Origin of the sequence: Enterococcus sp. C63 (assembly GCF_040887215.1) — a bacterium.
Classification (GTDB): domain Bacteria; phylum Bacillota; class Bacilli; order Lactobacillales; family Enterococcaceae; genus Enterococcus_B; species Enterococcus_B hirae.
On record NZ_JBFOFI010000009.1, the window covers coordinates 1 to 57,671 of the forward strand.

Sequence of the window (57,671 nt, forward strand, 5' to 3'; positions counted from 1 at the left end):
CGAGATTGCCGTAGCAACTTTTATATCATATCAGAGCGACGTTTGTTTGTCAACTCTTTTTTTAAAAGTTTTTTTAACTTCATTTTTTAGAAGTGTTTCAGCAACTCATTTATCATAACTCGTCGTTTGTTATTTGTCAACAACTTTTTTGAAGTTTTTTTCGATAGAATCAAGCTTCGTAAGCTATTGTTTTTTTACGACTCAGTTATCTTATCATGGTGTGATCCCTCTGTCAACAGTTTATTTTAACTATTTTCACTAGCGATCTTTGCTCTTTCGAACAAATAATAATATACCAACAGCAAAAATAAAAGTCAATAAGAAAAAAGCTGTTTTATCAACATTTTTAGCGTAATCGATCGTTCTAATCCTATAAGTGAGAAACGTTCGCTTTTAACATGTTTTTCATTAATGATAACCTTCTCAGCATTGCGATTGTTCAGTTTTCTATTAATGAGCCACTTCACTTAGCTCTTACCTTCTAAAATTTTCCTTAACAAAGTGTTGCTTTTATCTATTTAGACATTTTTTTGCTAGAATGAATAGTAAATAGTATCATTCTAACTCTGGAGGAACAATCTATGAAAATATTAATTGCTGATGATGATAAAGAAATTGTTGAATTACTAAGTATTTATGTTCACAATGAAGGATACGAAGCTGTTAAGGCTTATGATGGGAAAGAAGCATTATCAAAGATTCGAACGATACCTGATATTGAGTTATTGATTTTGGATATTATGATGCCTGAAATGGATGGCATGCAGGTCGTTAAAGAATTACGAAAGGAATCGCAAATCCCGATTATCATGTTGACAGCAAAAACAACCGATATGGATAAAATTAAAGGGCTTGTTGCTGGTGCTGATGATTATGTTACAAAACCATTTAATCCTTTAGAAGTTATGGCACGCGTAAAATCTTTGCTTCGTCGAACAAAAATGCAAATCACACCGGATCAACCGGATATATTAGAAGTAAACTCTTTGATTATTAACAAAGATTCCCATGAAGTAAAAACAATTGATGGGAAAGAGATTCAGCTCACAGCATTAGAATTTGGGATTCTATACTTATTAGCAAGTCATCCTAATCGTGTGTTCAGTGCAGATGAAATCTTTGAGCGTGTATGGAAACAAGAAAGTATTGTTTCCGCAAAAACTGTTATGGTCCATGTTAGTCATTTGAGAGATAAGATCGAAGAAGCAACTGGTGGAGAAAAAGTCATTCAAACCGTTTGGGGAGTGGGCTATAAAATTGATGCAAGATAAAAAAAGAGGAACAGAAAAACGGCGACGAATCAATCTAACTTCTAAGGAAATCAGTGAGTTATTAGCAGAAGGTATTATCACCGTGATTCTCCTTCTACTATTAAATGTTGCGATTTTGGTTGTCCTTACTTCAATAATTAGTAGTTCCCCTTCATTGACTAATGCGATTTGGGATTCAAAAAATATTTTTGCTCAACGATTGAATAGTGATTTATTTTGGAACGGCCGAAATTTTCTGATTCCCCTTTTCTTTCTTTTAGATATCGGCGTATTATACTGGCGGTTAATCCGTCGCTACCGACAAATGCAACTACGTCATATTATTAGCGAGCTTCACTATATCGCTAATGGTAATTATGACCATCGGATCCCTTTTGAATTAACAGGTGATCTTAGTCGTGTAGTAACAAGCATTAATGGTTTAGTCGATAGTACAGTAGCTGCGATCGAAGATGAACGGAAAATTGAAAAATCAAAAGATGAATTGATTACTAATGTGAGTCACGATATCCGTACCCCTTTAACCTCTATTATTGGTTACTTAGGATTAATCGAAGATGGTCAGTATCAAACAAAAGAGGATCTTTTGAAGTATACCCATACAGCTTATATCAAAGCAAAACAAATGAAATTACTAGTGGATGATCTTTTTGAGTATACTAAAGTCAGACAACCAGCTGTTCCGGTCAATTTTTCGGCTTTTGATCTGATCCAGCTAATTGAACAACTAGCTGCTGATTTTGAATTAGAAGCATCAAAAAAGCATATCCAAATCCTTGTATCATCACAGGTTCCATCATTAACTATGGATGGGGACACTGAAAAACTAGTTCGTGTCTTTAATAATTTACTGACGAATGCTTTAAAATACGGCAAAGGCGCTACAAAAATTGTCATTGAAGTCGAAAAAGTTGGCTCAGAAGTCGTTGCGACAGTAAAAAACAATGGAGCTATGATTCCTCGAGAATCAATCGATAATCTTTTTGACCGTTTTTACCGAGTAGAAGAGTCTCGTTCACAAGAAACCGGTGGGACAGGTTTAGGTTTAGCCATTGCTCAAAGTATCGTTGCATTACATGGTGGTTATATTTATGCTAAATCTGATAAACACTGGACTTCATTCATCATGCATCTTCCAATAAAAAGAAATGAAAAATTACCAATCAAAAGTCAGGAACATATTGACGAAAATTAAAATATCCGATATTCTTATTACAATCATTTCTATATATCATATCTATATAGCACAGAACCCAGTACATTTTATTTTTTTCAAGAGAGCTGATGGATGGTGTAAATCAGCAAAAAATAAGTTGGAAGTTCCAGTTCTTTGATGTGTACCTTTCGAAATAAGAAAGGTCGGTAAAACAGCCGTTATCTGTTAACAAGAGCAGCATATTTATATGTTGAACTCGGGTGGTACCGCGAATGTTAGACCGATTCGTCCCAAGATAATTGAGGGATGGATTGGTCTTTTTTTTATTATATTTAAGGAGGAATTGCAATGTTAGATGTAAAAATGATGCGTCAAAATTTTGATTATGTTCAAGAAAAATTAATGACTCGTGGGGTCAAAAAAGAAACCTTAGCTGAATTTATGGAATTAGATGAAAGTCGTCGAAAATTACTTGTTAAAACGGAAGAATTAAAAAAATATCGTAATGATGTTTCAGCAGAAATTGCACAATTAAAACGGAACAAAGAAGATGCAACAGCTAAAATCAATGAAATGAAAGAAGTTGGGGGCAACATTAAAGCCCTTGATGAAGAAGTAGCGCAAGTAGATGAAAAGTTACATCAAATTGCGACTACCTTACCAAATTTACCAGATGATTCTGTACCTGTTGGAAAAGACGAAGAGGACAACGTGGAAGTTCGTCGTTGGAACACGCCTCGTAATTTTTCATTTGAACCGAAACCACATTGGGAAATCGCTGAAAACTTAGGTATCTTAGACTTTGAAAGAGGGGCAAAAGTTTCTGGAAGTCGTTTTGTTTACTATAAAGGATTAGGTGCTCGCTTAGAACGTGCCGTTTATAACTTTATGCTAGATCAACACATCTATGAACATGACTATACAGAAATGATTACTCCTTATATCGTAAATAGTCGGGCTATGTTCGGAACTGGGCAATTTCCTAAGTTTAAAGAAGATGTTTTCCAATTAGAAGATACAGATTTGACATTGATCCCAACAGCGGAAGTTCCATTAACAAACTATTACAACGATGAGATCTTAGATGGGCAAGATTTACCGATTTATTTCACTGCTCTTAGTCCCGCATTTCGTTCGGAAGCAGGGAGTGCCGGCCGTGATACTCGAGGATTGATTCGTTTACACCAATTTAATAAAGTAGAAATGGTCAAATTCTCTGATGCAGAACATTCTTATGATGAGCTAGAAAAAATGACAGCCGATGCTGAAGATATTCTACAAAAATTACATTTACCTTACCGTGTAGTAGCATTATCTACTGGAGATATGGGCTTCTCTGCTGCCAAAACATATGACTTAGAAGTATGGATCCCTGCACAAGAAACATATCGTGAAATCAGCTCATGTTCAAATTGTGAAGATTTCCAAGCACGACGCGCAATGATCCGTTACCGTGATGAAGACGGAAAAATCCACTATGCTCATACACTGAATGGTTCAGGACTTGCAGTCGGCCGAACTGTCGCAGCGATTCTTGAAAACTACCAAAATGAAGATGGATCAGTGACTGTTCCAGAAGTATTAGTTCCTTACATGGGAAATTTAAAAGTGATAAAGTAGACCACCTTGTCTTATTTATATAAAGAGGTCATGAAATAAGCGGTCAGCTCCTCGCTTATTGTTGAGGAGTTGCTTCTTGAACGCCGTTTATTCGTTTTTAGAGATACTAGAAGAGCCTGAGACAAATTTTGTCCCAGGCTCACTAATCTTAATATGTTTATTTTCTTTTTAAAAAGGACTATTGCCCCACTCTCTTCTTGTTCAGAAGTTCTGTAATTTACCGGATTTTTTATAATTTTCTTATAATTATAGAGGTATTATGCCCACCAAAGCCAAAACCATTTGAAAGAATAATATTTGCTTGATGATGAATTTTATTATTGGGAATATAATTCAAATCACAATCTTCATCGGGTTCTGTCAGGTTAATAGTTGGTGGTAAAATATTATACTCCATCGCTTTCAAGCTAATCACTGCTTCAATGCCTCCTGCTGCACCTAATAGATGTCCTGTTGAGGAGTTTGTAGAGCTAATCAATAATTGTTCAGCATGCTTTCCAAAAACCTTTTTGATTGCTCGACTTTCACTAATATCTCCAACTTTAGTACCTGTTGCATGCGCATTTATATAATCAATTTCATTTGCACTAATTTTCCCCATTTCAAGTGCTTTTTGGATGGCACGACTGGCTCCTTCTGAATGAGGTGTAGTCATATGATAAGCATCTGAAGTCATCCCGTATCCGATAATTTCACCTAAAATTTTCGCTCCGCGTGATCTTGCATGTTCGAATTCTTCTAAAAAAACGATCCCAGCTCCTTCTGACATGACAAAGCCATCCCTATTTTTGTCAAAAGGTTTCGAAGCTAAATTCGGTTGCTCATTCCTCGTAGATAAAGCTTGCATTTGGTTGTACCCAGCAAAAGCAATAGGTACAATCGAAGCTTCTGCTCCACCTGCAAGTATTGCTTCACTTAGCCCATATTTAATTCTAAGAAATGCTTCTCCTATCGCTTGATTTCCCGAAGCACAAGCTGAAATAGGACACAAAGTCACATCTTTAAATCCAGTCTTAATTGATACGAAACCTCCCGCTATATTGCCTATTGACTTAGGAACTACTAAAGGAGAAACACGATTACTTCCTTTCTTTTCCATAATGTTTTGATTTTCAATTAAAGAGTGAATACCACCTATTCCTGTACCAATCATAACGCCACATTTTTCCAAATCAAAATCCTTATGATCAAAACTCGCTTCAGATAGCGCTTGCATAGAACTGATTACTGAAAAATGAGTGAAACGATCTGTTCTCTTGATCTCTTTTTGATTAAGATACTGGTCAATCGCATAATCAGAAATAACTCCACCAATCCTTGTTTCTAAATTACTAAATTCCTCTGCTTCTATCTTTTTTATCCCAGAAATACCATTACTCACATTTGTCCATAACTCTTCTGCATTTTTTCCAGAAGAAGAGATAGTTCCCCTTCCAGTTATAACTACTCTTTTTATCATCTTATAAACTCCTTACTATCATAAAATAACAAAATATAAATATAACTCAGATATATTCTAACATATTAAAAAATCTTCACTATATAGTAATTTAACTAAAAAAACAAAAATTTGTTATTAAAACATGATTTTTTTAATAAATTTATACAACAGCGGCTTAGTGGTCACTCTTATTTTGATATTGAGCAAAAACAACATAGTCAGACGAAAAAAGTCATCAATCTTAAAATTTAGAAAAACAAATTTTAAGATTGACGACTTTTTTACTTTAAAAACAATGCTCTAAGTATTCTACTTATTTCGAATATTCACTTGACTCCTAAAGCAGAATATGTTGAGTCTTTTTCCCTTAATTGATTAAGATTCTACTGAATAGTTAGGTGCTTCTTTTGTGATTTGGACATCATGTGGATGGGATTCTTTCAACCCATTGCCACTCATTTGGATGAATTGTGCTTCGTCACGCAATTGTTTCAAGTTGCCTGCCCCAACATAACCCATACCAGATTTTAATCCACCGATCATTTGGAAGATAATATCCGCAACGCTTCCTTTGTAGGCCACACGTCCTTCGATTCCTTCTGGTACTAATTTATTCGCTTCATTGACGCTACCTTGGAAATAACGATCTTTTGAACCTTTTTCCATTGCGCCCAATGAACCCATACCACGATAAGTTTTAAAACGTCGTCCTTGGAAAATCTCAAATTCACCTGGAGATTCATCTGTACCGGCCAACATACTACCTAACATGACGGCATGTCCTCCAGCAGCTAATGCTTTGACGATATCACCTGAATATTTGATTCCGCCATCAGCAATAATTGCTTTGCCATATTGTCGTGCGACAGAAGCAGCATCATAAATCGCTGTTAATTGTGGTACACCTACACCGGCAACCACACGTGTTGTACAAATTGATCCTGGTCCGATACCGACTTTTACGACATCCACACCAGCATCATATAATGCTTTTGTTGCTTCCGCTGTCGCTACGTTACCGGCAATCAAAGTAGCATCTTTAAAGGTAGAACGAATTTCTTGGATTTTACGAATCACTCCAGCACTATGACCATGTGCTGTATCAATAACGATCGCATCTGCTCCTGCTTCCAACAAGGCACCTGCACGCTCAAATGTATCACTTGTTACACCAACAGCAGCAGCTACAAGTAGACGTCCATGTTCATCTTTGGCAGCGTTGGGAAATTCAATCACTTTTTCAATATCTTTGATTGTGATCAATCCACTTAAACAACCATCGTTGTCAACGATAGGTAATTTTTCAATTTTATGTTTTTGCAATATTTTTTCTGCGTCTTTTAGAGAAGTACCGACTGGGGCTGTTACTAAGTTTTCTTTGGTCATCACATCATTGATTTCCATATGATAATCAGTTACAAAGCGCATGTCACGGTTCGTAATAATACCAACAAGTTTTCTGTTTTCTAAAGTCTCAACGATCGGTACACCGCTAATTCGATATTTGCTCATCAATTCTTCTGCATCTGCTACAAGATGTTGCGGTGTTAAGAAAAATGGATCAATGATCACACCACTTTCAGAACGTTTGACTTTGCGCACTTCGTCTGCTTGTTGACTAATTGTCATATTTTTATGAATAACACCTAATCCACCTTGTCTAGCCATCGCAATAGCCATCTTACTATCAGTTACAGTGTCCATACTTGCACTGATGATCGGGATATTCAACTTAATATTTTTTGCTAATTGTACACTCATATCCACTTCGTTTGGTAACACGTGACTTTCTGCTGGTATCAGTAAGACATCATCGAAAGTAAACCCTTTTTTCGTGAACTTTGTTTCCCAGTTGGACATTTTTAGTACCACTCCTCTAGTTTTTAGTTTATCTATTAAAATAATCGATTTTTTCTATTAAGTCAACCGTCTTCCCATAATCCGGACTGTTTCTAAGAATATCCTTATTATAAGCGTTTCCATCACAAGTCATATATGGTTAATAACGAGAAACTCTTTTAAGAGAAGCTACTGATTAAATTTACCAAGTTTCTCAAATTTTTGTTCTTTCTGTTTTAACCATTTCTCCATAAAAAATAAGAGACCACTATTCAAAACAAACAACTGTTTCAAATAATGATCCCTCATCATTGATATACATCGAATCGTACTTTAACGAATTATCTTCTAGGTACAGATAAACTTCCAACGATTCCATATTTTTTCTTCATGTAATAACGCAAAGCTAGTGCAGCAGCCCCAATAATGATGATAACTACTGGATCTAACAACGGATTCAGTACTGGAGGAAGAAGTGTGGTAGCGGAAAAGGCAACCACCCAGACCAATGTAGTTCCAGTTAAGATCAACAATGTTTTACCCATACCTGGCTTTTTACTACGATCTGCTCCCGGATACTCATATTGATAAATGTATTTATACATCAGGTAAAATACCCAACCACCAACAGCTGATCCGAAGACCAAAGTTGTGATTCCATAAGCTGGCGTTGTTCCACGTGAAAACAATCCGGTAATAGCAATCATGATACTCAACAAACCTAATAACAGGAATGTATTGTCTAGCCACATCAATAGTGGTTTAGAATTTACCTTTGCTTCAACTGGTTTGTTGATAATTGCTTCAGTTCTTTCAGAGACAGTTCCAAATAATTGTCTGGCTGTTTTTCCACCTTTTTGTTCAGACACTAAGGTTGGAAGGATGTCATGAAGTGCTTTTACCTTTTCCTCTTCGGATAGATTAGCTGCTTCTAAAGATTTTTTTAAGTCAAAAATATATTGTTGGTTTCTTTTAGTTAATTTTTCTTCTAATTGATTGTTTTCTTTTACAATTTCACGTAATTGTTCTGATTCCATGATCTAAATAGTCCTCCTTAGCCGCTACTTTAACGGTTGTCACAAAAGACATTCTAACATACTATACGTATCGTTTGATAGCCCTTTTATACATTAAAACGGAATAACATAACGTCGCCATCTTGGACTACATAGTCTTTACCTTCTAGACGAACACGGCCAGCTTCTTTGGCAGCATGCATATTTCCATAATGATCTAGATCTTCAAAAGAAACAGTTTCCGCACGGATAAATCCACGCTCAAAGTCTGAATGGATAATCCCAGCTGCTTGAGGTGCTTTGATGCCTTTTTTAAATGTCCAAGCCCGAACTTCTTGTTCTCCTGCTGTAAAGTACGTAGCTAATCCTAGCAAATCATAAGCTGCACGAATTAATTGATCTAATCCAGACTCTTCAATTCCTAAAGCTTCTAAGAATTCTGCTTTATCTTCTTCGTCTAGTTCAGCAATTTCTTCCTCTGCACGTGCGCTGACTACGATAACTTCTGCATTTTCTTCGGCAGCAAAATTACGTACAGCTTGAACGTAGTGATTCGTATCGCTATCTGCTACTTCATCTTCTGCAACGTTTGCTACATATAAGATTGGTTTGGTAGTCAATAAAAACAATGATTTAACGATTTTTTGTTCTTCGTCCGTAAATTCGATAGAGCGAGCTGAACGTCCTTCTTCCAGGACTGGCTTGATTTTATCTAAAACAGCTAATTCAGCAACTGCATCTTTGTCTTTCGTTTTTGCGATTTTTGCTACTCGAGTATAGCGTTTAGTGATCGATTCCAGATCTGCCAATACTAATTCTAGATTGATCGTATCAATATCCGCTAATGGGTCAACTCGTCCTTCAACATGTGTGATGTTGTCATCATCGAAACAACGGACCACATGACAAATCGCATCAACTTGGCGGATATGACTTAGAAATTGATTTCCCAAGCCTTCCCCTTTACTTGCACCTTTAACGATTCCTGCAATATCCGTAAATTCAAATGTTGTTGGCACGGTTTTTTTAGGATGAACAAGTTCAGTTAAGCGTTGTAAACGCCAATCGGGAACTTCTACCATTCCTACATTCGGATCAATGGTTGCAAAAGGATAGTTCGCTGCTTCTGCTCCAGCTTTGGTGATTGCGTTAAATAAAGTTGATTTACCGACATTGGGTAATCCAACAATTCCAGCAGTTAATGCCATAGATTTATTCACTCTTTCTCTGCATTTTTTTCAAGTACTTTTTTTAATTTTTTCTCAAATTCTCGACGAGTCATCATAACGATGTGCCCGCAATTGACGCATTTGATTTTGATGTCCGCTCCCATGCGGATGATTTCCCAACGGTTGGTCTGACAAGCATGAGGTTTTTTCATTTCAACAATATCATGTAAGTCGTACATAAAAGTCCCCTCCTTTAGTCATTTCTCTTAAGAACGGTTCCCACGTCTTTTTTGATATTCATATAGTGATCGTAAAAATTAAGGTTGATTGGTCTGAATTGAACGCTTCTTTCCTATTACTTATTCTTCATCGAATTGAATATTAAGGATATCAAGGATTCTTGTCAAATCATTTTGCGAAAGGTACTCAATTTCAATCTTTCCTTTACCGTCTTTTTCTTGGATAGCAACACTTGTACCAAACTTATCCATCAAGCGGTCTTCACTTTCACGTATATAATAAGGCTTTTCTTTTGCTAGTCGAGGGATTTTCTTTTTTTCTTTCCCATCGTTTTGATTTAATTGCGAAACAATTTGTTCCAACTGACGAACCGTTAGATTCTCCATAACTGCTCGATTCGCTAATTTTAGAATCAAACTTTTGTTTTTTAGACCTAATAAGGTACGAGCTTGTCCCATCGATAATCGTTGATCTTGGACCATTTCCTTCACTAAATCAGGTAACGTTAACAGTCGGAGATAGTTTGCGATATATGGACGACTTTTACCTAAGCGTTTCGCTACTTCTGCTTGCGTAAGTTTAAGATTTTTCATCAGCATATCATAGGCTTCAGCTTCTTCTAATGGGTTCAAGTCTTCACGTTGCAAGTTTTCCAAAACAGCGACTTGCATCATTGCTTCTTCATCAAAGTCACGAACAATTGCAGGGATGGTCGCTTTTTCTGCTAACTTAGAAGCTCGGAAACGACGTTCACCAGCAATGATTTCATATCCTTTTACTGCCGAACGACGGACGATAATCGGTTGAAACACGCCTGATTGCTCAATGGAGTTTGCCAATTCTTGAAGCGAGACTTCTTCAAATGTTTTACGTGGTTGATAAGGGTTAGGGCGTAATTCGTTTAGTGGTAATTGTACAACTGTTTCATCTTCAACATCCACAGTTTCTAAATTCTCTAAATCTTGAAATAACGCATCGATCCCTCGTCCTAATCCTTTACTTTTCTTCACGGTTAACCACTTCCTTTGCCAATGCTTGGTAAACTTCAGCTCCTCTAGAACGTGGATCATAATCAATGATCGGCATTCCATGACTTGGTGCTTCTGAAAGACGAATATTTCTTGGAATAATCGTTTCATAGACCTTCTCACGGAAATACTTTCGGACTTCTTCCACGACTTCATTTCCTAAGTTCGTACGTGCATCATACATTGTAAGTAAGACGCCTTCAATCTCCAATTCTGGATTGAAATGCTTTTGAACTAAACGAACTGTATTGAGTAATTGACTCAATCCTTCTAATGCATAATATTCACATTGCACTGGGATCAGAATAGAATCGCTAGCTGTAAATGAATTAATAGTCAAATGACCTAATGAAGGTGGGCAATCAATCAAAATATAATCATATTGATCGTTCACTTCGGCTAAAGAACCTTTCAAGCGAGACTCTCTGGCCATCATTGAAGTTAATTCGATTTCTGCTCCTGCTAATTGAAGAGTGGCAGGCACAATACTCAAATTTTCATGTTCGGTAACAAGAGTTGCTTCGGCAATCGGTAGCTCATTGACTAAGACATCATAAATATCTTGAGTAACATCTGGTTTTCGAATACCGACACCACTTGTGGCATTGCCTTGTGCATCCATATCCACTAACAAGACTCTTTTACCAAGACTAGCTAAGCAAGCACCTAAGTTAACAGTGGTCGTCGTTTTACCTACGCCACCTTTTTGGTTTGCAACAGATATTATTTGTGCCATCTCTTCTCCTCCTACTTGATTGGTTGCTTATTTGGCATACCAGGTTTTCTTGGGTATTTTTTCGGGGTGACTTTCTTCTTTTGGATTACCAAAATATGTCGCTTGTCAGATATTTTCGGTAATTCTATCGCATCTTCTTTGATAAACTTTCCCCCTAAGATTGCGATCGCATGCTTGGCTTCTATTAGTTCTTCTTCGCTTTTTGCAGCTTTCAGCGCATAAAAGTATCCTTCTTGCTTCACTAGAGGCAAACATAGTTCTGCTAAAACATTCAATCTTGCTACAGCGCGAGCAGTCACTAAGTCAAATGAAGCTCGGAATTGAGGATTTTGACCAAATGTCTCGGCACGATCGTGGTGAAGTGCCGCTGTGATACCAAGTTCTTTTGTTAATTCCGTTAAGAAGTTGATTCGTTTATTCAGTGAATCAACGATCGTGATCTGTAAGTTAGGAAACGCAATTTTCAGTGGAATACTCGGAAAACCTGCGCCTGAACCTACGTCACAAAGTGAAAGAGGCTGAGAAAAGTCCACCTCAAAAGCTAACGTTAATGAATCATAGAAATGCTTCAAATAAACGTCATTTTTTTCCGTGATGGCTGTTAAATTCATTTTTTCGTTCCACTCAACTAACCACTGATAGTAACGTTCAAATTGACTCATTTGTTGATCAGATAAATGGATGTCTTTATCTGCCAATGCTTGACGAAATTCTTCTGGTGTCATAATTAATCCTTTCATTGTGAAACAGCAATTGTTTCACGAAATCTCTTTTTACTTTAACGCAAAATGAATCGAGTTGCAATCTTTCTACCGGTAAATTTATAGGAGGTTTTAAAAAATTAAAAAGGAAGCACTAGGAAGTACACATCCTTCTATATGTAAGTAATTAAAAAAAATAAATGCCTTAACTAGGTTATCTCTAATTTTTAACGCTAGTTGATTTTTTATTCAAATTTAAACAAAAAATGAACACATATCAAATGTATGGGTTAAAAAAATCAGCTCGTCTTTGATCCTCACTTCAAAAACGAACTGGCTTTTTTTTGTATATAATTTTATTTATTATTTTGTCTCTAATTTTCTTCGCACAACATTGAGATAGTGCTGTAACCCAACGGTCATGACCCATGCAGCACCTAAACCAATAAAACTTCCGATAACGATTCCCAAAAAGCGATATTCGATCAAGGATATCAAGTAGGCCCCACGAATTAGTGTCGATAACATCAGTGCCATCGGATTAAGAAAAATGTTGGCAACCGCATAATTTCTAGCAACCAAAAATTGTGAGATACCGTAAAGAAAAGTGATCAGAAAAATCGTTTGTAACTGAGTAAATGGTACAAAGGATAAAACAGCCGACACACATAAGCCCCCCATGGAACCAATCAAATATTGTACTTGCCGATGTTTCATTGCATCCAAATTCTCAGCTAAAAGAATAGAAGCACAAGAAAGAGTTAACCAGTAAGGATTGTGCAACTGCAATCCGTGACTAATATAGACGGAAAGAAATAAAGCAACACTGTAGAAAACAGAATCAATAATCACTAACGGTTCTTCTTGGAATCTCTCTTTTAAAGAGATTTGTTCAATGGCTTGTTCTGGACGTGAATCAAGTAACTTGGTGATAACTGCAGCGATCAATGAAAACATGACCCCCATGAAAAAATAAAGAGAAACCATTGGCAAATGATCAATCGGTAACTGCATACTTGTTCCCATCGCCGAAAGCATCGCAAAAAATAAGCCACCTGGTTTTGAAATATGGAACAACCGCAAAATAAACCGGCTGGCAAAAGCCACTACAGCTACAGCAAAAGGTTCCAACCATAAAACATAGGTTGATAACATTCCTAATACAAAAGCAAATAAAAGTCCACAACCAATGAAAAACATGCGCTTAATTAAATGTTTCATGGGTATATTTTGATAATAGAAAAAAGTAAAAATCCCTAATGAAGAAAAACTTGAAATCAAGAAATTCTGGTTTATGTATCCTAACCATAGTACGATAAAAATCAATAGCATAAGGTTCATGATACGAAATGGGTTATCTTGAATCTTATTAAAACGAAAATAAGTTTTGAACAACCAATCGCTCCTTTCTTCTATCTTTATTTAGATGTTGAGGCTCCAATGTTTCGCTCTCGTTTCTATCAACATCATTTAGTATAACAACAATTTCTTTATTTTTCATAAAAAATTAAGTGGGGGTTGAGACAAAAGTGTTTAACATCGAGAAATAGGAGGAAATCGAGACTTTCGAGGTAATTTCCCATCAATTCTAGCTCAACCTACCCAATTGAATTGTGCCCTGAAAAAAGGAGATTTACGCCATCAAAAAATGGACAAAAAGCAAAATACCTCCTGTCCATTGACGGTGCTAAGATTTCTCTTTACTGGTATCGTTGCTAAAAAGACGAAAAAACTATCTTCTAGAGATTCCAACAGGAGTATCTAGCTCTGAGAAATAAGCCGGAGAATCCAAAAATAGTTCCTCCTATTTTTGGATTCTCCGGCTTATTTTCCAATGTAGCTACTTCTGGAAAACCGTAAATCAGAGGTTTTCCACTTTCGCAATCTTCCCTTGTTCGATGTAGACCATCAAAATACTTAGATCAGCGGGGTTTACACCACTGATACGGCTAGCTTGAGCAATGGTTTCTGGTTGGATTTTTTGTAGTTTTTGTTTTGCTTCTGTAGCCAATCCATTAATTGCTGCGTAGTCGATATTTTCTGGTATTTTTTTGGCTTCCATTCGTTTTAATTTTTCTACTTTTTCAAGTGCTTTTTTAATGTATCCTTCGTACTTGATCTGAATTTCAACTTGTTCAATTTCTTTCGCTGTCAATGCTTCATTTTCCGGAATAAACAACATTAAATCGCTGTAGCTAATTTCAGGTCGCTTCAAAAAGTCACTCGCTAAAACCCCGTCTTTTAATGGCGCAGCATTGATAGTTGCCAAAAATGCTTGGACTTCTTCTGTCGGTTTGATCCGGACAGTCATCAAACGTTTAATTTCTGCTTCAACAGCAGCTTTCTTTTTCAGATAAGCTTGGTATTGGTCTTCTTTGACTAAACCTACTTGGTGTCCAATCTCCGTCAAACGTAGATCTGCATTGTCATGACGCAATAATAAACGATATTCAGCACGTGAAGTGAGCAAGCGATAAGGTTCATTGGTTCCTTTAGTCACTAGGTCATCAATCATAACACCAATATAACCGTCACTGCGTTTGATGATCAAAGGCTCTTTTCCTTGGACTTTGAGCGCTGCATTGATTCCAGCAATCAGCCCTTGGCCCGCTGCTTCTTCATAACCACTAGTCCCATTCGTTTGACCTGCAGTATAAAGGTTTTCGATGACTTTCGTTTCGAGCGTTGGACGTAATTGATGGGGTTCGACAACATCATATTCGATCGCATATCCCGTACGCATCATTTCAACTTTTTCCAGTCCTGCGATAGAGTGTAGCATATCCACTTGGACATCTTCTGGTAATGAAGTCGATAATCCTTGAACGTATACTTCTTCCGTATGCAAGCCTTCTGGTTCTAAAAACAATTGATGTCTTGGTTTATCCGCAAAACGTACGATCTTATCTTCAATCGATGGACAATAGCGAGCGCCCACACCTTCAACAATTCCAGTAAACATCGGTGCACGATGCAAGTTATCACGTATGATTTTATGAGTCGTTTCACCGGTATAAGTCAACCAGCAAGATTCTTGTTCTAAGTTGTACGCACTATCTGGCGTGCTAAAACTAAAATGATTTGGTTCTTTATCGCCAGGTTGCTCTTCAGTCACTGAATAATCAATCGTACTTGATTTAACCCGAGGAGGTGTCCCTGTTTTGAAACGATCAATCGCAAAACCTAATTCTTTTAGATTATTAGCTAATCCAACAGAAGGCTGTGAATTATTTGGTCCAGATGAATACTTCAATTCTCCAATGATGATCTCGCCTCGTAAAGCTGTACCAGCAGTAATAACAACAGCTTTTGCTTGGTAGCAAGCGCCAGTTGATGTCACCACACCTCGACAAACACCCTCTTCGACGATTAATTCTTCGACGATTCCTTGACGCAACGTCAAATTAGGTTCTTTTTCTATCGTATGCTTCATTTCTGCGGAATAAGCATGCTTGTCTGCTTGCGCTCTTAAAGCACGCACAGCAGGCCCTTTTCCTGTGTTTAACATTCTCATTTGAATGTACGTTTTATCGATATTTTTACCCATTTCGCCACCAAGAGCATCGATTTCTCTCACTACGACACCTTTTGCTGGTCCTCCGACTGAAGGGTTACATGGCATGAACGCTACCATGTCTAGGTTGATAGTTAGTAATAACGTTTTGGAGCCCATTCTGGCTGCAGCCAACGCTGCTTCTGAACCAGCATGTCCTGCCCCTACAACGATGACGTCATAAGTATCTGCTTGATAATGATTCAAGTACATTTCCTCCTTTTATTTCCCTAAACAGAATTGACTGAATAATTGAGTGATTAATTCATCTTGTACACTGTCTCCAACGACTTCCCCTAAGTAGTCCCAACAGCGTGTCATATCGATTTGAACAAGATCTACAGGCATACCTGCTTCAATCCCAGCAACTACTTCTGCTAATGAAATTGATGCTTTTTCAAGTAGAGCAATATGTCTGGTATTTGATACATACGTAGCATCTCTTTCACCGGTTTGCCCACCAAAGAATAAGTCAGCGATAGCTGTTTCTAATTGATCTAAACCATCATTTTTAGCCACAGAAACGGCAAACACTGGTTCATCTTCTAACCATTGATCAAGTTCTTCTTTTTCTAACTTTTGCGGCAAATCTGTTTTATTTAAAAGTACAATCCGTTTCAAACCCTTAGTAGCTTCTAAAAGCTGCTCGTCTTCTCTGGTCAGTGGCTCACTTTGATTCAAGACCAATAAAATCAAATCCGATTCAGATAATGCTTTTCGACTTCTTTCTACTCCGATCTGTTCCACGAGATCTTCTGTTTCACGGATTCCTGCTGTATCAATTAATTTCAATGGTACACCACGAACGTTCACGTATTCTTCGATGACATCTCGTGTCGTTCCCGCAATATCTGTTACAATTGCTTTTTCTTCTCGCAATAAGTGATTCAACAAGCTTGATTTTCCGACATTTGGACGACCGATGATAGCTGTACTTAATCCTTCACGCAAGACTTTTCCTTGTTTCGATGTAGCAAGTAAAGCTTGGATCCTTTGTTGGATCATCGTCGCTTTTTCAAGCAATAATCGTGTAGTCAATTCTTCCACATCATCGTATTCAGGATAATCGATATTGACTTCTACTTGTGCTAATGTTTCTAAGATCTCTTGTCTTAATGAACGAATCAACGAAGAAAGATTGCCATCTAATTGATTTAAAGCTAAGCCCATTGCTTTGTCCGTTTTCGCCCGAATTAAATCCATCACGGCTTCTGCTTGAGAAAGATCTACACGACCATTTAAGAAAGCTCTTTTTGTAAATTCTCCAGGTTCAGCTAGTCTTGCTCCTTCTCGTAATAGCAGTTGTAAAATTTGATTTACGACTACGATCCCACCATGACAATTGATTTCAACGACATCTTCACGAGTAAATGTTTTAGGTGCTAACATAACAGAAACCATCACTTCATCAATGATCTGTTCATTCTTTGGATCAGTAATATGCCCATAATGAATCGTATGACTAGGTACTTCCAATAAGCTTTTCTTGCCACAACGATAGACTTTATCTGCTAAAGCTACCGCTTGGTCTCCACTAAGTCGAACAATACTGATCGCTCCTTCTCCTGGTGGGGTAGAAATTGCAGCAATCGTATCAAATTCTAAAGTAATTTCAGCCATTTTTTCACTCCCTTTTTAATTTTACGCACAAAAAAAGTGCCCACTTCACCCTTTACAATAAATGGTGAACTTCGCACTTTGACTGCTTGTCCATGATTAAATTCTGAACATAGGTTATCATATTTAGTTACAAGACACAAGTATTGAAAATAGAGAACTCTGACAACTTCTGCTTTTTTACAATATCGTAAAAATTTTTTTCATTTATACATTCATTCTGATTTGAGGATATTGTACATTCTTTTTATTTCATCCTTTGTATCGTCGCGATCCTTTTCACGACTATTCAACATAAAAAATAGCCATTCAAAACAAATCGCTATCTCATCTCAGTTCTACAAAAAAACACACGAAGGCTAACCTCCATGTGCTTTTTCTATCAAAGTAAGACTACTTAAGCATCGTATACTCCGATAAGAATGATTTCTAATAAAATATACTTTGTTTAAAAAAGTTTGTCAATGTGATTCCTAAAAAGAACCACGCATATCAACCATTAAATTTTGTTTTTCTCAATATAACTGATCTTCTATGTATGATTGAATGAATTTTCAACTATAGGATAAAACGACATTTATTTTATCCCTATTCAGGAGGGTTTACCTCTATCTTTCCAATCCAGAGTTTAGTCTTTCTGCTTTTTTCTTTTTTGAAACTTTTTTATTTACAGCAGCAACTTTTCTCAGGTATTCTTCACCCGTTTTTCTATTATGTAACTCGTTTTTAACATCTTTCTGATTTATAAGAAACTGGTTTGTAAGCACGTCTCCAACTTTTTCTCCAGCTTCATTTACAACATCTATTAACAATTCTTTTTTTACTATTTTCATGCTTGGCGTCTCTTGCGCCAATTCTTTTTTATTTTTAAGAAAAAACGCGTAATTCTGATCAAGTAAATCACTATAACTCTGGTTCTTGACCTCATCTTTAGCAACTTTTAGCAGCATTTCATCCATACCCTCAATTTGTTTACATTGATCATACTCTTTGTCTTTAATAATTGCCTTAGTTTTATAACCTAGTGTATATTTGAATGCTAATCCTATATTTTTTACGATACATGCCCCTGTCATTTGTGACCTTGCAACATAATTTTCAAACTTACATTCTGATGCATGATGATGAAGCTCTTTTAACGGAAATTCTGTTGTCTTATGAAAAAACAAATTATATTTATCTTGAAAAAAGCTTCCAAAGCTCACACCTTCTTTTCGGGACAAACTTAAAAAATCTCGCCATGTAGGAGCATATCTTCCTATACGAACAGCTTTTGAAATGGCTTCTATGTTTTCTTTTGATTCTTCAAACTCATATACATAGATTGATTTTAATTGTTTGGTATCCAGATCTACCCACAATTTTTCTACTGCTGCGAAACTCTCTACAAATTCTGCTTTATCCTCCTTACTAACGCCTTTCCAAAGGTCTAATTTCTCTTTATCGGAAAAATCATTCCAGTTTTCCCATTGATAAAACGACGCTATTTTATTTAAATGCTCAAGAGAAATTTTTCCATCAACATTTGGCGCTTCATTAGGTACAAGTTGACCTCCTTTATTACAAACGCGCACTTTAATTTTATTGTCTTCTTTTTGAATAAGCAGGCTGACACTATGAACATCGCCTGCTCTTCGGTTATACATGATTGGTATAACTAAAAACCTATCCGGATCATTATTTACCAAGTCTTTCATGCATGGCTTAAAATATTTGTTATCGTAACTACATCCTATACTACCGTTTAAAGAGTTTATTAAGTTCTTTCGTTCTCTACCATTTTCTGTAAACTGTTCAGGATTTTTTTCAACTACCTTTTTATACAAATACATATACTCTATAAGGTTATCATATTTTACTCCAGCCTCATTATCCAGCATATTGGAAGTCCAATTCCATTTTTGATTAAAGACATGCGACATTTCTGCAATATACTTTTGTTCATTTTTTACATATTTTTCACGAGCTTTTTCGATATCTTTTATCATTTTTTTTCTTTTTTTCTCTTCCATTTTTCCCTTCCTTTTCCCCCAGTCGTATTCACAGTAACATAGATTATTTTGGAGAAAGAAACTTTTTTTTAGAAAACAGAGAAAAAAAGATTTCTTGCAAAACACAACAAAAATAAAGTAGCGAAAAAGTAATCAGTTTACTTTTTCGCTACTTCATTGATTTAAACTTCTCTTATTTATCAAGCATTATTTCATTAACAAGCATTTGTTAATGAAGCAAACTCTTTTAGTGTTTATAATCGTTTTTTTACAGGTTCTACTACTAGATAACGATAAGGCTCGTCTCCTTCAGAATGAGTTTTCACATATTCATTCTTGCTTAATGCCGCATGGATTTGTTTTCTCTCAAATGCCGGCATTGGTTCTAAGAAGACTGGTTGACCGGATTTAATTGCTTTTTCGGCGGTACGATCTGCTAAGCGTTGAATGATTTCTTGTCTTTTTTCACGGTAATTGCCAACATTTACTACTACAGATAGTTTATTTTTAGCAATACGGTGAATGAAAACTTGGGCTAAATACTGTAACGCATTTAATGTTTTGCCGTGTTTGCCAATTAAAATCCCTTGTTTTTGTGTATCTAATTGAAAAACGACGGTATTTGCTTCGCGGGTCATTTTTACTAAAGCTGGCGCATCTAATTGCTTGGTAATATCCGTGAGATAAACTGCTAATTCCGTTAAAGCTGCTTCATCGCCTAATTCACTGGTTTCTACTTCTTCTGGTTGGTCTTCTGTGAAGACTTCAATGGTTTCAGTTTCTTCTATCGTTTTTTCTAAAGGTTCTTCTAAAACTTCTTCTACCGTTTCTTCAATTGCTTCTGAAACAGTTTCACTAATTGAAGGTTCGATCTTAAGACGAGCATTCTTACGCCCGATCCCCAGAAATCCTTTCTTACCTTCATCTAGTATCTCAATTTCAACTTGCTCTTTATCCAATCCTAAATCGTTTAAACCAAGTTGGATTGCTTCATCAATTGTCGCAGCTTCATAAATCGGCATTAGCATTCCCTCCCTTATTTTTTACGTTTTTTCTTCGGACTCATGGCTTTTTTCAACGCACGTTCTTTTTCACGAATACGTTGAGCTTCTTCTTCTCGCTCTTTTCTAATCTTAAATGGATTATTGATTAGTAATGTTTGAACGACTTGGAAAGCATTAGATATTACCCAATATAATGAAAGACCACTTGCTAAGTTGACCCCCATAACTAAGATCATCACAGGCATCACAAAATTCATGATCTTCATTGATGCATTTGATTCAATTTGACTCATGCTACTTAGATACGTACTTGCAAAAGTAAATACCGCAGCAAGGATCGGTAAAATAAAGGTTGGATCTGCTGTTCCTAGATTTAACCATAAAAAGTTTCCTTGTTTTAATTCAGGCACACGTGAAATCGATTGCCATAACGCCATCAAAATCGGCATCTGTACTAACAACGGTAAACAACCAGCATATGGGTTCACATTATTTTCCGCATATAAACGTTGTTGCGCTTCACGTAACTTACTTTGTGTCTCAGGATCTTTTGAACTATATTCTTGTTGTAGTGCTTTTAATTTTGGTTGAAGTTCTTGGGTTTTTCGCATACTCTTGGTTTGAAAATGCATCAACGGCATCAAGATCACACGAATGATCAAAGTGAATAAAATAATCCCAATCCCTGCATTTCCAAATGACAATGCCTTGATCGCTTCTGCAAAATAATAAACGATGTAGCGATCCCAAATTCCTGTGCTTTGTGCACTTACTTCTCCAGTTCCACAACCGGATAAGACAACGACTAGACTGATAATGCCTGCCATCAAAAGTAAACGTTTGTATTTCTTCACTTACTCTTTTCCTCTCTATCGATTATTTTTGCAAGTTTTAAGACATGGACTAGATTGGAACGAATCTCATCGTAAGTTAGTCCCTTGACACTTGGTCTTGCAATCACGATAAAATCCAATTCCGGATCGATCTGTTCTTTTACAGAATAGACCGCCGCACGAATCTTACGTTTTACCTCATTGCGACATACTGCATTGCCCACTTTTTTACCTACTGAAAGCCCGACACGAAAATGTGGCTGGTCTTTTTTTTCTAAGCGGTAAACGACAAATTTACGATTAGCAAATGACGTTCCTGTATGGAATACGTTTTGAAACTCTCGTTCTTTTTTGACTCGATACGCTTTTCTCATTCGTTTTCTTTCCTTTTCTATCTTTCACTTACGTCCATAATCATAACATATTTCTCTTTATTCTTTCAGCTTTTCCCTAAAAAAGGGCATAAAAAAAACCACTGAAACCCCAGTGGCTTAAGCTGAAAGAACTTTTCTTCCTTTACGGCGACGGCTTGCTAAAACACGACGGCCATTTTTAGTACTCATACGTTTACGGAATCCGTGAACTTTTTGACGTTTACGTTTATTTGGTTGGTATGTTCTTTTCATGTATTCCACCTCCAAAATTTCTTATCTACTGTTAAAACACAGACATACTTTGATAGTATAACGACAATCAAGGTAATTTGTCAATATAAAATGAAAGGAAACTTCTGGATTTATGCATTCTATTTTTCCACAGTTTAGTTTTTTTCGTGTGATTCGTTTGTGGAAAAAGTTATACACAAAATTTATCCACAATTATTTTTTAGGGTTTTTTACACAGAATAAACACCTGTAAAAAAAGTAATCCACAAACAGTCATTTATCTGTGAATTTAATGCTTAACTCCTTGATAAACAAAGATTTTTTATCCACAACCTACCTGGGATTTCTGTCTTTAAAACACACTTATCCACCTGTTGATTAGTGATGTGGATAAGTATTTTTCCTCGTTGTGATTTTTTTTGTTTTTTTCTCTCTTAATTTTGTGGATAATCTCAAATAAAAAATTTTTTCTGCTCTTTCTGTGGAAAACTATATGAAAAAATGATAAATTAGTACTAGTTATTCACTTTTTAATGAAGGAGGAAGCCTTATATGGTATCCCTCGATGCTTTATGGAACGAATTAAAAACAACTTATCAAAAGGATCTCTCACCTGCGAGCTATAATACTTGGATCGAAACCGCTCATCCACGTTCATTGGATCAGAGTCAATTAGTCGTCGAAGTACCAAGTAAAATTCATAAAGAATATTGGGAAAAGAATCTAACAACCAAAATTGTTGAAGTTGGTTACATGCTAACTGGAAAAGAGATCATTCCAAGGTTTGTAACTGGTGAAGAGGTGGAGCAAGAAGTCGTCGAAGAAATCAAAAGTCCTAAAATACCTGTTGCAAATCCAATAAAGAAGGCGATGTTGAACCCGAAATATACATTTGATACCTTCGTTATCGGTAAAGGAAACCAAATGGCTCATGCGGCAGCTTTAGTTGTTGCAGAAGACCCTGGTTCCATTTATAATCCTTTGTTCTTTTATGGTGGTGTCGGCCTCGGTAAAACCCATTTGATGCATGCTATCGGACATCAAATGTTGTTAAGCGAGCCTGATGCAAAGGTCAAATACGTTAGTAGTGAAACATTTGCCAATGACTTTATTAACTCGATCCAAAACAAAACTGCAGAGGAATTTCGCCAAGAATACCGAAACGTCGATCTTTTGTTGGTCGATGATATTCAATTCTTTGCTGAAAAAGAAGCAACACAGGAAGAATTTTTCCATACTTTCAATGCACTCTACAATGAAGGAAAACAAATTGTATTGACGAGTGATCGTTTACCAAATGAGATTCCAAAATTACAAGAACGTTTGGTTTCACGTTTTGCGTGGGGATTGTCAGTTGATATCACACCACCCGATTTAGAAACGAGAACTGCGATTTTACGTAAAAAAGCAGCAGCCGAACGTTTGGAAATACCCGATGATACCTTGAGTTACATTGCCGGACAAATTGATTCAAACATCCGTGAATTAGAAGGAGCACTCGTTCGCGTTCAAGCATTTGCTGCGATGAATAGTGAAGATATCTCAACTAGTTTAGCTGCAGATGCACTGAAAACACTAAAATCTGGTAAAGGTCATCCGCAATTATCTATCTTACAGATCCAAGAAGAAGTCGCGAAATATTATCATATTCAGTTAAAAGACCTAAAAGGAAAAAAACGTGTCAAATCAATCGTTGTACCGAGACAAATCGCTATGTACTTAGCAAGAGAGCTAACGGATAGTTCTTTACCAAAAATTGGTGCTGAATTTGGTGGGAAAGACCATACAACAGTGATTCATGCTCACGAAAAAATCCAGCAATTAATGGAATCAAGTGTCAGCATGCAAAATGAAGTATCCGAAATCAAAAATTTCTTATTAAATTAACTTTGAAAAACGAAAAAACGCTTTGTGGATAAAATCAAAAAAAGCCTAAAAGTTATACACAGATTTTCCACAGCTGTTTTTTCTTTTATTTCTTGCATTTTTTTAGTTTTCCACAGAATCAACAGTACCTAATACTTTTATTATTTATATATTAACTAATAATAAATAAACGCTTAAAGGAGACACAACATGAAAGTAACTTTAAATCGAGCAAGTTTTATGCAAGAATTGCAAACTGTTCAACGTGCTATTTCAAGTAAAACCACTATTCCAATCTTGACTGGAGTCAAAATTACTTTGACTCAAGAAGGATTAACGCTAACTGGGAGTAATGCAGATATTTCTATTGAAACTTTTTTATCTGTTGAAAATGAAAAAGCCCAAATGCAAATTGAATCAACTGGAGCAATTGTGTTACAAGCTCGTTTCTTTAGTGAAATTATCCGTCGCTTACCAGAAGACACCTTTACTCTTGAAGTCTTAGAGAATAAACAAGTAGCCATTACTTCAGGAAAAGCCAACTTCTTAGTAAATGGGTTAGATGCAGACAATTACCCTCATTTACCTGTCGTTGAAAGCCATAATCAAATGAAATTACCGGTACATGTCTTAACGAAATTGATCAATGAAACAGTATTCGCTGTCTCACAACATGAAAGTCGTCCAATTCTAACAGGGGTCCATTTTATTTTAGAAGGAAATTCTCTTTTAGCTGTCGCAACTGATTCCCACCGTCTAAGCCAACGAGTGATTCCAGTTGAACAAGCAGCTGATCATTTTGATATCGTGATTCCTGGTAAAAGTCTGACTGAATTATCTCGTTCATTGACAAATGAAGAAGAAATCGTTGAGATCAGTATCATGGAAAACCAAGTACTCTTTAAAACAGAAAACATGTATTTTTATTCCCGTCTGTTGGAAGGAAACTACCCCGACACGAATCGGTTGATTCCTTCAAGCTTCAACACAGAAGTAGAATTTTCTGTTCCAAGTTTCCTTTCAGCGATTGAACGTGCCTCATTACTTTCTCATGAAGGACGTAATAATATCGTTCGTTTATCTATCCAATCAGATGCGGTGATTCTATATGGAAACTCACCTGAAATCGGAAAAGTAGAAGAAAGTCTGAATTATGTGGCAAGTAGTGGGGATCCTTTGGATATTTCCTTTAACCCTGATTACATGAAAGCTGCGTTACGTGCGTTTGGTGATATGAGTATCAAAGTGAAATTTATTTCTTCTATTCGTCCGTTTACATTAGAACCAACAGAAGATGGTGTTCAATTTATCCAGTTAATCACACCAGTACGTACGAACTAATCTGTATATCATTTTGAAAAAGTAATGAAAAAAACAAAAAATAAACAAAAAGCCATAAAATCACTTTTAAGGCTTTTTGTTTATTTTTGTTTAAAACACCTTTTTTCGCTTAAATCGTCTTATATGGAAAAATATATGGATAAATTTGTTTTATTGCCTAAAAAAAGGTATAATAGAGTATACATTTATTAATGAAAATGAGGGATGAACATTGAAACAACAAGTCATTCTAAAAACAGAATTTATGACGTTGGGTCAAATGCTAAAAGAAGTCACAGTAATTAGCAGTGGTGGACAAGCAAAATGGTATTTAGCTGAAAACACTGTCTTGGTAGACGGCGAACCAGAGAATCGTCGTGGACGAAAACTTTATCCCGGCATGATGGTTGAAGTTCCAGAAGTGGGAACTTTTTTTATGGTAAAAAAAGGAATAAACGATAATGAGGCTGAATAAGCTGTATCTAAAAAATTATCGAAACTATCAGGAATTAAAGATTACGTTTACTAAAAACCTTGTCATTTTTTTAGGAGAAAATGCCCAAGGTAAGACGAATCTTTTGGAAAGTATTTATGTTTTGGCTATGACGAGAAGTCACCGTACCAGCAGTGAGCAAGAATTGATCGGATGGCAAGGCGAGCAAGCACTGATCCAGGGCGAAGTGACAAAAGGAACCTCTAAGATTCCTTTGGAGATCCTTCTTTCAAAAAAGGGACGCAAAACAAAGATCAATCATATCGAACAAAAAAAATTAAGTAGCTATGTTGGTCAATTAAATGTCATTTTATTTGCACCTGAAGACCTTTCATTAGTAAAGGGTAGTCCGCAGATCAGGCGAAAATTTCTTGATATGGAGTTAGGACAGATCAATCCGATCTATCTTTACGATTTGGTTCAATATCAAGGTATCCTAAAACAAAGAAATCAATATTTGAAACAACTGAATGAAAAAAAACAAACAGATTTACTTTATTTAGATATTTTATCTGAACAGTTAGCTGAATTTGGAAGTAAAGTATTGAAAGCACGTGCACAGTTTGTTCGACGACTGGAATTTTGGGCAAATACATTGCACCAACAAATCACCCATCAAAAAGAGCAATTAGAGATTGAATATGTCACCTCGTTTTCTTCTTTAAGTACACAAACACAAGAAGAGATCCAAACACAATTTTTAGAATTGTTGAATCAAAACAAAAAGAAAGATATGTTTCGCGGAACAACGACAATTGGACCACATCGTGATGATCTTTCTTTTTTCGTCAATCAAAAAAACGTGCAAACGTATGGTTCTCAAGGACAGCAGCGGACCACTGCTTTAAGTGTCAAGTTGGCTGAAATTGATTTGATCAAAGAAGAAACTGGGGAGTATCCAATTCTTTTACTTGATGATGTAATGAGTGAGCTAGATGATAATCGCCAACTACATTTACTAGAAACGATTGAAGGAAAGGTACAGACTTTCTTAACAACAACGACACTTGATCATGTAAAAAACAAAATGACTGTTGAACCAGAGATTTTTTATGTTCAGCAAGGGGAAATAAAAGGAGAAGAAGGCTAAATGACAGATGAAAAAAGTTTAGTAGAACGTGCAAAAGAATATGATGCCAGTCAGATCCAAGTTCTTGAAGGACTTGAAGCCGTTCGAAAACGTCCTGGTATGTATATCGGCTCCACAAGTTCGGAAGGATTACATCACTTAGTATGGGAAATCGTTGATAACTCTATCGATGAAGTCCTAGCAGGATTTGCGACGAAAATCCAAGTAATAATTGAAAAAGATAACAGTATTACTGTCATCGATGATGGCCGAGGTATCCCCGTTGATATCCAAGCCAAAACTGGTCGTCCAGCGGTAGAAACGGTGTTTACGGTACTCCATGCTGGTGGGAAATTCGGCGGAGGCGGTTATAAAGTATCTGGTGGTCTTCACGGGGTAGGTTCTTCGGTTGTAAATGCGCTCTCCACTCAGCTTGATGTAAAAGTCTACAAAGATGGAAATGTGTACTATCAGGAATATCGTCGTGGTGCTGTTGTCAATGATCTGAAGATTATTGAACAAACCGATCGAAACGGGACAACTGTTCATTTTATACCAGATCCAGAAATCTTTACGGAAACAACAGTTTTTGATTTTAATAAGCTAGCGACCCGTATCCGCGAATTAGCATTCTTGAACCGGGGAATGAAGATCTCGATTGAAGATAAGAGAGAAGAATCTCCAGTAGTAAAAGAGTACCATTATGACGGTGGGATCAAGAGCTATGTGGAATATTTGAATGCAAATAAAACGGTCATTTTTCCAGAGCCAGTTTATTTAGAAGGAGAACAACAAGACATCACGGTAGAAGTTTCCATGCAATATACCGATGGTTACCACTCCAACATCATGAGTTTTGCAAATAATATCCATACTTATGAAGGTGGTACGCATGAATCTGGCTTCAAGACAGCGTTGACACGTGTGATCAATGACTATGCACGTAAACAAAAATTGATGAAAGAAAATGATGATAACTTAACTGGTGAAGATGTGCGGGAAGGACTGACCGCAGTAATTTCGATCAAACACCCAGATCCACAATTTGAAGGGCAAACCAAAACAAAATTAGGTAATTCTGAAGTTCGGACAGTAACAGATCGTCTGTTTAGCGAGCATTTCATGAAATTCTTGTTAGAAAATCCAAGTGTTGGACGACAAATCATTGAAAAAGGATTGTTGGCTTCTAAAGCACGTCTAGCAGCGAAACGTGCCCGTGAAGTAACCAGAAGAAAAGGCGCATTAGAAATCAGTAATTTGCCTGGTAAACTGGCGGATTGCTCAAGTAATGATCCAGAAAAATGCGAATTGTTCATCGTCGAAGGAGATTCTGCCGGCGGTTCAGCAAAACAAGGGCGAAATCGTGAATTTCAAGCAATTTTACCGATTCGTGGGAAAATCTTAAATGTTGAAAAAGCAAGTATGGATAAAATTCTAGCCAATGAAGAAATCCGCTCTTTATTTACCGCTATGGGAACAGGATTCGGTGAAGACTTCGATGTTTCCAAAGCTCGTTACCACAAATTAGTGATTATGACGGATGCCGATGTCGATGGTGCCCATATTCGAACATTGCTCTTAACCTTGTTTTATCGTTATATGCGCCCAATTGTTGAAGCGGGATATGTTTATATTGCACAACCGCCGCTATACGGGGTAAAACAAGGGAAAAAAATCACGTATGTACAACCCGGTAAAAACGCTGAAGAAGATTTGAAACAAGTAGTTGCTTCTCTACCAGCTACACCAAAACCAAGTGTTCAACGATACAAAGGGTTAGGTGAAATGGATGACCATCAACTATGGGAAACAACGATGGACCCTAGCAATCGTATGATGGCTCGTGTTAGTGTGGATGATGCTATCGCAGCTGATCAAATTTTTGAAATGTTAATGGGTGATCGAGTGGAACCTCGTCGTGCATTCATTGAAGAAAATGCCCATTATGTGAAAAACTTAGATATTTAGTCATGAAGGAGGAAAAAAGATGAGTGAAGAAATCAGAGAGAACATCCATGATGTCAATCTAACTAGCGAAATGAAAGACTCCTTCATCGATTATGCGATGAGTGTTATTGTTGCTCGTGCACTACCGGATGTTCGAGATGGGTTAAAACCTGTTCATCGCCGTATTTTATACGGGATGAACGAATTGGGTGTGACCCCAGATAAAGCCCATAAAAAATCTGCCAGAATCGTTGGGGATGTTATGGGTAAGTATCACCCCCATGGAGACAGTGCTATTTATGAATCCATGGTACGGATGGCACAACCATTTAGTTATCGGTACATGCTAGTGGATGGACATGGTAACTTTGGTTCTGTCGATGGTGATGGAGCAGCTGCGATGCGGTACACCGAAGCACGTATGAGTAAAATTGCCACGGAGATGCTACGAGATATCAATAAAAATACTGTAGATTTCCAAAGTAACTATGACGATACAGAAAGGGAACCAGTCGTACTTCCAGCACGCTTTCCTAATCTGCTAGTTAACGGAACAACAGGGATCGCAGTTGGTATGGCGACGAATATCCCCCCTCATAATTTATCTGAGGTAGTAGCAGCGATCGATCTATTGATGGAAAATCCAGAAGTAACAACCAATGAATTGATGGAAGTTTTACCTGGTCCCGATTTTCCAACCGGTGGTCTCGTAATGGGTAAATCAGGTATTCGCCGTGCTTACGAAACGGGGAAAGGCTCAATAACTGTTCGAGCAAAAGTAGAAATCACGGAGATGCCTAATGGCAAAGAACGAATTATCGTAACGGAACTTCCTTATATGGTCAATAAAGCAAAATTGATCGAACGAATCTCTGAATTACACCGCGATAAACGGATTGAAGGAATTACGGATTTGCGTGATGAGTCTTCCCGTGAAGGAATGCGGATCGTTATCGATATCCGCCGTGATGCAAGTGCTTCGGTTATTTTAAATAACCTGTATAAGTTGACTTCATTACAAAATTCATTTGGTTTCAATATGCTGGCCATTGAAAAAGGCGTTCCTAAAGTACTGAGTCTTAAACAAATACTTGAAAACTATGTAGAGCATCAGCGTGAAGTGATCACTCGCCGAACGATTTTTGAAAAAGAAAAGGCAGAAGCACGAGCTCACATTTTAGAAGGTTTACGGATCGCATTGGACCATATTGATGAAATCATTGCAATTATCCGTGGGTCTAAATCTGACGATGAAGCAAAAACAACGATGATTGATCGTTTTGAATTATCTGATCGACAAGCACAAGCGATCTTAGATATGCGTTTACGTCGTCTAACTGGTTTAGAACGTGAGAAAATCGAAAATGAATACCAAGAATTATTACGATTGATCGAAGATTTAACGGATATTCTTGCTCGTCCAGAACGTGTGACCGAAATCATCAAAACAGAGTTAGCAGAATTAAACCAACGTTTTGGTGACAAACGTCGTACAGAATTACTAGTGGGTGAAGTTTTAAGTCTTGAAGATGAAGACTTGATCGAAGAAGAAGAAATCGTTATTACACTCACGAACAATGGGTATATCAAACGTTTAGCGAACAATGAATTTAGAGCACAACGTCGTGGTGGACGTGGTGTACAAGGAATGGGCGTGCATAACGATGACTTCGTCAAAAACCTTGTCTCTTGTTCGACACATGACACCTTGCTGTTCTTTACCAATAACGGGAAAGTCTATCGTGCCAAAGGATATGAAATTCCAGAATATGGTCGAACTGCGAAAGGAATCCCGATCATTAACTTGTTAGGGATCGATTCAAGTGAAAAAATTCAAGCAATTATTGCAGTCACCGGTGAAGCTCAAGAAGGACATTACCTCTTCTTCACTACTCGTCAAGGAACGGTGAAACGGACCACCGTAACTGCTTTTGCGAATATCCGCAGTAATGGATTGATTGCGATTGGCTTAAAAGAAGACGATGAATTAGTCAACGTGTTGTTAACAGATGGTCAATCAAACATTATCATTGGTACACATGATGGTTATTCGGTAACGTTTGCGGAAGGAGCTGTTCGGGACATGGGACGGACAGCGTCAGGAGTTCGAGGTATTCGTTTAAGAGAAGACGATTATGTGATTGGTGCTGCCTTGATGAATGAAAATCATGAAGTCTTGATCATTACTGAAAAAGGCTATGGTAAACGAACGAAAGTGAAAGAGTATCCAGTGAAAGGTCGCGGCGGTAAAGGGATCAAAACAGCCAATATCACTGAAAAAAATGGTCCATTAGCTGGACTAGCCACGATTGTTGGAACAGAAGATATCATGCTGATCACAGATAAAGGCGTTATTATTCGTTTCAATGTCTCAACTGTTTCTCAAACTGGACGTGCTACACTAGGCGTACGTTTGATCAAAATGGAAGCTGATACGAAGGTTGTGACAATGGCGGCCGTCGAGCCAGAAAGCACAGAAGAAACTGAGACACCAACAGAGACCGTGGAAGATACCACAATAGATAAAACAGAAGAATAGTCAAAAAACACGGCTTATCCCAGCGATGGGAAGCTTGTAAAAATAAGCCACAACCTCCGATACACAATGATTGTCGGAGGTTGTGGCTTATTATTGTTTTATGTTTATGGATTCTTTTGCAACATAAAAAAGAATCCACCTACGAATAGCTCTTGTAGTTTTTATACTTTGTTATTGTAGGAGATCGTGTTTTTCAAGAGATTCAAAAAGAGAACTTTCGGCAGTTATTTAGTAAAGCATTTTATTAAAAACTTCTTTCTACACTATTTTCCCTTCAGCTTATTGCTTTTTTCACTCTATACGTGTATAATTAAAGATTGTGAGTAGTCTAATTTATTAGAAAACTCTCCTTGCTCTTGGGAATCTAAGAGCCGAAAGTCCATAGGGAGGTGAAAATCAATGGAAAATACGAAATATGAAATCATGTACATTATTCGTCCAAACATTGATGAAGAAGCAAAAACTGCTTTAATCGAACGTTTCGATGCAATCTTGAAAGATAACGGAGCTGAAGTTATCGAATCTAAAGATTGGGAAAAACGCCGTTTAGCGTATGAAATGAACGGTTACCGTGAAGGTATCTATCACATCGTTAAAGTGTCTTCTCCATCATCAGCAACTGCTGTCAATGAATTTGACCGTCTTGCTAAAATCAACGACGATATCATTCGTCACATGATCGTGAAAGAAGAAGCATAATTTATTGTTTCATGTGGAACAATAGAACAACGATGAGAGGAGATGAATCTTTTGATTAATAATGTTGTACTAGTTGGACGTCTAACTAAAGATCCGGATTTACGATATACATCAAGTGGCACTGCAGTAGCAACGTTTACTTTAGCTGTTAATCGTAATTTTACTAGCCAAAACGGCAATCGTGAGGCTGACTTTATTAATTGTGTGATTTGGCGTAAATCAGCAGAGACATTAGCAAACTATGCTCGTAAGGGGACTCTTTTAGGAGTTACTGGACGTATCCAAACTCGTTCTTATGATAATCAGCAAGGACAACGTGTATACGTAACAGAAGTAGTTGCTGAAAACTTCCAATTATTGGAAAGTCGTGCTGCATCTGAAAATCGTCAACAAACTGGCGGTTACCAAAGCTCTGGTCAATCGACAAATGATTTTGGCGGAAGTAATAACTATAATCAAACATCTCAATCATCCAACGGTATGCCTGATTTTGATCGTGACAATTCTGATCCATTTGGTTCAAGTTCAACGATCGACATTTCAGACGATGATTTACCATTCTAAACGAATTTGATAGGAGGGAAATAGAATGGCACAACAAAGAAGAGGCGGACGTAAACGTCGTAAAGTAGACTATATTGCTGCTAACCATATTGAATATATCGATTATAAAGATATTGAATTACTAAAAAGATTTATCTCAGAACGTGGAAAAATCTTGCCACGTCGTGTAACAGGTACAGGCGCTAAAAACCAACGTAAAATTACTGTTGCTATCAAACGCGCACGTATCATGGGCTTACTACCTTTCGTAAGTGAAGATTAATTGAAATAATGAAACGAGGAAATGGTTTTACTACCGTTCCCTCGTTTTTTACTTTTTGAGAATGATTGTTTAGATGTTTTATTATCCTCAAAAAAAAGAATGTCATCTATACTTAGAAGAATCATAGAGAAAAGCATCCACGATTTTCGTTTAGGATTGGGGATAAAGAATACTATCTTTAAAAATTCCATCTCCCCAAATCTGACTTTCCGACAAGCTGCTCTCAATCAACTCGATCGGTTGCTGATTGACTAAGATCATTGCACAACGGTAGCCAGCGAAAGGTTGATAAAGAGGCATGATGATTTCTTGTCCTTTCAATGCTAGCTCAATGTTATCGACTGTAAAAGCAACATGAGCTTCTTTTTGAATGATTGGATCAAGACGACAATCGGGACCAAAGGCATGGAGTTCGATTGGCATAGATAAAGAATTTTTCACATCCAGTGAGTACATATCGAATAAAGGACTATACTTTGTTTCTGGATGATCTTTGATTTCTTCCAGATCGATTGGTTTACCGATATGATGGAAGCTTAATTTGTTCATTTTATTCATATAATGCTCCTTTGCCTTTTATAAATTGCTCATTTGAACATTCAAAGTAGTAATAATTTGCTTTATTTCGGTTTGAGGTTAGATGATAACTGTCATTTCAAGGTTGAAAACAAGTTATTCTACCATTTTTTTTTATACAGTGAAAAGTATTTTCAGTTAAATAATCAAGCATTTGTTTAGTCGCTTGAATACGGGAAGTTATGGTAAAATTAAACTAATCAACTATGGGAGGAAGAAGATGGAAAAAGAAAAAGAAAACTTAACCCCTAGACCTCTCTTCATTTTTTTATTTTTATTGCTTGAAGTACTGGTTGTATTATTTATGCCATTTCGTTTTGTTAGCGCTTTGGTTGTGCTTTTGATGAACCTTTTTGGCTTACGTTATTGGTTGAAATTAAAACGATGGCTAATGATAAAAAATCGTGAAAAAATCCAACAAGCCTCAACGGTGGCTGAGAACAATCTTGCTTATGTCTCCGAAGTGATGCCAGTAGGAGTGATTGCGTACCAACCAACAAGCCAAAAAATTGAATGGTTGAACCCACTCGCCTTAAAAATCAAAGATCAAAGCAGCTTAACAGAAGAAGAACTATTAGATGCTTTTTTTTCGGCAAAAGAGAAAAAGAAAAAACAAGTATATTTAGCAGATCGAACCTTTCAATTTGAAATGGATACAGTAAAAGGAGTCGTTTATTTCAACGATATCACCCAAAATCAATTGTTGAAGCTCCACCAAACCAACAGTCAGCCAGTGATTGGTATCTTATCAATTGATAATTATGCAGATGCTATCGATAAGTTAGATGACAAAGAAATCTCTTATCTCAATTCGTTTGTGACTACAATGGTGTCTGATTGGATGAACGAATACCATGTCTTTTTTAAGCGGATTACTGCAGAACGCTTTTTCTTTGTCGCACAAATGATTGATTTGAAAAAAATGATGGACAAAAAATTTGATCTGTTGGATCGTTTACGTGCAGAAGCAGAGCGACAAAATTTGCCAATTACTCTAAGTATGGGGATTGCTTACGGGCAAGATTCGTTAGATGAAATTGGGGGAGAAGCCCAAAATAATTTGGACATTGCTCTAGTTCGAGGTGGCGACCAAGTTGTCGTGAAAGAACTACGTGAGGGAGCAAAACCTGTTTACTATGGAGGAAAATCAGCTAAGTCAGTCAAACGAACCCGTGTACGTTCACGAGCGATGAGTACTGCACTTCGTAAGATTTTTACTGAAACTGGCGATGTATTTATCATGGGGCATAAATTCCCCGATATGGATGCCATTGGTTCAGCATTTGGGGTAAGTTGCTTAGCTCGTTTCAATCAAAAAAAAGCGTATATCGTACTTGATGAAAACGAGATTATTCCAGACGTAGAACGATGTTTAGAGGAAATTCATAAACACCCTGAACTAGAAGCACAGCTGATTTCGCCCAAAAAAGCGATGGAGCTTAAAAAAGAAGAAGACCTGCTAGTTATGGTAGATTACCACAAACCCTCGCTATCGATCTCTCAGAGCCTATATGAGCAATTTGATAAGATCGTTATTATTGATCATCATCGACGTGGGGAGGAGTTCCCAAGTAAGCCGCTGTTGACGTATATCGAATCTTCTGCTTCTTCTGCTTCAGAGTTAGTAACAGAACTAATTCAGTATCAAAGCAATCGCACGAATCGCTTAGATCGTTTTGAAGCGACGTTGTTATTGGCAGGCATGACTGTTGATACGAACAGTTTTAATGTACGCACAACAGCACGAACTTTTGATGTAGCAAGTTATTTAAGGTCTTGTAGTGCGGATGCTTCCCTAGTACAATATTTATTGAGTTCAGATTTAGCAACCTATTTGGAAATCAGCCATTTGATTGCACAGAGCGAATATGTAACTTCAGATATTGTCGTAGCAGCTGGGACAGATGAAAAGGAATATAATAGTGTGATCGCTGCGAAAACGGCAGACACCCTCTTATCAATGATCAATATCAATGGGGCTTTTGTCATCACGAAACGAACGGACGGGCTAGTCGGGATCAGTGCTCGTAGTTCGGGCACGATCAATGTTCAAGTGATCATGGAGTCTCTTGGCGGCGGAGGTCATTTCACCAATGCAGCGACCCAATTGGAAGGTGTCACAGTAGAAGAAACCAAACAGCGTTTACTTGCTGCAATCAAAGAAAATAGGAATCAATTATATGATAAGGAGTAATGGATATGAAAGTCATTTTCTTACAAGATGTAAAAGGTAAAGGAAAAAAAGGTGATGTTAAAGAAGTACCGAATGGTTACGCACAAAATTTCCTATTAAAAAATAATCTGGCAAAAGAAGCAAATAAAAGTAGTATTAGCCAATTAGCTGGACAAAAAAAGGCACAAGAAAAACAAGAAGCTGAAATTTTAGAAGAAGCAAAAGAACTAAAAGGATTTTTAGAAAAAGAAGAAACGGTTGTCGAACTGAAAGCCAAAGCTGGTGAAGATGGACGTTTATTCGGTTCAATCCCTTCAAAACAAATTGCTGAAGGATTGAACAAGCAATACAAAGTAAAACTAGATAAACGAAAAATCGAATTGAATAATCCAATCCGTACGTTAGGTTACACGAACGTACCAGTCAAATTGCATCATGAAGTGACTGCAACGATCAAAGTGCATGTGGTAGCAGAATAGCTACCTCATCAATCATTTCTGTTAGCAGTCTCTTGAGGTTTTGTAATAGGACTTGTTGAGAAATGATCGCAGAGACTGAGAGTTCTTTTCAAAAAGAAAATCAGCCGGATTTTGATGAATCATGTCAAAATCCGGCTAATTTTTTCATTTAATGGTAAAGATATTTGATAGGATGGTATAGAAAGCATACTTTCTTTTCGATTGATTTTAGCTACTTTATTCTTACAAGATTATGTGCTTTTTAATACCCTAGATCAAAAAAGTGGGACATTAACCAGATTTTTTTGTTCATGCCCTAGACTCTTTAAGCTTAGATTATTTTTTCTTGCGATATTTCAAAAATAGTAATATCATCACAAGGATTGTTGAATAAATTAATAAAGTTCCCAGTCTCATATACTACACTGCGTTTGTGACGTTAAACTGCAAATCGGAAATTCTGCTGTTAAAGTCATCCGCACTCCTCCATTTGATCTATTTTTACTAATCATTGTTTTTACATCACTTTGACCTTGATCGCAACGTTTGGCTAATACTGCAGCACCAATAATTGTCCCAACTACAGCTCCAATCACACCACCAATTACAGCACCATAACCCGCACCATTTACTGCTAAACCAACAGAACAAAAACCTAAATAGTCTCTTAAATTAGCTAATCCTGTCTTACTAGTGGCATAATCGTTGATATCACCATTAACAAATTTTTCTGACCACCCGGTAGTATCGTAAAGTCCTCGTGCGAACGTATTGTCACCATAAGCATAGTGGACTTCAGCGCCATCATATTTTAAGATAAGAGACTGGATCAAAACTTTTGTTTCTGCTGAGTCTGGCTGATTCAGTAACTGTTGTTTGATCTCTGGACGATTCACTTCTTTCACAAAAGTTTTGTATAATTCATAGGATTCGACAATCGTGACTTGATCTAGTTAAAAATGGTTTTCAGCTGGTACACTAGCGGTTTTCTCAGCTGCATCAACGATTTGTGTTACTCCTGGTACTACAGATCCAAATAAAGACAGACAAGACAATAAAATAGCAACGAGTTTCATTTTTTTCGTAACACATTTCCTCCTAAAATTTTTTGTGCGGACTAGAAAACGTTTTCTGTAATGAATTCTAGCACAATCAATAGTATATAGTATTAAATAATCATAAGTGATCTATTTTTTGTCAAAAATGAAAAAATAGGAAAAAATAAAAAAAGTTTCCTTTTTTTCATTTTCGATTATGACAAAACCTATTGAACATATAGCTAGTTTGGTACTAGCGTAAAGGATCACTTGACTGATATACTTTTTATAGTTGTTTCATTTTATCAAGGGATCTTCGTTCTCAAAGTTTTTGCTAGTTTAAGATTTTGATGAATCTACATATGTATTTTTTGTACTTATTCTTGGTATTGACTGTCTCTTTTATTGATTTCGAAAGATAAGCAACCATTACACTCACTTTTTTAAAGTGACTTTTTTACGATTTTCTTGTAAAATAAAGCAATTGAAGACAAGGAGCGATATGTATGAATGAAGTGTGGCAGGATCGAATTCCACCGCAAAATATTGAAGCTGAACAAGCGGTTTTAGGATCGGTTTTTTTAGATGCTGAAACGATCATTGATGCCATGGAGTACATAGAACCGAAAGACTTTTATCGTCGGGGACATCAAATCATTTTTGAAACAATGATCGAATTAAATGACCGTAATGAAGCAATAGATGTAGTGACTGTAAAAGATCGGTTGGAGCAAGCGAACTTATTAGAAGATGCTGGTGGGTTAAGCTACCTTTCAGATTTAGCGTTAGCAGTACCTACTGCAGCAAATATCGTCTACTATGCGAAAATCGTTGAAGAAAAATCATTGCTTCGCACACTGATCCAAACAGCTACTGGGATCGTGACAAAAGGGTTTGAACAAGGGGAAGAAGTCCAGTCGATTCTGGATGATGCCGAGCGCAGTATTTTAGAAGTATCCGAAAAAAGAAACCGCAGTGGCTTTCTATCTATTGCAGAAGTCTTGAACTCAACCATTGAAAATATTGACCAGCTGGCCCAAAATAATGAAGAAATCACAGGATTACCGACTGGATACCAAGGACTTGATAAAATGACAGCAGGTTTTCAACCTGAGGAATTGATCATCCTAGCAGCTCGGCCTGCGGTAGGGAAAACAGCTTTCGCATTAAATATAGCTCAAAATGTCGGGACAAAAACCGATCGTTCAGTTGCTATTTTTAGTTTGGAAATGGGGGCTGAGTCACTTGTTAATCGGATGCTTTGTGCGGAAGGGTCGATCGAAGCAAGCCATTTGCGTACCGGTCAACTTTCTGAAGAAGAGTGGTCCAATTTGATCGTTGCAATGGGTAGTTTGTCACGGGCAAATATCTTTATTGATGATACTCCAGGAATAAAAATTTCTGAGATTCGTGCCAAATGCAGAAAATTAGCGCAGGAAAAAGGAAATCTTGGATTGATCTTGATTGACTACTTGCAATTGATTGAAGGAAATGGGAGAGAAAATCGTCAACAAGAAGTATCTGATATTTCACGTCAATTAAAAAAGCTAGCCAAAGAATTAAAAGTACCCGTTATTGCGTTGTCCCAGCTTTCCCGTGGAGTAGAACAACGTCAAGATAAACGTCCTGTATTAAGTGATATCCGTGAATCGGGTTCCATTGAGCAAGATGCTGATATCGTAGCCTTCTTATATCGAGATGATTACTATGAAAGAGAAGGTGGCGAAGACAATGAGGATAACGAACCAAAAAACGACAATGTCATTGAAGTCATCATCGAAAAAAACCGTAGTGGTGCCCGTGGTACAGTAGAATTACTGTTTATCAAAGAATACAACAAATTTTCGTCGTTATCCCCGAGAGAAGAATATTGATTATAAATTGACTATAAAAAAGCACCTCCAAATTATCTCGTTAATTTGGAGGTGCTTTTTTAGCTATCGATCATTCCAACTGTTCTTTATCAAAAGAAAACGCAGCAGAATCACATTTGGGAAATAATAGTATAGTAAATTAGGAAGCAGTCTACCCTAGTAATCATTATTTCTAATAAGCAAAGATGTTTAGATTACGATTCTGTCAGTGGCAACGAGTAATAAACCCTAAAAAACTATCTTATTTGCTTTGTACTAAAGGAACTTTCTTCTCTGAATAGTTTTATTTACACTAGTTTCTATTTAAAATTTATCATCGTTCGTTTTTCAAGCGTTTTTATAAAATAAATAAAAGAATCATTCGATTTTAGTTGAATAAGTAATGAGTTATTGTTACAATAATTCAGGATTAAATAAAATAAAACGAGGTGTTCAAATGTCATCTGTAGTAGTGGTAGGTACACAATGGGGCGACGAAGGGAAAGGAAAAATTACTGACTTTCTTAGTGAAAATGCTGAAGTGATCGCACGGTACCAAGGTGGCGATAATGCAGGACACACGATCAAATTCAACGGTGTTACTTATAAACTGCATTTGATTCCTTCGGGGATTTTTTATAAAGATAAAATCAGTGTGATCGGGAATGGTGTGGTAGTCAATCCTAAATCATTAGTCAAAGAGTTAGCTTATTTACATGAAAAAGGTGTAACTACTGATAACTTACGTATTTCTGACCGAGCACATGTTATTTTGCCTTATCACATCAAGTTGGATCAATTACAAGAAGATGCAAAAGGTGAAAATAAAATCGGTACAACAATCAAAGGGATCGGACCAGCATACATGGACAAAGCAGCTCGTGTAGGGATCCGTATCGCTGACTTACTAGACAAAGAAATTTTTGAAGAACGCTTACGTTTAAACTTAGAAGATAAAAACCGTCAATTTGTAAAAATGTTTGATTCTGAGCCAATTGATTTTGACTCGATATTTGAAGAATATTATGAATATGGTCAACAAATCAAACAGTATGTTACCGATACATCTGTCATTTTAAATGATGCCCTAGATGCAGGAAAACGAGTATTATTTGAAGGCGCACAAGGGGTTATGCTGGATATCGACCAAGGAACCTATCCATTTGTTACTTCTTCAAACCCAGTCGCAGGTGGCGTAACGATCGGTAGTGGCGTAGGTCCATCTAAAATCAATAAAGTTGTTGGTGTATGTAAAGCTTATACTTCTCGTGTAGGAGATGGTCCATTCCCAACTGAATTGTTTGATGAAACGGGACAACAAATTCGTGAAGTTGGTCGCGAATACGGAACGACTACAGGTCGTCCACGACGTGTGGGATGGTTTGATTCAGTAGTGATGCGTCACTCAAAACGTGTTTCAGGAATTACTAATCTATCCCTTAATTCAATTGATGTCTTAAGTGGACTTGATACAGTAAAAATTTGTACAGCTTATGAGCTCGATGGAGAATTGATTTATCATTATCCAGCAAGTTTGAAAGAATTGAAACGTTGTAAACCTGTTTATGAAGAACTTCCAGGTTGGTCTGAAGATATTACAGCATGCAAAACACTTGCTGAATTACCAGAAAATGCACGTAACTATGTCAGACGTATTTCTGAACTCGTAGGTGTGCGTATTTCAACATTTTCTGTTGGACCTGATAGAACACAAACAAATATCTTAGAAAGCGTCTGGGCACAAATTTAAGCCATTCAGCTAAGTTCGTTGAGACAGGACATTCTTGTTCCTTAAGAATGAACGAAATAGCAGAAGTATAGGTAAGAATGCTCATGCGGTAAAGAAAGAAAACGTCGAAACTGCGAAATTTGTTTTTAACATTTTTGTAGATTTTGGCGTTTTTTTCCAATAAGTAATCAAAGTTGGTTTAGAGGTGAGCGTTGTTCTTCTTTTTAATCATCCATTAAAATTTTACGAAGACAATGGTTTTCCTTTTTACAAACATAGTTAACGTTATTTGCCATGCAAGAGATTTGCTATAATAGGAGTTAAGGGTAAAATGAAAAGTTGAAGGAGTTGAAGGGTGTGTATCAAATCGTAACCGATTCATGTTGTGATCTGCCTTATCAAGTGCTACAAGCAGCCAAGGTTGATTATTTATCAATGAAGATCCAGTTAGATGAAGAAGAATTAGTAGATGATCTGGGAAAAACGTTTAATTATGATCATTATATGGAACAATTAAGAAATGGGGCTACCCCAACGACCTCACAAATCAATGTGGGTCAATACTTAGAATTTTTCCGTCCTTATGTTGAACAAAATATTCCTATCCTTTATGTTGCTTTTTCCAGTGCTTTAAGTGGATCCTATAGTAGTGCGTTACAAGCAGTAGAATTATTAAAAGAAGAATATCCAGATCCACAAGTAAAGGTCTTTGATACAAAAGCCGCAAGCGTTGGGGAAGGGTTATTAGTATTGGAAGCTGTTCGATTGAAAAACGAGGGGAAAACATTAGAAGAGAACTTAGAATGGTTAGAAAACAATTACTTAAAAGTACATTCTTGGGTAACCGTTGATGATCTCAAACACCTTGAACGTGGGGGGCGTATCTCTAAAACTAGTGCTACACTAGGTAGTATTCTAAACGTGAAGCCAATTATCACAGTCGATCAGGAAGGACGTTTGACGAATATCAGCAAAGTACGAGGACGAAATAAATCGATACAAAAAATTGTTGAAGAAACTGTTAAAACCATTGTCGCTCCATTAGAACAAACTGTTTATATTGCTTATGCTGGCGATTTAGAAAGTGCTGAAAAAACAAAACAATTACTTGAAGAGAATATTAAGATGAAAGAAGTTAAGTTATATCCACTTGGCCCTACCATCGCAAGCCATACAGGATATGGATGTATTGCCATATTCTCAATGGGAATCACTCGATAGAAAATGAGTAGTCGTTGTAGAAGAAACGCACCAAAAAAAGAACCATTCAGAAGAAAAAGAATATTCTTCGAGTGGTTCTTTTTTAGAATATAAAATAACTGATTTATATTAAGTTAAATCTTTTGTCGATAGTAAGTACTTCCTAAATTTGCTATAATAAAGCCAGTAATTCGTGGAGTGTAAAAGATGGTAGCTAATCTCTTGAACAAGGGGTGATGCTTATGGTTAAAAGCTTTGTCCCTGGAAAGGAATAAAGTTGTCAGTATATGAAGCAATACAACTCATGCTCGCATTTGCGACATTTGTGCTGTTGTTAATTGACAAAAAAGACCAAAAAAAATAACCATCTAAATCACTTTTAGCAGAGTTTTTAGATGGTTATCACATTAAAAACAAAGCTACCGTCTTTTTAACGGCGCGAATTACTGATGAAGGGGTTGTTAGAGCAATCCCTTTTTCACTATCCATTATAGCTTATCAATTGGAAAAAAGTAAAGCGGTTGATTAAAAAAATGAAGGCACACGAATCAAATACATGTCAGGTAAAAAATAACATTATTATTTAAAAATAAAGTTAATGAGGATAGTAAGTTTGTACTAAATTTGCTACAATAAAACCAGTAATTCGTGGAGTGTAAAAGATGGTAGCTAATCTCTTAGATAAGGGGTGATGCTTATGGTTAAAAGCTTTGTCCCTGGAAAGGAATAAAGTTGTCAGTATATGAAGCAATACAACTCATGCTCGCATTTGCGACATTTGTGCTGTTGTTAATTGACAAAAAAGACCAAAAAAAAATAACCATCTAAATCACTTTTAGCCGAGTTTTTAGATGGTCAATACTCTAAAAAAGCTACCGTCTTTTTAACGGCGCGAATTACTGATGAAGGGGTTGTTTGCGCAATCCCTTTTTCACTATCCATTATAGCTTATCAATTGGAAAAAAGTAAAGCGGTTGATTAAAAAATAGTTTTAAAAAAATGAAGGCACACGAATCAAATACATGTCAGGTAAAAAATAACATTATTATTTAAAATTAAAGTTAATGAGGATAGTAAGTACTTCCTAAATTTGCTACAATAAAACCAGTAATTCGTGGAGTGTAAAAGATGGTAGCTAATCTCTTAGATAAGGGGTGATGCTTATGGTTAAAAGCTTTGTCCCTGGAAAGGAATAAAGTTGTCAGTATATGAAGCAATACAACTCATGCTCGCATTTGCGACATTTGTGTTGTTGTTAATTGACAAAAAAGACCAAAAAAAATAACCATCTAAATCACTTTTAGCAGAAGTTTTAGATGGTCACCATTCTAAAAAGGCTACCGTCTTTTTAACGGCACGAGTTACTGATGAAGGGATTGTTTGCGCAATCCCTTTTTCATTTTCTATTATAGCTTACACATCAGAAAAAATAAAGCGGTTGATTAAGCGAAATAAGAGAAAATGATGAATATAGAAAGTAAATGGATCGAAGGTGTCTTGGTAGTTGTGAAAGACAGTGTTTATCGTAGAAGAAAAGGACATCTCACCGACTGATGAGATGCCCCCGATAGGCTATTTTCTTAAGTCTACAATGATGTTGTCTTATTTCCAAAGCTCATCCAATTGTTTTTGGATATCTTTATTTTCTAAAAATTCATCATAGGTTGTATCTGCTCGATCGATAACACCTTTATCAGAAACGGCAATGATACGATTAGCCAATGTTTGGATAAATTGATGGTCATGTGAAGCAAAAAGGATAGAGCCAGTAAAGGCCATCAAGCCATCGTTTAGTGCTGTAATCGACTCTAGATCTAAATGATTCGTAGGATCGTCTAAAACTAAGACATTTGCTTTAGAAAGCATCATTTTAGAAAGCATGCAACGCACTTTTTCACCACCAGAAAGGACATTGACAGGTTTTAATACTTCTTCTCCAGAAAACAGCATGCGTCCTAAAAAGCTTCGTAAGAACGTATTATCGTCTTCTTCTTTACTTGCGTATTGACGTAACCAATCTAAGATCGTCAATTCATTATCAAATTCTTTCGTTGTATCTTTTGGTAGATAAGAATTGCTCGTTGTTACGCCCCATCTTACAGTTCCAGTATCAGGAGTGATCTCACCCATGATTACTTTAAATAAAGTGGTTGTTGTAATATCATTTTCAGCAACGAACGCAACTTTATCTTCTTTACTTAAGTTAAATGATATATCATTTAATATTTTCTTACCGTCGATCGTTACACTCACATTTTCGACCTGTAAGAGATCATTACCAATTTCACGTTCTGGTTTAAATCCAACGAATGGATAACGACGTGAAGAAGGTTGAATATCGTCAAGAGTAATTTTTTCTAACATTTTCTTACGAGAAGTTGCCTGTTTAGATTTTGAAGCATTCGCACTAAAACGAGCAATAAATTCTTGTAGTTCTTTGATTTGTTCCTCTTTTTTGGCATTGGCATTTGCTTGTAATTTTGCAGCAAGTTGACTTGATTCTAACCAAAAATCATAGTTACCAACGTATAATTTGATTTTTCCAAAATCTAAATCTGCCATATGGGTACATACTTTATTTAAGAAATGACGGTCATGAGAAACAACGATAACCGTATTTTCAAATTCAATTAAAAATTCTTCTAACCAGTTGATGGATTGGATATCTAATCCATTCGTAGGCTCATCAAGGAGTAACACATCCGGTTTACCAAACAATGTTTGAGCTAAAAGTACTTTGACTTTTTGACCACCAGTAAGTTCACTCATCAATTGATGGTGCAATTCTTCTGGAATATTCAGTCCTTGTAGTAAAACAGCAGCTTCAGGTTCAGCTTCCCAACCATTTAATTCAGCAAACTCGCCTTCTAATTCAGCTGCTCGGATACCATCTTCATCAGTGAAATCTTCCTTCATATAGATAGCGTCTTTTTCTTTCATAACTTCGTATAAACGTTTATGTCCCATAATAACTGTTTCTAAAACTGTATATTCTTCATAGTCATAATGGTTTTGTTTCAATACAGCCATTCGCTCATCTGGTCCCATGGAAACAGTCCCCGTAGAAGGTTGTAAGTCTCCTGATAATACTTTAAGGAACGTTGATTTACCTGCACCATTTGCACCTATTAAGCCATAGCAATTTCCTGGAGTAAATTTAATATTAACATCATCAAATAGTTTGCGGTCTGAAAAGTGCAAACTTACATCATTTACAGTAATCAATTTTTTTCCTCACTTTATCTTTATAATATTTAACGAGCCTCCTAGAATTATATAGGGGAAAAGAGAAAGTTTCAAGGTAATCAATTATTCTTTGTGTTTCACGTGGAACATGGGAATGAAAAATACTAAAAAATTGTGAAAGAGTGAAAAAATTTGTACTTATGAAGCAATGATGAGGTTCGGAGGTATCTAAGATAGAAAGGCAAAATGCTCGTTTATTTAGTAGAAGAATAAGTTGGTAATGAATATACGCAAATTATAAGAAGTAGTAGCTTTTACTAAAAATAATAGCAGCAAAAGCTGATCAGAAAAGAAATTACTTTTGCTTTTCATCACCAGCATATGTTTTGACGTTATTTAAAGAGAGCGTTAGTATAATAATAGATTAAAATGAAAGTTGGAATGAAAATGAATGAAAGAAAAACACTAGACTGGGGATCATTAATTTTAGGGATTTTATTTGTCCTTGTTTCATTAATCTCTTTTCAAGATCCTGTTGGTAATTTAGTGGCGATTGTCGTTGTTTTTGCTATTTTTGCCTTTTTAAAAGGAATTTTTGAATTATTTGTACGAAATCGCATGAAAGAATTGACAGGATATAAAGGGAAAATGCCGTTGGTTATTGGTATCATTGATATTTTAGTCGGGATTTTCTTCTTGTTCAATATTGGTGCAGGAGTAGTTGCTTTACCGTTTGTTTTTGCCATTTGGTTTATTGCCGACTCTATCTTAGCTTTATTTACAGCTGATTTAGCGAAAGGTTATAGCACAGGCTACTATTGGTTTACAGTAATCATCAATATTTTGGGTGTGGTATTAGGATGTATACTATTGTTTAATCCTATTTCCTCCGCTTTGACTTTAAGTTTTCTTGTCGGTTTTTATTTTATGCTCTTTGGGATCAACCATATCGTATATGCGTTCAGATAAACAAAGTAAAGTATATAAAGAAGCAATCAGGCTGAATTTTCCTGGTTGCTTCTTTTTTATAGTTGATATGTCTGAATCTCTCAAAGAGTAGAGGTTCAATTATTTCCTTCTTTCATATAATTCATTCAATACAGGTAAATCATGCACTTCGTATTTTTCTTTGAATTGTTTGATTTCTTCTTCTGTATATTTTCTTGGATCAAGATGAAGGTCTTCAACCGGTAAAGGACGTTTGTTATTGATTTTTACATCAATTACTACTGGTCGTTGGGATTTTTTAGCGGCATCAAATGCAGGTCTTAATTGGTGATACTCAGTAATCGTGAAACCATCAGCTCCCAGTGCTTCACTCGCTTTTCCGAAGTCAGCCTCTTCTAAAAACACACCAAATTTTTTCTGTTCAGTATCTTCTTGTTCTGCTTCAATAAACCCAAACGATGTATTCGATAAAACCACATTAATAATCGGTAGTTGGTATTTCACTTGTGTAATGATATCTTGCATCACCATTGCAAAACCACCATCACCGCTTAAAGTAAAGACTTGTCGATCAGGATAACTTAATTGTGCGGCAATGCCACCTGGAACACCATTCCCCATTGTAGCGAACCAACCAGAGGTCGTGTGTTTTTGTTTGCCGTTCATGTCTAATAATCGAATGGAATGGATCGTCGTATTCCCAACATCTGTTACAAAAATCGCATCTTCTTCAGCGATCCGATTGATTTCTTTATAAACAGCTTCAGGACGAATCGGTTGGTCTTCAAGGTCAGCGAATGAGTTTAACCAGTTTACCCAATTCGCTTTGTTTTCTTGGTTGGCTAGATACCAGCGATCTTCAGGACGTGGTTCGCCCAGCTGTGTTAATCTAGCTAATGTGGTATTGGCATCCCCTAAAATGGTATGGGAGGTAGCATGTCTTCGACCAAATTTTGAAGCATCGATGTCCACTTGGATAAATTCAGCCTCTGGGTTAAAGAACGCACGACCAAAAGGAAAGTCACTACCCATAAATAAAATCAAGTCGGCCTCTGCTAATGCTTCATTTGCAGGTTTTGTGGCCACACGTCCAGCAAAGCCTAGAAAGTTTTTATAGTTATCTGGAATGATGCCTTTCGCTAAAACAGAAGCAACAACTGGCATGGAAAAGTGTTCTGTAAAATCTTTGATTTGTGAAAAGCCATTACGAGTGCCTTGTCCAATGTAAAGTACAGGCTTTTTAGCTTTTTCAATAAAAGGAAGAGCAGCAATTATATCTTTTTCATCAGGAAGGATAGTACCTGTTTTATGAGTAGCTGCGTTAGATATTTCCTCTTCTTCAATGTCTGCAAAACCTAAATCAACAGGGATGGTTACAATAGCTACTCCTTTATTTTCATAGGCTGCTTTGATTGCTTCGTCCACTACATGAGGTAAACTTTCAGGTGTCATAACTGTCCGATTATAGACACTAACATCTGCAAAAATTGGATTTTCATTTAATTCTTGGAAAGAGTTATAGTTCATAGCAGTAGTTGCAACTTGTCCAAGCAACGCAACAACTGGAACATGATCCATTTGTGCATCATACAAACCATTGATCAAATGCGTGGCACCTGGTCCAGCAGAACCAAAAACGGCCCCAACTTTTCCTGTTAGTTTCGCATCGGCTGCTGCGGCTAGCGCTCCTACTTCTTCGTGACGTACTTGGATATATTTTATTTGATCTTTTTCATGATAAAGAGCATCCATGATTGAATTAAACGAACCACCAGGAATCCCATAAATGTGCTCGATTCCCCAACTTTCCATTACTTTGACCATTGCGATACCAGCATTGATTGTTGCCATATTCTCCCACTCCTTTATCAAATGAATGATAAAATTTCGTAACTTTATTAATTAAAGTATAGTGCTTTAAGAATAAAAGCCCAACTGATTCGCTTTTTTACACAAACAGTAGTCATGATTTTTTGAATATGCTAGAGTAATAAGTAAAGGCACGAAAGGAGAATAAAATGACAGAATGGCTACTAAGCTTAGCCCCGTGGCAACAAGCATTAGCGGGGACAGCATTTACGTATTTTATGACAGCTCTGGGGGCTGGGTTGGTATTTTTCTTTAAGGAAATCAAGAAAGAAGTATTGAATCTCATGCTTGGTTTCGCTTCGGGAGTCATGATTGCTGCTAGTTTTTGGTCATTGCTTGATCCTGCGATTACAAAAGCTGAAGAAAATGGCGATATCGCTTGGCTGGTCGTTAGTATTGGTTTTGGATTAGGTGGTGTCTTTCTTTATATCGCTGATAAAACGCTTCCCCATATGCACTTTGGCCCACAGCACGAAAAAGAAGGCCTACCTACGCATTTAAAACGAACAATCTTATTAGTTTTTTCGATCACCTTGCACAATATCCCTGAAGGTTTGGCTGTAGGGGTAGCATTTGGGGCTGCCAGTACAGCCGATAATCCAACAGCGGCCGTTTTGGCAGCCATTTCGGTTGCATTGGGTATTGGAATTCAGAATTTTCCGGAAGGTGCAGCTGTTTCGATTCCTTTAAGACAAGAAGGATTGAGTCGAACAAAGGCATTTATATATGGACAAGCTTCAGGTATTGTTGAACCGATCGCAGGTGTGATTGGTGCGGTGCTAGTGACACGAGTAACCATCCTTTTACCTTATGCACTGGCATTTGCAGCAGGTGCGATGATCTATGTGGTTGTTGAGGAATTAATTCCCGAAGCCCAACAAACATTATCAAGTAAACGACATTTTGCCGTTTTTGGGGTGATGTTAGGTTTTATCATTATGATGGTACTAGATGTAGCTTTAGGGTAATACCATCAAATGATATATCATTTTGAACAACTGATAAAAATATAACGAAAAAAGCAGCACAAGACTGGGGAATCTGTCGTGTGCTGCTTTTTTCAATATTAGTAATATTTTCGATGATGTCGACGATTTGTTCCAGAAATTACACGAATTAGCCAAATAATGATTGCAATAGGAATGAGTAATTTAATTGCAAACCATAAAATACTAGTAAAAAGGCTAATTACAAAACTACCTATAATCAATACCATTATTAGCATGAAAATAGTTAAAAAAGTATTTCTTTGTCCCATACAAACCCCTCATTTCTTGCTAGTTCCCAAAATAAGTTAAATTTAATAAGAATATACTTAAGAACTTAGCTTAGTTATTAGAGAACCACGATAGTTAAATCCTCTTGTTTCATTGAGTATAGCAGTATAAAGTGAGCGTTACCTCCAACTATAGACTGATTTAGTTGCTTTTTTCTAGCTATCTTTACTACAATAAGTCAGAAAAGGAGGCAAAAATATGCCAAAAAATCGTTTAGAAGCTTTTACCGATGCAGTTATCGCAATCATTATGACTATCTTGGTCTTAGAGCTTCACCAGCCAAACACTGACACTTGGCAAGCGCTAAGTGCCTTAGGATATCGTTTTATGATCTATATTGTCAGCTTTTTTACATTGGTCATCTATTGGAATAATCATCATCATATGTTTCAAGTCGTTCATAAAGTAAATTGGCGAGTTTTATGGGCGAATAGCTTTTTTATCTTTGCTTTATCATTTTTTCCCTTTGTCACGTCTTGGATCAGCGAGTATAGTCATAGTTTAGCGCCAGAAATCACATACGGTGTAGTAACTTTAGGAGCTAATATTGCTTACTATATTTTAGCAAGAGAGTTGGTTCAGTCTGATCCTAAAAATAAAAAGAATATCAAAGAATTACTAGATAACTATCGAAAATCCTACTGGTCAATTGGGTTAAATATTTTAGGAATTATTTTAGGCTATGTCATTACACCAATAGCTGTTTTAGTAACGAATGCTGTGATTTTACTTGGTTGGCTGATTCCTAGCCGTAAAATCGAATCTCAATATAGTAATTAAAGATGTTCAAAAAAATTAAGAGAAATATAACAAAAAGATAAAAAAATGGTCGAACTTCTAGAGGAAAATCTTTCTTGAAGAGGGATGCTTATGATCAATCAAAAAAAATTGAATATCGGTCTAACTACGAGCATGATAACGATCCTTATCTATATAGATCATCGGCAATGTAGTTTATTGGTTATTTTGTTATCTATGATGATTCCATTTGTTGTAGCATTAAAGAAGTAAGAAGCGTTTATTTTTGATCCCGGATCTTTCAGTCTAAAGAATTGAAAGATCCGGGATTCGTTGTATCTAATTATACACAGATACGTATCAGAGAGGTAATCTGTTCCGAAAGTTTTCCACAGGGGATAACGAAAACGAAAAGTTCCAACCTATCGATAAAAGCAGGTATACAATACTTTTGTATAAATATTAAATGAATAAGCAGACAGCAATTTATATAGATTAATCCATCTGATTAAATAACTTTTGGTTTTTTCATTTAGTGTTATTTTATCTTCTTAAAATAACGGATTTAATAATTTGTTTATTTTCTTCGCAAGAAGAATCAAATAAATTAGGAAAAATGACGAAAAACAAAGGAAACAAGCCGTCTCGAATTAAATAGTTAGTATAAAAGATCAATGGTCGAGTGGGAGAAGAAAAAAGAATAAACAGAAAAGTTATTCGAGGTTCTTTCCATTGAAAAAGATAAAAGCCAATTAAATATACCCCTACAAGGTATATTTAATTGGTCAGTCTGTTGTATGAGTGGCACTTGCGACAGGATAATTTTTTTTATAAGCAAAGTAGCGTGCTTCTTTTTTTGCTAAGCCAAAAGAATCAGATAGCTGTAAATTTTGAGGTGAGAATTGTATGGCGGGGATTGAAAATGTCTGTTTTTGTTTGTCTATAATTGAAATAGAAAAGTTGATTTCTTCTTGTTCGGCATTTGCTAACGTCACACAAGAATGTCTGTCGAAATGGATACCAACTACTGTGTAAATGCCCAGTAATTGAAGTTGATCTCCTTCAATTTTTACTAGTTCATCTTTTGTTGGAACATATTCCATCTTGGCTCCAGTAGTCATTTTCATTTCAGCTTTTGAAGTAACATCTTTTACAGGAGAAGCAAAGTATTCAATCATAAAAAATAAAGCAATTAAACCTAAAAAACTACTAACTATAATAATTGTTTTCTTCACCTTGGACACTCCCATCTAACAGTTATGACGTAAAAAAGTACATTTATGATAAAAATAGTTTTTTAATCATTTAAAATGGTATAATATATGCCTTTTTTTATTAATTTTTGTTATTAATTAATTGCTTTAAAAACAGTATAAATTTAAATATAAAAAAAATAAAGCATAAAATACTTAATTTTAGCAGTTTATTTTACTGAATAAATGTTTCAATCAAATAATTTATTTCGCTAAAATAATTTATTTAGTTATTTTTTAAAATGAGAAGGCGAATGATACTATTTTCTGTTGGCAAGATCAGCATTCTGTTTATTTGCAAGGTCTAAGGGCAAAAAAAGGCCATAGATGATCTATTTATAAAATTGGTAGATAGGATTGCTTATTTTTCATATTTTTTATACCCATTTTTACTATTTTTTTGAAAAAAAAATTCTAATTCGTTAAAAATTTTCTTTAAAATATAAATAGGAACATTCAAATAGAAAAAAGTGAATGCTTTTTTCTATTTGGTAAAAAGAGGGGAGGAAGTAAATGTTAAATATTTTATCGAAAAAAATGAAACGGCAGTTACTTCTACTGGAATTGCTTTTTGAAGGAGAAACCTATCGCTTTCAAGATTTAGAATCTCAATTAAAGTGTTCTTCAAAAACATTGAGAAATGACTTGATGGATATCGATTCTTATGCAAAAGAAATTAATATACATACTGATCGTGAGAATGGGATATTTGCAGAAATTGCTCCTCATGTCACAGAAGAATATATTTACCGAATTATTATGAATGAATCGATTGAGTATCAATTTTTAGAAGCAATCGTGTTAAATAAATATACGAACTACTTGGAAGTAACGGAACAACTATTTATTTCAGAGAGCACTTTAAGACGAATGGTGAAGCGCATCAACCTTTCCTTAGAGCAATATCACTTAAGAATTCGAGGATTGATTCGATTAACGGGAAATACACAGTTAATTGAAAAGTTGACGATCCAGTTACTTTTAGAAAAATATGTGTGTTTAGAAGAGGCCTTCAATGAAGAAATTTGTCAAAAAAGTCGTCAATTATACTTAAAATACATAACGAATAATCAACTTCAAGATATAATTCGTAAACTGGAACACCGAAAACATAATCAGCTTTTATTTTATATTGCTATGAAAATTTACCAAGTAAAAAACGAAAAACAATTTATTGAAAAAGAGCAGAATAATCTTTTATGCCTAGAATCAAATGAGAAGCAAAATACTTCTTTATGGTTATCTCTTGAAGAGGATCAGGATCTGATAAAATACATCTTTGAACAGCCGTTTGTTTGTTCGCTACTGGATATACAGAACAGCAGCGATGACTACCAACAAAAACCTTATTTAACAAAGATGGTTGGGATATTGCTTGATTATTTGGAAATAAAATATCAGATCAAATGTGAAGAACGACAAGAAATCTGCTATAAAATAATTAATGATGGCGACTATATGGAAAATCTTTCTTTTATTTTATATGATAAACATCATCAGTTTTTAAAACAGATACTTCCAGAAATCGAAAGTATTCAAGTAGGACTAAAGAATTATTTAATTAACAAGGATCAAAAAGAGTTATTAAAGTATATGAAAAATGACGAATTTACCAGAAAATTAGTCGCTTTGTTACTTGTCTACTGGCATGATCTGCTAAAAAAGATTGAAACGAGTAAACAAATTAGGGCTTTGATTGTAACCAATTCTGAACAATATGCTAGCTACATTATTGCAAAGCTTGAGCTTTATCTAGGAGGACGATATCGTTTTGTAGCCAGCAAAACCCCGGTAGTTACAGATCAGATGCTACATAAGGAAAATTATGATTGTATTGTTTCCAATACGATGCTGAACAGACAGTTTAATATCCCTATATTTGGTATTTCTATTTATCCCAAATCAAGAGAAATTCAAAACTTGATTTTCTTTTATCAACAAACAAGAACAGAAATTACATAGCGTGTTTGATATTTATTAACTTTGAGAAATTGTTAGTTTGAACATAGGTGGTCAATAAAGGGAAACGCTGATCAATGGTGAATGAATATTCCACAGATAAAAGAAACAAAAAGAAGAGATAGGTTAAAAGTTAACCTAATTTTATGGGCTCTTTGTTAAATGATATGATATTGGTGAAGAGAAATCTTAGAATCATTTGGACAGAAAGAAGAAAAACTTCTTTCTGTTCTTTTTATTAATATGTAAAATCTTATTTCATAAGAAATTATTGATTTAAGAAGGTGTGATTAGTTTCTTTTATTTTTTAGGTAGAAAGAACTAGTTGGATAGTGGAATAGTAAATAAACACCCTGACCAACACTCAGTCATTGATCAGGGTGTTTATTTTGTGTCTGCACTGTATCATTTAAAACATCCTTTATAGACTTCTATTTGCTTTAGAAAATTTAATCATTTGTGCCTAGCGTCGTTTTAATTCAGAACGCTCTTGCCCAGCAATAATAGATGATCAAGTCCTTAATGAATTTGTCTAGGAGTGTATTGCCAATTGCTTTCAAGTCGATTAATGGCTTTTACAGTAAAGACAACTCAAAGATTCCTAGAAAATCGGTTGATGAGTATGTGTTGTTCTAGATTGTTTCTCGATGAAGATTCTTTCTGCACCAAAATTTAATCTACTGTCCCAATTTATTTAAAATACATCTCGTAAATTAGAAATCTAGATTTTCCAATGATCTGCTAGTTTATATTTAGGGTACACTTTAAATAGACAGAAGGGGACAGCATAGAACCTATTTATTGTGATATAATTTTTTGTAAACTGAAAAAGTCTAGGAGGGAGTAATAAATGAATAAGCTTTTTAGGGTAGTAATATTTTCAGTTTCTATTTTAACATTAGGAGCTTGTAATAACTCAGATAACAACAAAGGAGAAGGTGCTGAAAAAAAATATGTGGCATCCAATACTATCGAACTAACTAATCAAGAGAAACAAATGAATTCTACTGAAAGATTAAATGACTTATTTAATGCTATAAAAAAAGATACGATAATAGCAAATACTTCAGAAGAATTTGAATATCAGTTTGCAATTGAAAATGAATCAAATGAAAAAAACACAACAATGAAACAGATTGAAAAAAATAAGGAAACTATTTTTGAAAATTTGGATAATAAGTTAGGTCTGAAGAATTATTATACTAATTTAGCGTTGAAGAACATCAAAGAAGACTTTGAAAAGATGGATCTACATCAAGCTTTTCAATATCCACTAGAGTTTTTCTTTCTAGCTCAATACACTTCTGCATATTGGGGAGAAGTTAAAACAGAAGATAATGGATTTGTGAATACGTATATCAATAGAAACACAATAGTATTTGATGGTCAAAGTTGGAAAGTAGCACGTGTAGATTCTGAAGGAGAAAATGTTGCTAAACTTGAAATAACAAATGATAATATTCATATAGCTAATTCTCGGTATGCGAACTCATATACATTTGATTCTACATTATTAAAGAATAGTATAGAAAACAACGATAATGATAAATTAGCTCAATCCTTACAGTTAAATAACCATAAGTATCTGAATTATTCAATTACTTTTGCCAATCCAGCTATTAATACGCTACAATTAACTAACTTTGGCAACAATCCAGCTTTGATTGTAACTTTAAATAAAGAAGATTCTGTTTGGAAAATAAATGATGTTGATTATGGTTATTAATAAATATTTAAAAAGCTACCAAGAAAAGTTGGTAGCTTTTGTTATTGTTAGGTGAATCGCTATATCTATTATTTACGAAAGCTATTTTTAAAATATGTTTTATATGAGAAGAAAACTTATATATTTAATTATTAAGGAGTACCATTTATGCTTTCAAAATAACTTTTTATGATATAAATATTATATTTTTTCGAGAAATATGTATTATTATTTTAGAAAGAGGAGATATTATTTATGAAAAGAAAACTATTTAGTTTAGCTCTTATTGGAATCTTTGATCTAGTGCTAACAATCTTTGGTACCAAAGTTGATGCGTCTACACGTTCATATGGTAATGGTGTTTATTGTAACGAACAAAAATGCTGGGTAAATTGGAATGAACCAAAGAAACAAATGATTGGTATTGTAATTAGTGGAGGGGCTCCTGGTTTGGTAGGTATATAATTTTTTTATATTTAGGAGTTATTATGTCTAAAATAAATGATGAATTAGATAGTGTTCTTAAATTAACCGAGTTATCTTTAAATGATCCTGAAATTAGAAGTGATCAAAAGCTAAATGAATTGATAGTTGAGATAAGAAAAGAAGCTTTAAAAGGCGTAATTTTTTACGATTATAAGAGAGAATTACTGCGATACGTCAGTAGTTTTTCTAGAAGAAATAATTTTCGCGTTCCTGAAGTTCTATTAAAATTAATAGCGATCGTAAAAACACCAAAGGGTTGGTCAGGTTTTTAAGTTGCGTGAAGAGATGCACTATTTTTTATAAGAGTACTCAATAAATTTTTAGTTACTTTTATTAAGAATAAATATCTATAAAAGTTTTTCTCTTTTTATTCGATAACAGTATATCTAGTTATATTGTAGTCGAAATAGCAATCCTGTTATTAAGATCCTCAGCAATGCTATTATATAGGCTCTTTGGCAAATGATATTGGTGAAGAGAAATCTTAGAATCATTTGGACAGAAAGAAGAAAAGCTTCTTTCTGTTCTTTTAGAGAAGGCAAATATTTCCTCATTGTTTTGGTAGTAATTCAAGTAAGTTTGCAGTAAAAATTACTCATTTAATATTAATGAAAAGTTTAATGTACTTTGCTATTATGGACTAATTAATTAGGAAACAGATGGAGGTTCTCAATGGAAGTACTGAGATTAGTTAGTCAATTTTATGCAATTATAGCGATACCCGTCTTTATTTTTTGTGGTTTTAGATTACGTAATCAAAGAAGGGCTATGGAAAAGAAGAAAAAAAATAAAGTGAGTGAAATGTTCCCCGAACTTAGTAACGAGGACTTAAAGCTGAGAAAAACAGCAATTATAAATTATCAAAATATGTATTTGAATACCACTTTTAAAAGAGGTATTCAAATGTTATTGACTGTTGCATTACTTGCAAGTATTATAGGCGCTTTGGTCACTAGTATACTTTATCAAGATTTTTCGACTAGTTTCCTATGTATCATTGCATTAACTTTTTGTATTTTACTTCTTAGTATAATCGCTCCGTCAAGTCAGAAACAAGCACAGTTTTGGGAGAATTATCTAAATCAACATCCCGATAATCCATTGAAAATCGTTCTATTGGACAGGGAAGATGTCGAAAAGATTACTGCAATAAGAAAAAAACAAGTTATTAACTTTATGGTCATCGAGTTAGCTTTTCTGATTTTTTACGTTCTTTATTTTTAGCAAGATACCCGTTTTTATATGAATAGTCAATTGATTGTCAAAAATAAGAGGGGGAAGAAATTAAACGATTGACTGGAATGGAAATAGAAAGAATTTTATCAAAAGGCTACAGGTAATTTTTATAAAGAAAATACATGCAGCCTACCATTATTTTGTTGATTGGGTGGCTTCACATGAACGGTATAATCCTCTTTGATAGTATTTATAAAAAATAGGAAGTAGATTGTCTTTGCTAGAGAGTTATAAAGATTCATTGTTTGAAAAAAAGAACCGTGAGCACCTTTGATATCAAAGGCTTCACAGTTCTTTTTAAATTTATTTCTATTTAAAATTAATCTATCTAATGCCACTTGTTGCTGTTTCTTGCAACTTAATCCATAAACTTTTTTCTTTCTTCAACAATTCCTTTTTGTTCAATGCTATAAACAAATTACTTGCGACACTTTCATCATTTATTAAAGAGAAATTTTAAAATACATAATCAATCTTATTTTTTGAAGCAAATGAATTTTTTATTCCATATTCGTAGAAATACTGCTTATTTGGCTGCGAAAACTGTCGTCTTTGTTTTCTTCTAAGGTGATACTATGAAAATAAGAAAAGAGTATTTATTTTATTGCTATGTTGTATTTGTTTCAGTCTAGAACTATAAGAATAGAAGTACATGTTGATAATGACTTCTCTTTTTTTACTTTTTAAATCTAGCTTTAAAAAAATCAGCTTTTTTGTATTCTTTTGTTTAATTTTAAAAAAATATAGGATATAATTACTTCAAATATAAGTAGATTGGAGTTGGACAGATGGCAAATGAAGTTCTAAATGCGGAAGAAGCACAATTGGTTGTTGATGGGTTATTACTTGGTTACAAAGAATATCTAGATATTCGTAAAGAGATGAAAGGAAGATTGAAAGTTTCTGCTGGATTTGCTTTTACAAAAGGGAACTTTATTGATGACGGTGTTGCTAGAAAAACTTTTAATTTTGCAGAAAATAAACGCGAAAAAGCAGGCGAAAGTTGGGAATATTTAGAGTTTTCCTTTGGTTGAGAAAAACCTTCTCTTTTTATCGTAAAAAATGACTATAGATTAAATCAAACTTTCTCAAAAGAAAAAAAGAAAAAAGTAAGTAAATATTTGTCTGATTATGCTAAGATTAATAAACCTATCCTTAATTCAGTTCGTAAAGGTCAAAAGAAAGTGCCTAATACCTCAATTCAATTAGAGCTTCCATTGGAAGAACCAATGATTTCAGAACAAGAGTTATCAAAATATGAAAATTTTTACATAGTGGTTTATAAAACGAATACGGCAAAAGTGATAGAATCAGTTTCACTTGTTTTACCTGATGACGAAACAAAAGAACTACATATAATTCAAAATTTAACACCGTATTTGCAAACTACGTCTATAATTATAGAAGAT

The 57,671-nt window shown here is 35.6% G+C and carries 54 protein-coding genes, 1 pseudogene and 1 other annotated feature (1 of these 56 running past the window's edge); of the genes and pseudogenes, 31 read left to right on the forward strand and 24 right to left on the reverse strand.

Going from position 1 to position 57,671, the window contains the following annotated elements; genetic code table 11:
• Nucleotides 1–581: 581 nt before the first annotated feature.
• From AB3H90_RS12350 to serS, 3 genes are all read left to right on the forward strand, one after another.
• Nucleotides 582–1,271: a response regulator transcription factor gene (locus tag AB3H90_RS12350; protein WP_010736768.1), complete on the forward strand. Its 690-nt coding sequence runs from the start codon at nt 582–584 to the stop codon at nt 1,269–1,271.
• Entirely contained in the window at nt 1,258–2,466 is a 1,209-nt protein-coding gene (locus tag AB3H90_RS12355; RefSeq protein ID WP_025480278.1) for a cell wall metabolism sensor histidine kinase WalK, read from the forward strand. The genes AB3H90_RS12350 and AB3H90_RS12355 overlap by 14 nt, the downstream gene beginning before the upstream one ends.
• A 38-nt stretch (nt 2,467–2,504) precedes the next feature.
• Nucleotides 2,505–2,723, forward strand: a binding site (T-box leader).
• A 52-nt stretch (nt 2,724–2,775) separates the two neighbouring features.
• On the forward strand, nt 2,776–4,047 hold the full coding sequence (serS, locus tag AB3H90_RS12360) for a serine--tRNA ligase (protein WP_053766574.1): 1,272 nt from the start codon (nt 2,776–2,778) through the stop codon (nt 4,045–4,047).
• 229 nt (nt 4,048–4,276) lie between these two features.
• Here the strand turns inward: serS and fabF are convergent, their stop codons facing one another.
• The 16 genes from fabF to rpmH all read right to left on the reverse strand — a co-directional run bounded on the left by fabF (nt 4,277) and on the right by rpmH (nt 21,841).
• Entirely contained in the window at nt 4,277–5,506 is a 1,230-nt protein-coding gene (fabF, locus tag AB3H90_RS12365) for a beta-ketoacyl-ACP synthase II (RefSeq protein WP_368016806.1), read from the reverse strand.
• A 357-nt stretch (nt 5,507–5,863) separates the two neighbouring features.
• A complete protein-coding gene (gene guaB, locus AB3H90_RS12370) occupies nt 5,864–7,348 on the reverse strand; it encodes an IMP dehydrogenase (RefSeq protein ID WP_010720519.1) in 1,485 nt (494 codons plus the stop codon).
• A 320-nt stretch (nt 7,349–7,668) separates the two neighbouring features.
• Nucleotides 7,669–8,364, reverse strand: a complete 696-nt coding sequence (locus tag AB3H90_RS12375) for a DUF1129 domain-containing protein (protein ID WP_010720518.1) — start codon at nt 8,362–8,364, stop codon at nt 7,669–7,671.
• Between the two features lie 86 nt (nt 8,365–8,450).
• The gene (gene ychF / locus AB3H90_RS12380; protein WP_010720517.1) at nt 8,451–9,551 is read right to left on the reverse strand and encodes a redox-regulated ATPase YchF; all 1,101 of its coding nucleotides are present in this window, start codon (nt 9,549–9,551) and stop codon (nt 8,451–8,453) included.
• A gap of 8 nt (nt 9,552–9,559) precedes the next feature.
• A complete protein-coding gene (locus AB3H90_RS12385; RefSeq protein WP_010720516.1) occupies nt 9,560–9,751 on the reverse strand; it encodes a DUF951 domain-containing protein in 192 nt (63 codons plus the stop codon).
• A gap of 120 nt (nt 9,752–9,871) precedes the next feature.
• Nucleotides 9,872–10,762 carry a ParB/RepB/Spo0J family partition protein gene (locus AB3H90_RS12390; RefSeq protein WP_010720515.1) on the reverse strand — a complete coding sequence of 297 codons (891 nt, stop codon included), beginning with the start codon at nt 10,760–10,762 and terminating at the stop codon, nt 9,872–9,874.
• On the reverse strand, nt 10,749–11,516 hold the full coding sequence (locus AB3H90_RS12395; protein ID WP_010736770.1) for a ParA family protein: 768 nt from the start codon (nt 11,514–11,516) through the stop codon (nt 10,749–10,751). Before AB3H90_RS12395 ends, AB3H90_RS12390 begins: the two co-directional genes overlap by 14 nt.
• Nucleotides 11,517–11,527: 11 nt before the next feature.
• On the reverse strand, nt 11,528–12,241 hold the full coding sequence (gene rsmG / locus AB3H90_RS12400; protein WP_010720513.1) for a 16S rRNA (guanine(527)-N(7))-methyltransferase RsmG: 714 nt from the start codon (nt 12,239–12,241) through the stop codon (nt 11,528–11,530).
• Between the two features lie 339 nt (nt 12,242–12,580).
• Nucleotides 12,581–13,612, reverse strand: coding sequence for an FUSC family protein (locus AB3H90_RS12405; RefSeq protein WP_010736771.1), 1,032 nt, complete (start codon nt 13,610–13,612; stop codon nt 12,581–12,583).
• 466 nt (nt 13,613–14,078) lie between these two features.
• Entirely contained in the window at nt 14,079–15,977 is a 1,899-nt protein-coding gene (gene mnmG, locus AB3H90_RS12410) for a tRNA uridine-5-carboxymethylaminomethyl(34) synthesis enzyme MnmG (protein ID WP_368016807.1), read from the reverse strand.
• Nucleotides 15,978–15,992: 15 nt separating this feature from the next.
• Entirely contained in the window at nt 15,993–17,390 is a 1,398-nt protein-coding gene (mnmE, locus tag AB3H90_RS12415) for a tRNA uridine-5-carboxymethylaminomethyl(34) synthesis GTPase MnmE (RefSeq protein WP_063627679.1), read from the reverse strand.
• 605 nt (nt 17,391–17,995) lie between these two features.
• Complete coding sequence (locus tag AB3H90_RS12420; RefSeq protein ID WP_368016808.1) at nt 17,996–19,399, reverse strand: hypothetical protein; 1,404 nt, start codon at nt 19,397–19,399, stop codon at nt 17,996–17,998.
• A 233-nt stretch (nt 19,400–19,632) separates the two neighbouring features.
• Nucleotides 19,633–20,400, reverse strand: a complete 768-nt coding sequence (jag, locus tag AB3H90_RS12425; RefSeq protein ID WP_053766571.1) for an RNA-binding cell elongation regulator Jag/EloR — start codon at nt 20,398–20,400, stop codon at nt 19,633–19,635.
• A gap of 14 nt (nt 20,401–20,414) precedes the next feature.
• Complete coding sequence (locus tag AB3H90_RS12430) at nt 20,415–21,236, reverse strand: YidC/Oxa1 family membrane protein insertase (protein ID WP_010720506.1); 822 nt, start codon at nt 21,234–21,236, stop codon at nt 20,415–20,417.
• Nucleotides 21,233–21,589 (reverse strand): ribonuclease P protein component, encoded by a 357-nt coding sequence (rnpA, locus tag AB3H90_RS12435; protein ID WP_010720505.1) that lies wholly within the window; start codon nt 21,587–21,589, stop codon nt 21,233–21,235. Before rnpA ends, AB3H90_RS12430 begins: the two co-directional genes overlap by 4 nt.
• A 117-nt stretch (nt 21,590–21,706) precedes the next feature.
• A complete protein-coding gene (gene rpmH, locus AB3H90_RS12440; RefSeq protein ID WP_002293121.1) occupies nt 21,707–21,841 on the reverse strand; it encodes a 50S ribosomal protein L34 in 135 nt (44 codons plus the stop codon).
• A gap of 531 nt (nt 21,842–22,372) precedes the next feature.
• Here rpmH and dnaA point away from each other — a divergent pair.
• The 9 genes from dnaA (at nt 22,373) to rpsR (ending at nt 32,579) form a co-directional block, all read left to right on the forward strand.
• Nucleotides 22,373–23,707 (forward strand): chromosomal replication initiator protein DnaA, encoded by a 1,335-nt coding sequence (gene dnaA / locus AB3H90_RS12445; protein WP_010720504.1) that lies wholly within the window; start codon nt 22,373–22,375, stop codon nt 23,705–23,707.
• Between the two features lie 189 nt (nt 23,708–23,896).
• Nucleotides 23,897–25,027: a DNA polymerase III subunit beta gene (gene dnaN, locus AB3H90_RS12450; protein WP_368016809.1), complete on the forward strand. Its 1,131-nt coding sequence runs from the start codon at nt 23,897–23,899 to the stop codon at nt 25,025–25,027.
• A 211-nt stretch (nt 25,028–25,238) separates the two neighbouring features.
• Nucleotides 25,239–25,481 carry a S4 domain-containing protein YaaA gene (gene yaaA / locus AB3H90_RS12455; protein ID WP_010720502.1) on the forward strand — a complete coding sequence of 81 codons (243 nt, stop codon included), beginning with the start codon at nt 25,239–25,241 and terminating at the stop codon, nt 25,479–25,481.
• Nucleotides 25,468–26,589 (forward strand): DNA replication/repair protein RecF, encoded by a 1,122-nt coding sequence (gene recF / locus AB3H90_RS12460; RefSeq protein WP_034697664.1) that lies wholly within the window; start codon nt 25,468–25,470, stop codon nt 26,587–26,589. The genes yaaA and recF overlap by 14 nt, the downstream gene beginning before the upstream one ends.
• A complete protein-coding gene (gene gyrB, locus AB3H90_RS12465) occupies nt 26,590–28,536 on the forward strand; it encodes a DNA topoisomerase (ATP-hydrolyzing) subunit B (protein WP_368016810.1) in 1,947 nt (648 codons plus the stop codon). It begins immediately after the preceding gene.
• Between the two features lie 19 nt (nt 28,537–28,555).
• Entirely contained in the window at nt 28,556–31,054 is a 2,499-nt protein-coding gene (gyrA, locus tag AB3H90_RS12470) for a DNA gyrase subunit A (protein WP_010720499.1), read from the forward strand.
• 399 nt (nt 31,055–31,453) lie between these two features.
• Complete coding sequence (rpsF, locus tag AB3H90_RS12475; protein ID WP_010720498.1) at nt 31,454–31,753, forward strand: 30S ribosomal protein S6; 300 nt, start codon at nt 31,454–31,456, stop codon at nt 31,751–31,753.
• A 51-nt stretch (nt 31,754–31,804) separates the two neighbouring features.
• Nucleotides 31,805–32,317 (forward strand): single-stranded DNA-binding protein, encoded by a 513-nt coding sequence (ssb, locus tag AB3H90_RS12480; RefSeq protein ID WP_010720497.1) that lies wholly within the window; start codon nt 31,805–31,807, stop codon nt 32,315–32,317.
• A gap of 25 nt (nt 32,318–32,342) precedes the next feature.
• Nucleotides 32,343–32,579, forward strand: coding sequence for a 30S ribosomal protein S18 (gene rpsR / locus AB3H90_RS12485; RefSeq protein ID WP_002288370.1), 237 nt, complete (start codon nt 32,343–32,345; stop codon nt 32,577–32,579).
• Nucleotides 32,580–32,729: 150 nt separating this feature from the next.
• Here rpsR and AB3H90_RS12490 read toward each other — a convergent pair whose 3' ends face one another.
• Complete coding sequence (locus AB3H90_RS12490) at nt 32,730–33,137, reverse strand: hypothetical protein (RefSeq protein WP_010736777.1); 408 nt, start codon at nt 33,135–33,137, stop codon at nt 32,730–32,732.
• 238 nt (nt 33,138–33,375) lie between these two features.
• Here AB3H90_RS12490 and AB3H90_RS12495 point away from each other — a divergent pair, with 238 nt between their 5' ends.
• Both AB3H90_RS12495 and rplI read left to right on the forward strand, forming a co-directional pair.
• Nucleotides 33,376–35,349, forward strand: coding sequence for a DHH family phosphoesterase (locus AB3H90_RS12495; RefSeq protein ID WP_034697669.1), 1,974 nt, complete (start codon nt 33,376–33,378; stop codon nt 35,347–35,349).
• Nucleotides 35,350–35,354: 5 nt separating this feature from the next.
• A complete protein-coding gene (rplI, locus tag AB3H90_RS12500; RefSeq protein WP_010720494.1) occupies nt 35,355–35,807 on the forward strand; it encodes a 50S ribosomal protein L9 in 453 nt (150 codons plus the stop codon).
• 392 nt (nt 35,808–36,199) lie between these two features.
• On the opposite strand, the gene AB3H90_RS12505 is transcribed toward rplI, so the two are convergent.
• Entirely contained in the window at nt 36,200–36,691 is a 492-nt protein-coding gene (locus AB3H90_RS12505; RefSeq protein ID WP_368016811.1) for a glycine zipper family protein, read from the reverse strand.
• Between the two features lie 48 nt (nt 36,692–36,739).
• Entirely contained in the window at nt 36,740–36,862 is a 123-nt protein-coding gene (locus AB3H90_RS12510; RefSeq protein WP_014834375.1) for a hypothetical protein, read from the reverse strand.
• A 467-nt stretch (nt 36,863–37,329) separates the two neighbouring features.
• Between AB3H90_RS12510 and dnaB the strand changes: the two genes are divergently transcribed.
• The 6 genes from dnaB to AB3H90_RS12540 all read left to right on the forward strand — a co-directional run bounded on the left by dnaB (nt 37,330) and on the right by AB3H90_RS12540 (nt 42,890).
• The gene (gene dnaB, locus AB3H90_RS12515; RefSeq protein ID WP_010720492.1) at nt 37,330–38,697 is read left to right on the forward strand and encodes a replicative DNA helicase; all 1,368 of its coding nucleotides are present in this window, start codon (nt 37,330–37,332) and stop codon (nt 38,695–38,697) included.
• A gap of 436 nt (nt 38,698–39,133) precedes the next feature.
• A complete protein-coding gene (locus AB3H90_RS12520; protein WP_010720491.1) occupies nt 39,134–40,426 on the forward strand; it encodes an adenylosuccinate synthase in 1,293 nt (430 codons plus the stop codon).
• Between the two features lie 336 nt (nt 40,427–40,762).
• Nucleotides 40,763–41,626: a DegV family protein gene (locus AB3H90_RS12525; protein WP_010736781.1), complete on the forward strand. Its 864-nt coding sequence runs from the start codon at nt 40,763–40,765 to the stop codon at nt 41,624–41,626.
• A 256-nt stretch (nt 41,627–41,882) separates the two neighbouring features.
• Complete coding sequence (locus AB3H90_RS12530; protein WP_223603319.1) at nt 41,883–41,969, forward strand: putative holin-like toxin; 87 nt, start codon at nt 41,883–41,885, stop codon at nt 41,967–41,969.
• A gap of 368 nt (nt 41,970–42,337) precedes the next feature.
• The gene (locus tag AB3H90_RS12535) at nt 42,338–42,433 is read left to right on the forward strand and encodes a putative holin-like toxin (RefSeq protein ID WP_368016812.1); all 96 of its coding nucleotides are present in this window, start codon (nt 42,338–42,340) and stop codon (nt 42,431–42,433) included.
• A 370-nt stretch (nt 42,434–42,803) separates the two neighbouring features.
• Complete coding sequence (locus AB3H90_RS12540; RefSeq protein WP_223603319.1) at nt 42,804–42,890, forward strand: putative holin-like toxin; 87 nt, start codon at nt 42,804–42,806, stop codon at nt 42,888–42,890.
• 317 nt (nt 42,891–43,207) lie between these two features.
• Here the strand turns inward: AB3H90_RS12540 and AB3H90_RS12545 are convergent, their stop codons facing one another.
• On the reverse strand, nt 43,208–44,830 hold the full coding sequence (locus tag AB3H90_RS12545) for an ABC-F family ATP-binding cassette domain-containing protein (protein WP_010720489.1): 1,623 nt from the start codon (nt 44,828–44,830) through the stop codon (nt 43,208–43,210).
• Between the two features lie 408 nt (nt 44,831–45,238).
• Between AB3H90_RS12545 and AB3H90_RS12550 the strand changes: the two genes are divergently transcribed.
• Nucleotides 45,239–45,760 (forward strand): HdeD family acid-resistance protein, encoded by a 522-nt coding sequence (locus AB3H90_RS12550; RefSeq protein WP_010720488.1) that lies wholly within the window; start codon nt 45,239–45,241, stop codon nt 45,758–45,760.
• 99 nt (nt 45,761–45,859) lie between these two features.
• Here the strand turns inward: AB3H90_RS12550 and spxB are convergent, their stop codons facing one another.
• Complete coding sequence (gene spxB, locus AB3H90_RS12555) at nt 45,860–47,590, reverse strand: pyruvate oxidase (RefSeq protein ID WP_094940646.1); 1,731 nt, start codon at nt 47,588–47,590, stop codon at nt 45,860–45,862.
• Between the two features lie 167 nt (nt 47,591–47,757).
• Between spxB and AB3H90_RS12560 the strand changes: the two genes are divergently transcribed.
• A complete protein-coding gene (locus AB3H90_RS12560; protein WP_010720486.1) occupies nt 47,758–48,576 on the forward strand; it encodes a ZIP family metal transporter in 819 nt (272 codons plus the stop codon).
• Nucleotides 48,577–48,674: 98 nt separating this feature from the next.
• On the opposite strand, the gene AB3H90_RS12565 is transcribed toward AB3H90_RS12560, so the two are convergent.
• A complete protein-coding gene (locus tag AB3H90_RS12565) occupies nt 48,675–48,866 on the reverse strand; it encodes a hypothetical protein (RefSeq protein ID WP_010720485.1) in 192 nt (63 codons plus the stop codon).
• 217 nt (nt 48,867–49,083) lie between these two features.
• On the opposite strand from AB3H90_RS12565, the gene AB3H90_RS12570 reads away from it, so the two are divergent.
• Both AB3H90_RS12570 and AB3H90_RS12575 read left to right on the forward strand, forming a co-directional pair.
• Entirely contained in the window at nt 49,084–49,665 is a 582-nt protein-coding gene (locus AB3H90_RS12570; protein ID WP_010720484.1) for a TMEM175 family protein, read from the forward strand.
• Between the two features lie 90 nt (nt 49,666–49,755).
• Nucleotides 49,756–49,896: a hypothetical protein gene (locus tag AB3H90_RS12575; RefSeq protein ID WP_014834373.1), complete on the forward strand. Its 141-nt coding sequence runs from the start codon at nt 49,756–49,758 to the stop codon at nt 49,894–49,896.
• 512 nt (nt 49,897–50,408) lie between these two features.
• Here the strand turns inward: AB3H90_RS12575 and AB3H90_RS12580 are convergent.
• Entirely contained in the window at nt 50,409–50,858 is a 450-nt protein-coding gene (locus tag AB3H90_RS12580) for a hypothetical protein (protein ID WP_368016813.1), read from the reverse strand.
• 531 nt (nt 50,859–51,389) lie between these two features.
• Between AB3H90_RS12580 and AB3H90_RS12585 the strand changes: the two genes are divergently transcribed.
• A complete protein-coding gene (locus tag AB3H90_RS12585; RefSeq protein ID WP_034697678.1) occupies nt 51,390–52,838 on the forward strand; it encodes a helix-turn-helix domain-containing protein in 1,449 nt (482 codons plus the stop codon).
• Between the two features lie 405 nt (nt 52,839–53,243).
• On the opposite strand, the pseudogene AB3H90_RS12590 reads toward AB3H90_RS12585, so the two are convergent.
• Nucleotides 53,244–53,529, reverse strand: a pseudogene (locus AB3H90_RS12590) (hypothetical protein); the annotation flags it as partial.
• A gap of 156 nt (nt 53,530–53,685) precedes the next feature.
• On the opposite strand from AB3H90_RS12590, the gene AB3H90_RS12595 reads away from it, so the two are divergent.
• The 6 genes from AB3H90_RS12595 to AB3H90_RS12620 form a co-directional block, all read left to right on the forward strand.
• Nucleotides 53,686–54,561 (forward strand): hypothetical protein, encoded by an 876-nt coding sequence (locus tag AB3H90_RS12595; protein WP_368016814.1) that lies wholly within the window; start codon nt 53,686–53,688, stop codon nt 54,559–54,561.
• Nucleotides 54,562–54,795: 234 nt separating this feature from the next.
• The gene (locus AB3H90_RS12600; RefSeq protein WP_368016815.1) at nt 54,796–55,005 is read left to right on the forward strand and encodes a leucocin A/sakacin P family class II bacteriocin; all 210 of its coding nucleotides are present in this window, start codon (nt 54,796–54,798) and stop codon (nt 55,003–55,005) included.
• A 23-nt stretch (nt 55,006–55,028) separates the two neighbouring features.
• Complete coding sequence (locus AB3H90_RS12605) at nt 55,029–55,298, forward strand: bacteriocin immunity protein (protein WP_368016816.1); 270 nt, start codon at nt 55,029–55,031, stop codon at nt 55,296–55,298.
• Nucleotides 55,299–55,698: 400 nt separating this feature from the next.
• Nucleotides 55,699–56,250, forward strand: a complete 552-nt coding sequence (locus tag AB3H90_RS12610) for a hypothetical protein (protein ID WP_368016817.1) — start codon at nt 55,699–55,701, stop codon at nt 56,248–56,250.
• A gap of 800 nt (nt 56,251–57,050) precedes the next feature.
• A complete protein-coding gene (locus tag AB3H90_RS12615; RefSeq protein WP_368016818.1) occupies nt 57,051–57,296 on the forward strand; it encodes a hypothetical protein in 246 nt (81 codons plus the stop codon).
• Between the two features lie 87 nt (nt 57,297–57,383).
• Nucleotides 57,384–57,671, forward strand: the 5' portion of a protein-coding gene (locus AB3H90_RS12620) for a hypothetical protein (RefSeq protein ID WP_349700197.1). 99 nt of this gene lie beyond the right edge of the window; the window shows 288 of its 387 coding nt (coding positions 1–288); it begins with the start codon at nt 57,384–57,386; its stop codon lies beyond the right edge, outside the window.

Excerpts from the sequence above, each read along its gene's own strand:
- rnpA (WP_010720505.1), bottom strand. The coding sequence starts at position 21,589 with ATGAGAAAAGCGTATCGAGTCAAAAAAGAACGAGAGTTTCAAAACGTA.
- rpsR (WP_002288370.1), top strand. The coding sequence starts at position 32,343 with ATGGCACAACAAAGAAGAGGCGGACGTAAACGTCGTAAAGTAGACTAT.
- AB3H90_RS12350 (WP_010736768.1), top strand. The coding sequence starts at position 582 with ATGAAAATATTAATTGCTGATGATGATAAAGAAATTGTTGAATTACTA.
- AB3H90_RS12385 (WP_010720516.1), bottom strand. The coding sequence starts at position 9,751 with ATGTACGACTTACATGATATTGTTGAAATGAAAAAACCTCATGCTTGT.
- rsmG (WP_010720513.1), bottom strand. The coding sequence starts at position 12,241 with ATGACACCAGAAGAATTTCGTCAAGCATTGGCAGATAAAGACATCCAT.
- AB3H90_RS12585 (WP_034697678.1), top strand. The coding sequence starts at position 51,390 with ATGTTAAATATTTTATCGAAAAAAATGAAACGGCAGTTACTTCTACTG.
- spxB (WP_094940646.1), bottom strand. The coding sequence starts at position 47,590 with ATGGCAACAATCAATGCTGGTATCGCAATGGTCAAAGTAATGGAAAGT.
- AB3H90_RS12510 (WP_014834375.1), bottom strand. The coding sequence starts at position 36,862 with ATGAAACTCGTTGCTATTTTATTGTCTTGTCTGTCTTTATTTGGATCT.
- AB3H90_RS12560 (WP_010720486.1), top strand. The coding sequence starts at position 47,758 with ATGACAGAATGGCTACTAAGCTTAGCCCCGTGGCAACAAGCATTAGCG.
- gyrB (WP_368016810.1), top strand. The coding sequence starts at position 26,590 with ATGACAGATGAAAAAAGTTTAGTAGAACGTGCAAAAGAATATGATGCC.
- rpmH (WP_002293121.1), bottom strand. The coding sequence starts at position 21,841 with ATGAAAAGAACATACCAACCAAATAAACGTAAACGTCAAAAAGTTCAC.
- AB3H90_RS12550 (WP_010720488.1), top strand. The coding sequence starts at position 45,239 with ATGAATGAAAGAAAAACACTAGACTGGGGATCATTAATTTTAGGGATT.
- ychF (WP_010720517.1), bottom strand. The coding sequence starts at position 9,551 with ATGGCATTAACTGCTGGAATTGTTGGATTACCCAATGTCGGTAAATCA.
- rplI (WP_010720494.1), top strand. The coding sequence starts at position 35,355 with ATGAAAGTCATTTTCTTACAAGATGTAAAAGGTAAAGGAAAAAAAGGT.
- AB3H90_RS12575 (WP_014834373.1), top strand. The coding sequence starts at position 49,756 with ATGATCAATCAAAAAAAATTGAATATCGGTCTAACTACGAGCATGATA.
- AB3H90_RS12600 (WP_368016815.1), top strand. The coding sequence starts at position 54,796 with ATGAAAAGAAAACTATTTAGTTTAGCTCTTATTGGAATCTTTGATCTA.
- AB3H90_RS12610 (WP_368016817.1), top strand. The coding sequence starts at position 55,699 with ATGGAAGTACTGAGATTAGTTAGTCAATTTTATGCAATTATAGCGATA.
- rpsF (WP_010720498.1), top strand. The coding sequence starts at position 31,454 with ATGGAAAATACGAAATATGAAATCATGTACATTATTCGTCCAAACATT.
- AB3H90_RS12570 (WP_010720484.1), top strand. The coding sequence starts at position 49,084 with ATGCCAAAAAATCGTTTAGAAGCTTTTACCGATGCAGTTATCGCAATC.
- AB3H90_RS12375 (WP_010720518.1), bottom strand. The coding sequence starts at position 8,364 with ATGGAATCAGAACAATTACGTGAAATTGTAAAAGAAAACAATCAATTA.
- AB3H90_RS12565 (WP_010720485.1), bottom strand. The coding sequence starts at position 48,866 with ATGGGACAAAGAAATACTTTTTTAACTATTTTCATGCTAATAATGGTA.
- mnmE (WP_063627679.1), bottom strand. The coding sequence starts at position 17,390 with ATGGCTGAAATTACTTTAGAATTTGATACGATTGCTGCAATTTCTACC.
- recF (WP_034697664.1), top strand. The coding sequence starts at position 25,468 with ATGAGGCTGAATAAGCTGTATCTAAAAAATTATCGAAACTATCAGGAA.
- AB3H90_RS12495 (WP_034697669.1), top strand. The coding sequence starts at position 33,376 with ATGGAAAAAGAAAAAGAAAACTTAACCCCTAGACCTCTCTTCATTTTT.
- AB3H90_RS12615 (WP_368016818.1), top strand. The coding sequence starts at position 57,051 with ATGGCAAATGAAGTTCTAAATGCGGAAGAAGCACAATTGGTTGTTGAT.
- AB3H90_RS12420 (WP_368016808.1), bottom strand. The coding sequence starts at position 19,399 with ATGGAAGAGAAAAAAAGAAAAAAAATGATAAAAGATATCGAAAAAGCT.
- dnaN (WP_368016809.1), top strand. The coding sequence starts at position 23,897 with ATGAAAGTAACTTTAAATCGAGCAAGTTTTATGCAAGAATTGCAAACT.
- AB3H90_RS12490 (WP_010736777.1), bottom strand. The coding sequence starts at position 33,137 with ATGAATAAAATGAACAAATTAAGCTTCCATCATATCGGTAAACCAATC.
- dnaB (WP_010720492.1), top strand. The coding sequence starts at position 37,330 with ATGAATGAAGTGTGGCAGGATCGAATTCCACCGCAAAATATTGAAGCT.
- serS (WP_053766574.1), top strand. The coding sequence starts at position 2,776 with ATGTTAGATGTAAAAATGATGCGTCAAAATTTTGATTATGTTCAAGAA.
- fabF (WP_368016806.1), bottom strand. The coding sequence starts at position 5,506 with ATGATAAAAAGAGTAGTTATAACTGGAAGGGGAACTATCTCTTCTTCT.
- AB3H90_RS12395 (WP_010736770.1), bottom strand. The coding sequence starts at position 11,516 with ATGGCACAAATAATATCTGTTGCAAACCAAAAAGGTGGCGTAGGTAAA.
- AB3H90_RS12595 (WP_368016814.1), top strand. The coding sequence starts at position 53,686 with ATGAATAAGCTTTTTAGGGTAGTAATATTTTCAGTTTCTATTTTAACA.
- AB3H90_RS12605 (WP_368016816.1), top strand. The coding sequence starts at position 55,029 with ATGTCTAAAATAAATGATGAATTAGATAGTGTTCTTAAATTAACCGAG.
- AB3H90_RS12520 (WP_010720491.1), top strand. The coding sequence starts at position 39,134 with ATGTCATCTGTAGTAGTGGTAGGTACACAATGGGGCGACGAAGGGAAA.
- guaB (WP_010720519.1), bottom strand. The coding sequence starts at position 7,348 with ATGTCCAACTGGGAAACAAAGTTCACGAAAAAAGGGTTTACTTTCGAT.
- dnaA (WP_010720504.1), top strand. The coding sequence starts at position 22,373 with ATGGTATCCCTCGATGCTTTATGGAACGAATTAAAAACAACTTATCAA.
- gyrA (WP_010720499.1), top strand. The coding sequence starts at position 28,556 with ATGAGTGAAGAAATCAGAGAGAACATCCATGATGTCAATCTAACTAGC.
- jag (WP_053766571.1), bottom strand. The coding sequence starts at position 20,400 with ATGCCGATTTATGAAGCTGCGACAATTGATGAAGCAATCCAACTTGGT.